The sequence below is a fragment of the Rhodococcus sp. 852002-51564_SCH6189132-a genome, from assembly GCF_001665495.1.
Classification (GTDB): domain Bacteria; phylum Actinomycetota; class Actinomycetes; order Mycobacteriales; family Mycobacteriaceae; genus Rhodococcus; species Rhodococcus pyridinivorans.
Genome location: NZ_LZMJ01000074.1, coordinates 114,743 through 161,356, shown reverse-complemented (window position 1 = coordinate 161,356; position 46,614 = coordinate 114,743). Strand labels below are relative to the sequence as shown.

General features: G+C 69.0%; 42 protein-coding genes and 1 pseudogene (1 of these 43 running past the window's edge). 23 read left to right on the top strand and 20 right to left on the bottom strand.

All coding sequences use genetic code 11. The annotated features are described in order from the left end of the window. Positions 1-182 precede the first annotated feature (182 nt). Complete coding sequence (locus A5767_RS19370) at positions 183-752, top strand: DUF4245 domain-containing protein (protein ID WP_082937746.1); 570 nt, start codon at positions 183-185, stop codon at positions 750-752. 44 nt (positions 753-796) lie between these two features. On the opposite strand, the gene A5767_RS19365 is transcribed toward A5767_RS19370, so the two are convergent. From A5767_RS19365 to A5767_RS19355, 3 genes are read right to left on the bottom strand one after another with little or no spacing between them, the layout of a single operon-like run. Continuing rightward, on the bottom strand, positions 797-1,060 hold the full coding sequence (locus A5767_RS19365) for an exodeoxyribonuclease VII small subunit (RefSeq protein ID WP_033097244.1): 264 nt from the start codon (positions 1,058-1,060) through the stop codon (positions 797-799). Further along, on the bottom strand, positions 1,057-2,322 hold the full coding sequence (xseA, locus tag A5767_RS19360; protein WP_006553907.1) for an exodeoxyribonuclease VII large subunit: 1,266 nt from the start codon (positions 2,320-2,322) through the stop codon (positions 1,057-1,059). Before xseA ends, A5767_RS19365 begins: the two co-directional genes overlap by 4 nt. Next, the gene (locus A5767_RS19355; RefSeq protein ID WP_006553908.1) at positions 2,319-3,023 is read right to left on the bottom strand and encodes a lipid droplet-associated protein; all 705 of its coding nucleotides are present in this window, start codon (positions 3,021-3,023) and stop codon (positions 2,319-2,321) included. The genes xseA and A5767_RS19355 overlap by 4 nt, the downstream gene beginning before the upstream one ends. Positions 3,024-3,122: 99 nt before the next feature. On the opposite strand from A5767_RS19355, the gene A5767_RS19350 reads away from it, so the two are divergent. Beyond that, positions 3,123-4,121 (top strand): 4-hydroxy-3-methylbut-2-enyl diphosphate reductase, encoded by a 999-nt coding sequence (locus tag A5767_RS19350; protein WP_006553909.1) that lies wholly within the window; start codon positions 3,123-3,125, stop codon positions 4,119-4,121. Between the two features lie 78 nt (positions 4,122-4,199). Here A5767_RS19350 and A5767_RS19345 read toward each other — a convergent pair whose 3' ends face one another. Together A5767_RS19345 and A5767_RS19340 are read right to left on the bottom strand one after the other, a co-directional pair. Beyond that, complete coding sequence (locus A5767_RS19345) at positions 4,200-5,099, bottom strand: DUF6542 domain-containing protein (RefSeq protein ID WP_231913234.1); 900 nt, start codon at positions 5,097-5,099, stop codon at positions 4,200-4,202. Between the two features lie 24 nt (positions 5,100-5,123). Beyond that, on the bottom strand, positions 5,124-6,287 hold the full coding sequence (locus A5767_RS19340; protein ID WP_006553911.1) for a DNA recombination protein RmuC: 1,164 nt from the start codon (positions 6,285-6,287) through the stop codon (positions 5,124-5,126). A gap of 77 nt (positions 6,288-6,364) precedes the next feature. Between A5767_RS19340 and A5767_RS19335 the strand changes: the two genes are divergently transcribed. Beyond that, positions 6,365-7,543 (top strand): exonuclease SbcCD subunit D, encoded by a 1,179-nt coding sequence (locus A5767_RS19335; protein WP_064852939.1) that lies wholly within the window; start codon positions 6,365-6,367, stop codon positions 7,541-7,543. Next, a complete protein-coding gene (locus A5767_RS19330) occupies positions 7,540-10,518 on the top strand; it encodes an AAA family ATPase (RefSeq protein ID WP_064852950.1) in 2,979 nt (992 codons plus the stop codon). Before A5767_RS19335 ends, A5767_RS19330 begins: the two co-directional genes overlap by 4 nt. 7 nt (positions 10,519-10,525) lie before the next feature. On the opposite strand, the gene A5767_RS19325 is transcribed toward A5767_RS19330, so the two are convergent. After that, positions 10,526-11,743: an AI-2E family transporter gene (locus A5767_RS19325; RefSeq protein ID WP_051424955.1), complete on the bottom strand. Its 1,218-nt coding sequence runs from the start codon at positions 11,741-11,743 to the stop codon at positions 10,526-10,528. Between the two features lie 172 nt (positions 11,744-11,915). Here A5767_RS19325 and A5767_RS19320 point away from each other — a divergent pair, with 172 nt between their 5' ends. Then, on the top strand, positions 11,916-12,353 hold the full coding sequence (locus A5767_RS19320) for a hypothetical protein (protein WP_082937747.1): 438 nt from the start codon (positions 11,916-11,918) through the stop codon (positions 12,351-12,353). A gap of 36 nt (positions 12,354-12,389) precedes the next feature. Continuing rightward, positions 12,390-13,469: a redox-regulated ATPase YchF gene (gene ychF, locus A5767_RS19315; protein ID WP_039586389.1), complete on the top strand. Its 1,080-nt coding sequence runs from the start codon at positions 12,390-12,392 to the stop codon at positions 13,467-13,469. Positions 13,470-13,615: 146 nt separating this feature from the next. On the opposite strand, the gene A5767_RS19310 is transcribed toward ychF, so the two are convergent. After that, entirely contained in the window at positions 13,616-14,395 is a 780-nt protein-coding gene (locus tag A5767_RS19310; RefSeq protein ID WP_006550675.1) for an alpha/beta fold hydrolase, read from the bottom strand. A 55-nt stretch (positions 14,396-14,450) separates the two neighbouring features. Between A5767_RS19310 and A5767_RS19305 the strand changes: the two genes are divergently transcribed. Then, positions 14,451-16,214, top strand: coding sequence for a GNAT family N-acetyltransferase (locus tag A5767_RS19305; protein WP_064852938.1), 1,764 nt, complete (start codon positions 14,451-14,453; stop codon positions 16,212-16,214). Between the two features lie 25 nt (positions 16,215-16,239). On the opposite strand, the pseudogene A5767_RS19300 reads toward A5767_RS19305, so the two are convergent. The 3 genes and pseudogenes from A5767_RS19300 to A5767_RS19290 form a co-directional block, all read right to left on the bottom strand. After that, positions 16,240-17,414: pseudogene (locus A5767_RS19300) on the bottom strand (flavin-containing monooxygenase). Positions 17,415-17,528: 114 nt separating this feature from the next. Next, positions 17,529-19,154 carry a helix-turn-helix domain-containing protein gene (locus A5767_RS19295; protein WP_064852937.1) on the bottom strand — a complete coding sequence of 542 codons (1,626 nt, stop codon included), beginning with the start codon at positions 19,152-19,154 and terminating at the stop codon, positions 17,529-17,531. Between the two features lie 86 nt (positions 19,155-19,240). Beyond that, positions 19,241-19,798: a TetR/AcrR family transcriptional regulator gene (locus A5767_RS19290; protein ID WP_039586379.1), complete on the bottom strand. Its 558-nt coding sequence runs from the start codon at positions 19,796-19,798 to the stop codon at positions 19,241-19,243. A gap of 129 nt (positions 19,799-19,927) precedes the next feature. On the opposite strand from A5767_RS19290, the gene A5767_RS19285 reads away from it, so the two are divergent. Next, complete coding sequence (locus tag A5767_RS19285) at positions 19,928-20,860, top strand: ABC transporter permease (RefSeq protein WP_231913233.1); 933 nt, start codon at positions 19,928-19,930, stop codon at positions 20,858-20,860. Positions 20,861-20,963: 103 nt separating this feature from the next. Here the strand turns inward: A5767_RS19285 and A5767_RS19280 are convergent, their stop codons facing one another. From A5767_RS19280 to A5767_RS19265, 4 genes are all read right to left on the bottom strand, one after another. Continuing rightward, positions 20,964-21,422, bottom strand: a complete 459-nt coding sequence (locus A5767_RS19280; protein ID WP_231913232.1) for an AAA family ATPase — start codon at positions 21,420-21,422, stop codon at positions 20,964-20,966. Between the two features lie 115 nt (positions 21,423-21,537). Next, the gene (locus tag A5767_RS19275; protein ID WP_080968177.1) at positions 21,538-21,963 is read right to left on the bottom strand and encodes a hypothetical protein; all 426 of its coding nucleotides are present in this window, start codon (positions 21,961-21,963) and stop codon (positions 21,538-21,540) included. 94 nt (positions 21,964-22,057) lie between these two features. Next, on the bottom strand, positions 22,058-22,849 hold the full coding sequence (locus A5767_RS19270) for a hypothetical protein (protein WP_039586372.1): 792 nt from the start codon (positions 22,847-22,849) through the stop codon (positions 22,058-22,060). 74 nt (positions 22,850-22,923) lie between these two features. Beyond that, positions 22,924-23,898, bottom strand: coding sequence for a pseudouridine synthase (locus A5767_RS19265; RefSeq protein WP_064852936.1), 975 nt, complete (start codon positions 23,896-23,898; stop codon positions 22,924-22,926). A 122-nt stretch (positions 23,899-24,020) separates the two neighbouring features. On the opposite strand from A5767_RS19265, the gene A5767_RS19260 reads away from it, so the two are divergent. Beyond that, on the top strand, positions 24,021-25,292 hold the full coding sequence (locus A5767_RS19260; protein WP_064852935.1) for an MFS transporter: 1,272 nt from the start codon (positions 24,021-24,023) through the stop codon (positions 25,290-25,292). Between the two features lie 16 nt (positions 25,293-25,308). On the opposite strand, the gene A5767_RS19255 is transcribed toward A5767_RS19260, so the two are convergent. Beyond that, positions 25,309-26,217, bottom strand: a complete 909-nt coding sequence (locus A5767_RS19255; RefSeq protein ID WP_156665175.1) for a hypothetical protein — start codon at positions 26,215-26,217, stop codon at positions 25,309-25,311. An 87-nt stretch (positions 26,218-26,304) separates the two neighbouring features. After that, the gene (locus A5767_RS19250; protein WP_016693921.1) at positions 26,305-26,571 is read right to left on the bottom strand and encodes a helix-turn-helix domain-containing protein; all 267 of its coding nucleotides are present in this window, start codon (positions 26,569-26,571) and stop codon (positions 26,305-26,307) included. Between the two features lie 91 nt (positions 26,572-26,662). On the opposite strand from A5767_RS19250, the gene map reads away from it, so the two are divergent. From map to A5767_RS19230, 4 genes are all read left to right on the top strand, one after another. Further along, complete coding sequence (gene map, locus A5767_RS19245) at positions 26,663-27,442, top strand: type I methionyl aminopeptidase (RefSeq protein ID WP_006550663.1); 780 nt, start codon at positions 26,663-26,665, stop codon at positions 27,440-27,442. A 99-nt stretch (positions 27,443-27,541) separates the two neighbouring features. Then, entirely contained in the window at positions 27,542-27,838 is a 297-nt protein-coding gene (locus A5767_RS19240; RefSeq protein WP_080968176.1) for an FmdB family zinc ribbon protein, read from the top strand. Between the two features lie 40 nt (positions 27,839-27,878). Next, positions 27,879-29,132: a formamidase gene (fmdA, locus tag A5767_RS19235; protein ID WP_039586368.1), complete on the top strand. Its 1,254-nt coding sequence runs from the start codon at positions 27,879-27,881 to the stop codon at positions 29,130-29,132. An 86-nt stretch (positions 29,133-29,218) separates the two neighbouring features. After that, a complete protein-coding gene (locus A5767_RS19230; RefSeq protein WP_016693916.1) occupies positions 29,219-29,707 on the top strand; it encodes an FBP domain-containing protein in 489 nt (162 codons plus the stop codon). An 18-nt stretch (positions 29,708-29,725) separates the two neighbouring features. On the opposite strand, the gene A5767_RS19225 is transcribed toward A5767_RS19230, so the two are convergent. Continuing rightward, positions 29,726-30,310, bottom strand: a complete 585-nt coding sequence (locus tag A5767_RS19225) for a helix-turn-helix domain-containing protein (protein ID WP_064852933.1) — start codon at positions 30,308-30,310, stop codon at positions 29,726-29,728. Positions 30,311-30,358: 48 nt separating this feature from the next. Between A5767_RS19225 and A5767_RS19220 the strand changes: the two genes are divergently transcribed. After that, positions 30,359-31,204, top strand: a complete 846-nt coding sequence (locus A5767_RS19220) for a class I SAM-dependent methyltransferase (RefSeq protein WP_064852932.1) — start codon at positions 30,359-30,361, stop codon at positions 31,202-31,204. Then, on the top strand, positions 31,201-32,178 hold the full coding sequence (locus A5767_RS19215) for an NAD(P)/FAD-dependent oxidoreductase (RefSeq protein ID WP_064852931.1): 978 nt from the start codon (positions 31,201-31,203) through the stop codon (positions 32,176-32,178). The genes A5767_RS19220 and A5767_RS19215 overlap by 4 nt, the downstream gene beginning before the upstream one ends. A gap of 64 nt (positions 32,179-32,242) precedes the next feature. Here the strand turns inward: A5767_RS19215 and A5767_RS19210 are convergent, their stop codons facing one another. Next, a complete protein-coding gene (locus A5767_RS19210; RefSeq protein WP_024103299.1) occupies positions 32,243-33,700 on the bottom strand; it encodes a benzaldehyde dehydrogenase in 1,458 nt (485 codons plus the stop codon). Between the two features lie 605 nt (positions 33,701-34,305). Between A5767_RS19210 and A5767_RS19205 the strand changes: the two genes are divergently transcribed. Next, positions 34,306-35,328, top strand: coding sequence for an alpha/beta hydrolase (locus A5767_RS19205; RefSeq protein ID WP_064852930.1), 1,023 nt, complete (start codon positions 34,306-34,308; stop codon positions 35,326-35,328). Here A5767_RS19205 and A5767_RS19200 read toward each other — a convergent pair. Further along, positions 35,318-36,031: a type 1 glutamine amidotransferase domain-containing protein gene (locus A5767_RS19200; RefSeq protein WP_033097260.1), complete on the bottom strand. Its 714-nt coding sequence runs from the start codon at positions 36,029-36,031 to the stop codon at positions 35,318-35,320. The genes A5767_RS19205 and A5767_RS19200 overlap by 11 nt on opposite strands. Positions 36,032-36,159: 128 nt before the next feature. Continuing rightward, the gene (locus A5767_RS19195) at positions 36,160-37,119 is read right to left on the bottom strand and encodes a hypothetical protein (RefSeq protein WP_006550653.1); all 960 of its coding nucleotides are present in this window, start codon (positions 37,117-37,119) and stop codon (positions 36,160-36,162) included. A 342-nt stretch (positions 37,120-37,461) separates the two neighbouring features. Here A5767_RS19195 and A5767_RS19190 point away from each other — a divergent pair, with 342 nt between their 5' ends. The 7 genes from A5767_RS19190 to recD form a co-directional block, all read left to right on the top strand. Continuing rightward, entirely contained in the window at positions 37,462-37,797 is a 336-nt protein-coding gene (locus tag A5767_RS19190; RefSeq protein WP_037215768.1) for a hypothetical protein, read from the top strand. 66 nt (positions 37,798-37,863) lie between these two features. Then, entirely contained in the window at positions 37,864-38,364 is a 501-nt protein-coding gene (locus tag A5767_RS19185; RefSeq protein ID WP_033097261.1) for a DUF2505 domain-containing protein, read from the top strand. Positions 38,365-38,529: 165 nt separating this feature from the next. Beyond that, entirely contained in the window at positions 38,530-38,727 is a 198-nt protein-coding gene (locus A5767_RS19180) for a hypothetical protein (protein ID WP_019287992.1), read from the top strand. A gap of 99 nt (positions 38,728-38,826) precedes the next feature. Further along, on the top strand, positions 38,827-39,057 hold the full coding sequence (locus A5767_RS19175; RefSeq protein ID WP_019287993.1) for an RNA-binding S4 domain-containing protein: 231 nt from the start codon (positions 38,827-38,829) through the stop codon (positions 39,055-39,057). Positions 39,058-39,186: 129 nt separating this feature from the next. Then, entirely contained in the window at positions 39,187-42,480 is a 3,294-nt protein-coding gene (gene recC / locus A5767_RS19170) for an exodeoxyribonuclease V subunit gamma (RefSeq protein ID WP_064852929.1), read from the top strand. Positions 42,481-42,494: 14 nt separating this feature from the next. Continuing rightward, positions 42,495-45,827 (top strand): UvrD-helicase domain-containing protein, encoded by a 3,333-nt coding sequence (locus A5767_RS19165; RefSeq protein ID WP_064852928.1) that lies wholly within the window; start codon positions 42,495-42,497, stop codon positions 45,825-45,827. 8 nt (positions 45,828-45,835) lie between these two features. Further along, positions 45,836-46,614, top strand: the start of a protein-coding gene (gene recD / locus A5767_RS19160) for an exodeoxyribonuclease V subunit alpha (RefSeq protein ID WP_064852948.1). It continues 1,099 nt past the right edge of the window; the window shows 779 of its 1,878 coding nt (coding positions 1-779); it begins with the start codon at positions 45,836-45,838; its stop codon lies beyond the right edge, outside the window.

Here is a 46,614-nt window from a genome sequence, read left to right as displayed (position 1 = left end):
CGACCTGACCGTGACGATCCTCGACCGTCCGCGCCACGCGCAGATCATCAGGGAGGGCGCGCGGCGGGCGCCCGCACGATCCGTGTGTGTCGCGTGGCTATTGTCTCATCACGGCCGATGATGTGGGCTGTCGGACCCGCCCGGCCTGAACCTGCCCGTTTCGTAGCTGTCAGACTGGACGGGTGGCATCCAAGAAACCTCGCATCCTGCAAGACGGTCGAGATATGGCGTGGTCGCTGATCCCGCTGCTCGTGCTGATCCTCTTCATCGCGGCGATCGCCAGCCAGTGCGAGTTCAAGCCCGGCGGACCCACGGCGGGTCCCGTGCCGAGCTTCGACATCGATGCCGGCCTGAAGTACGACGCGGCGGAACTCGGATTCCCGATCCGCCACCCCGAGGTGCCCGAGGACTGGCAGCCCAACTCCGGTAGCCGCAGCATCGTTTCCGGTAACCAGGGCGGCGATTCGAGCACCGTCGGTTTCATCACTCCTGCAGGTCGCTACGTGCGCTTCACCCAATCGGATGCCGGTGAGGACGAACTGGTGCGATTCGTCGCCGGAGGTGCCCGCACCGCCACCGACACCAGGTCCGTCGAGGACCACGACTGGGTGGTCTACGGCGGCGAGGGCGTCGAAGCGCTCTGGGTGTCGGACTTCGGCGACGTGCGCATCCTGATCGGTGGCTCCGGCGACGAGGCCGAGTTCACGACCCTGGCCACCGCCGCGGGCAGGGCCGAGCCCCTCGAACCCTGATCCGGGTCGGAGCGACCGAGCCCTGATCGTGAGCTCGGTCGAGGTCAGTCCTCGTCCTCGTACTCGTCGTCTTCGTCCTCGTCGTCCGCGAGGGAGAGCGCCTGCTCGACACGTTCGCGGGCGCCGGCGAGATGTTCCTCGCAGCGCTGCGCGAGTGCCTCGCCGCGCTCCCACAGCTGCAACGAGTCGTCGAGGTCGAGTCCGCCCTGCTCGAGCATCTTCACGACGTTGACGAGTTCGTCCCGAGCTCGCTCGTAGCCGAACTCCCGCACATCGGCGTTGGCGTCGTCGGTTCCCGCGTTCGTCACTGTCCTGATCTTCCTTGTCGTTCGTGTCCCATGACGGCGGCGCGGGCCGCGCCGTCCGCCACGCGCACTCGCAGCTGGGTGCCGATGGGCATCTCGTCGAGTGTGCGTACCACTTCGGGGGCGCTGCCCGGCACGATCCGCTGGACCACGGCGTAGCCACGCGCCAGGGTCGCCGCGGGCCCGAGGGTCGCCAACCGTGCCCGCAGATGTTCGAGCGTCGACGATTGCGACGAGATCAATCGCGTGACGTCGCGTCGTGCCGCGTGCTGCAACCGCTCGATCTCCTCGTTCCGCCGGTCGAGATCGCGGAATGGATCGGCCAGGACGGGACGGTCGCGCAACTGTGCGATCACGTGTTCCTCGCGCCGGACCCAGTTGCGCAGCGCCGCCGCCGACCGTGCTCTCAGTTCGTCGACGAGATCGAGTTCGGCAACCGCATCGGGTACGACGCGCTTCGCGGCGTCGGTCGGGGTCGCGGCCCGCAGGTCGGCGACGTGATCACAGAGCGGACTGTCGGGCTCGTGGCCGATCGCGCTGACCACGGGCGTCGTACACGCGGCGATCGCGCGGCACAGCGCCTCGTCGGAGAAGGGCAGCAGATCCTCGACGCTGCCGCCGCCGCGGGCGAGGACGATCACCTCGACGTCCGGGTCCTTGTCGAGTGCTTCGATGGCGTCGATGAGTTGCGTGACCGCGGTCGGACCCTGCACCGTCGCGTGGCGGACGTCGAACTGCACGGCCGGCCAGCGACGCTGCGCGACCGACAGCACGTCGCGTTCGGCCGCGCTGCCGCGGCTGGTGACCAGACCGACGCGGCGCGGCAGGAAGGGGAGGGGGCGCTTCAACCGCGGGTCGAACAGTCCCTCGGCCGCGAGCAACGCACGCAGTCGTTCGAGCCGCGCGAGCAGTTCACCGATACCGACGGCCCGGATCTCCGTGACTCGCAGCGCCAGACTGCCGCGGCCGGGCCAGAAGGTCATCTTCCCGAACATGATCACGCGGCTGCCCTCGGTGAGCGGCACCCCCGATTGCTGCAACAACTGGGGTGAACAGGTCACCTGCAGGGACATGTCCACCGACGGGTCGCGCAGGGTCAAAAACGCCGTCCGCGTCCCGGGGCGGGCGTTGATCTGCGTGATCTGCCCTTCGACCCAGATGGTGCCGAGCTTGTCGATCCACCCGGCGACCTTCTGCGCCACGGTGCGGACGGGCCAGGGCTGCTCCGCGGAGTTCGGGCGTGCCGCGTTCTGTCCGGCCGTCACTTGTTACGCGCGCTCGTGATCCGGTTCGACAGCATCGTCACGAACGGAGTACGCGCGGCGTGAGCATTCTCGTATTCGAGCACCGCTGTGAGCTCGTCCACCGACAGTGCGCGCAGGCGGGCACGCAGTTGGGCGAGGGTCAGCGAGTCGTAGTCGAGGTATTCGACGATCTCGGAACGATCGTCGGAGGCGACCTTCGTGTCCGTGGTCTCGCCGATCTTCGTGACCTCGGCGTCTGCGGACTTCGCGGCGGCCTTCTTCGGAGCAGACTTCTCGGCTGCCGTCTTCTTCGCGGGCCCCTTCGTCGTCGCGGTGCCGGCCTTTACCGGTGCGGCCTGCTCGGCCACGGGTGCGTCGGCTTCGGTGGCCGGCGGGATCGAGTACAGGGCGAACCGGCCGGGAGCGCCGTTCGCGGCGCTGTTCGTCGAGGTCGCGGTCTCGTCCGAAGGGGTCGAGCCGTCGTCGTCGAAGGTCGCCCACTGTGCGGTCTCGGCGGGCTCCGCTCCGAAGATCTCGAAGAACTGGTCGCCCTTGATGGCGAACGAGGTCATGACCTGCTGCACTCGCATCGTCGTCTGCAGGATCTGGCTCACCGTCGTCATCGGCAACGAAACGGCTGTGCTCGGCAGCTTGAGGGTCTCTTCGTACGCGGTGACAGCAACGCCGGCAGCCACCCGTGCCAGGAACGGTGGACGGATCATGCCCCAAGACTGCCCGATGATCGGCGTGATTGGTAGCCGGGGAGCACGTCGGCTGCGAGCTGGAAAGCCACACTCCGACGCGCCCCGTACTCTGGAGGTATGTCTGCGCCTGTTCCTCTCGAAGTCGGGATCACACGGTCCGCCGGTCTCTCCACCTCCGGAAAGCGCGTCCTGCTCGCCGAGCCGCGCGGCTACTGCGCCGGCGTCGACCGCGCCGTCGAGACCGTCGAGAAGGCGCTCGACAAGTACGGTGCGCCGATCTACGTCCGCAAGGAGATCGTGCACAACCGCCACGTCGTCGACACGCTCGCCGACCGCGGCGTGGTGTTCGTCGACGAGACCGACGAGGTGCCCGAGGGTGCCGTGCTCGTGTTCTCGGCGCACGGTGTGTCGCCCGCGGTCCACGAATCGGCCGCTGCCCGGCAGCTGCGCACCATCGACGCGACCTGCCCGCTGGTGACGAAGGTCCACCAGGAGGCCAAGCGCTTCGCCCGCGACGACTTCGACATCCTGCTCATCGGTCACGAGGGCCACGAGGAGGTCGAGGGCACCGCAGGTGAGGCCCCCGACCATGTGCAGCTCGTCGACGGTCCCGACGCCGTCGATTCGGTGACCGTGCGCGATCCGTCGAAGGTCATCTGGCTGTCCCAGACCACCCTGAGCGTCGACGAGACGATGCAGACCGTGCAGCGTCTGCGCCAGAAGTTCCCGCAGCTGCAGGATCCGCCGAGCGACGACATCTGCTACGCCACGCAGAACCGCCAGGTCGCGGTGAAGGCGATGGCGCCCGAGTGCGATCTGGTGATCGTCGTGGGGTCGCGGAACTCGTCGAACTCCGTGCGGCTCGTCGAGGTCGCCCTCGGTGCGGGTGCCCGGGCAGCGCACCTGGTCGACTACGCCAAGGAGATCGATCCGGCCTGGCTCGAGGGTGTCGAGACCGTCGGCATCACCTCCGGCGCGTCGGTCCCCGAGATCCTCGTTCAGGGCGTCGTCCAGTTCCTCGACGAGCGCGGTTTCCACGACGTGCAGTCGGTGACGACCGCCAACGAGACCCTGGTGTTCGCTCTCCCGCGCGAACTGCGCGCGTCGCGTCGCTGAACCGGGTAGTTCCGTAGAGCGAAGACGACCGGTCACCGCCGTGAATCGGCACGTGACCGGTCGTCTTCGTCGTGTGGGTCAGTCCTCGTAGCGGTCGCGGTACCGCACGCGCGGCGGCTCGTAGCCCTGCGTGGGTGCGGGGGAGGGCGCCGGTCGACCGGTGTCCGGCTCGGGTGCCGGACGGCGCCGCGGCTCGCGGACCTCCGGCTGCACCGGGTCCGCAGGTCGGGGAGCGCGGGCACGCCGGGGAGCGGGCTGCTCGGCGGCCGGGGATTCGGGACGGACGCGGCGACGGGATCGGGTGTCGGCGACCTCCCGGACCGACGCCTTCGCGGCCGGCGTCCCGCGGCCCGAAGCGGTGCGACGTGCATCCGCAGGGGTGGCCGTCGCCGGTCGCCCCCGGCCCGCACGCCTGGTCGGCCGGGCGTTCGCAGCGCGTGTCGGCCGGTCGCCCGCGGCGCGAGCGGGGCGGTCCTTCGCGGTTCCGGTCTTCGCTGCCCGCGGCTTCGCCCGCTCTCGCGGCGCACGGGCACGTACTCCCGTGTTCTGTCGGGTCACGAAGATCCGGAAACCGCCGAGGGCCAGTGCCAGGAGTGTCGCCACCAGCATCGCCGGGAAGCGGTTCACCAGCGGATAGGCGACGTTGAGCGCGAGATCCTTCAATCCGCCGGTGCTGGCGGAGGAGACGATCTCCTGACCGATCGGCACCGCGAGGACCAGCAGCAGAGGCGGCTGGGCCATGGCCGTGAACAGTCCGCGATAGCGCACCGCCACCACGGCCGCGACGCAGCCGAGCACGTAGAAGACAGTGAACGCAGAGGTCAGCTCGTTCCCGCGTGCGCTGTCGAGCAGCACCCCGAGAAGCGTCGTTCCGGCTGCGATCGCCACGGCACCCCACCAGGGCACACCGGGCACCGTAGGCACCAACGACCGCATGTCGAGCGGCACCGCCGAACGTGCACGTTGGGTTGCAGACACAACGTAGACATTAGCGTGGCGATGTCAGCTCGCTTCGTCGACAGGACCGTCCGCCACTGCTCTTTCTGCCAGAGTGCTGCGTCGCGGCCAAGCGTCGACACGCTGCACCTCGGGCACCTCACCGTCGAATATTTCCAGGTCGTGGAGCTTGCGGGCCGTCACGCCCACCCGGGTGTCCATCGACGAGACCGTCATGTTGAACGAATCGACGGCCTTGCCGAGCTGGTTGCCGAGCCGATCGAGGTGGGAACCGACCACACCGAGCCGTTGGTACAGTTCACGGCCCAATCGGTGGATGGTCGCGGCGTCGCGGGAGAGCGCCTCCTGCCGCCAGGTGTGCGCGATCGTGCGCAGCAACGCGACGAGCGTGGTCGGTGTGGCGAGGATGACGTTCCGGGCGAAGGCGTGCTCGAGCAGATCGGGATCGGCGCCGAGCGCGGCATCGAGGAACGGATCGCCGGGGACGAACAACACGACGAACTCGGGCGTCGGGTCGAACGACTCCCAGTAGGCCTTCGCCGCCAGTTGGTCGATGTGGGTGCGCAGTTGGCGTGCGTGGCGCGTGAGGTGCCGGTCGCGCTCGTCGGGCTCCTCGGCCTCGGCGGCATCCAGATAGGCGGCGAAGGGCACCTTCGCATCGACGACGATCTGTTTGCCACCCGCGAGGTAGACGAGCAGGTCGGGGCGCACCCCGTCCTTGCTCACCTGGGTGTCGAAGTCGCAGTGCCGGACCATCCCGGCGAGCTCGACGACGCGTTCGAGCTGGATCTCGCCCCATCGTCCGCGGATCTGCGGCGCACGCAGCGCGGTGACCAGCTGCTGGGTCCGCGTGGACAGCAGCTGCGACGCGCGGTGCATGCCCTCGACCTGCTCGCTCAGCCCGGCGTAGGCGTGCACGCGGTTGCGTTCGACGTGCTCGACCTGCCGGGCCAGCGCACCCACGGCCTCGTTCAACGGGCCGACGAGCCGCGAGACCTGGTCGCCGATGGCACCGGACTGCCGGCGCGCGGCATCCTCGCTCACCGCTGCCAGCGACTGACGCAGCTGCTCCTCGTTGTCCCGCAGGGCTGCCAGCTGCGCCTCGGCACGGGCTGCGCGTTCGCCGTCGCGGGTGGCCCGCAACAGCCAGCCGAGCACCACCCCGAGACCGAGCGCGACGAGCAGGCCGAGTGCCGTGAGTGCTGTCATGTGGCGGATGATGCCTCATCGATGCGACATCCACCCGACATCCGGGGATGTCGGTCCTCTCCTCTACCGTCTGTCCCATGCGGATCCTGCACACCTCCGACTGGCACATCGGCCGCACCTTCCACGGTGTCGACCTGCTCGCCGACCAGGCGCGTGCGCTGCGGGCCATCGCCGATCTGGTGGCCGAACGCCGGATCGACGTGGTGGTCGTGCCGGGCGACGTGTACGACCGGTCGATCCCGAGTTCCGACGCGGTCGCCGTGTGCAACGCCGGCCTCGAGGCCATCCGTGAGGCAGGGGCGATCATCGTCGCCACCTCCGGCAACCACGACTCGCCGGTCCGGCTCGGTGCCGGCGCTGCCTTCGCCGCGCACGGGGGTCTGCACCTGATCACCCGCGTATCTCAGATCGACAGCCCTGTCGTCCTGCACGACGAGCACGGCCCGGTCCGCTTCTACGGCATCCCGTATCTCGAACCCGAGATCACCCGCGCCGAGCTCGGCGTGCCCGAGGCCCGTTCGCACCAGCAGATCCTCGACGCGGCGATGGAACGCGTGCGCGCCGATGTCGCGGATCGGCACGGCCGCACGGTCGTCCTGGCGCACGCCTTCGTCGTCGGTGGCGAGCCCAGCGACTCCGAGCGGTCCATCTCCGTCGGCGGGGTCGAGACGGTCGCCGCGTCGTCGTTCGACGGTGTCGACTACGTCGCGCTCGGTCACCTGCATTCCCCGCAGAAGGTGAGCGAGACGGTCCGGTACTCGGGATCGCCGTTGCCGTACTCCTTCGGCGAGCGCTCGCACCGCAAGGCGGTCTTCGTCGTCGACCTCGACGCCTCGGGTGCGGCGTCCGTCGAGCGGGTCGATCTCCCGGTGATCCGCGAATTGACTCGTCTCGAAGGCGAACTGGACGATCTGCTCGCCGATCCGGCGCATGCCGCCGTCGAGGAGCACTACGTCTCCGCGGTGCTGACCGACGCGATCCGCCCGCTCGACGCCATGCGTCGCCTGCAGGAGCGGTTCCCGTACGCCGTGCACGTCGAATGGCAGCGACCGGCCGGGTCCACGGAGGGCAGCTACCGCGACAAGGTGCGCGGGCGCAGTGATCGCGACATCGCCGCGTCGTTCCTCACCGATGTGCGTTCCGAGCCGTCCGAACGCGAGCGCGGCTGGATCGACGAAGCGTTGAGGGAGGTCGACCGTCGTCGTGGCATCGGCGACGAGACCGACACGCAGTGGCGGACGGACGTGCCGGCATGAGACTGCACCACCTCGAGATCACGGCCTTCGGTCCGTTCGCCGACACCGTCGAGATCGACTTCGACGAGCTCGGCGCCGATGGGTTGTTCCTACTGCACGGGCAGACGGGCGCGGGCAAGACGTCGATCCTCGACGCGGTCGCGTTCGCGCTCTACGGCACCGTCCCCGGTGCTCGCTCCGAGGGGCGCCGGTTGCTGTCCGACCACGCACGGGTGGGTGCTGTGCCGACGGTCCGGCTCGAGGCGACCATCGCGGGTCGCCGTCTGGCCATCGAACGCAGCCCCGAGTTCGAACGCCCGAAGAAGCGCGGCACCGGCACGATCAAGCAGCAGGCCAAGGCGAATCTCACCTGGCTCGACGGGTCGGGGGAGAACCTGTCCCGCGCCCAGGAGATCGGCGACGTCGTCAAGTCGTTGCTCGGGATGAGCGCCGAACAGTTCTTCCAGGTGGTGCTCCTTCCGCAGGGCGATTTCGCCCGGTTCCTGCGTGCGAACAGCGAGGAGCGCGGCAGGCTGCTCGAGCGTCTGTTCGACACCACCCGTTTCGGCGACGTCGAGCAGTGGTTCCGCGACCGCCGCGGTGCCGGAACGAAACTGCTTGCCGAGCAACAGAAGAAGGTCGAAGTGCTCGCGGCGAAGGTGGCCGCGTCGGCCGGGATCGAGGCGGGAGCCGACGCCGATCCGGTGGAATGGGCGGGCCGCCTGCTCGCCGAGGCCGCCGAGAGCCGCGACGACGCCGCCGCAGCGCTTGCACGAGTCCGCGCCGTCGACGAGGTCAACCGGCGCAGGCTCGACGAGACCGTCGCTCTCGCCGACCGACTCCGCCGCCGCCGCGACGCCCTGAACATCCTTGCCGAACTCGAGCAGACGCAGACGCAGCGCGTCGCCGTGACAGCCGAACGCGACGCCGCGCATCGCGCGGTGAGCGTCGCGGTCGTCGATCGGGAGGCCGCCCGCCTCGCGCGCGAGGCCGATGCCGCCGTGGCGCGCGCCGAGACGGCCGCCGCGCCGCTCCGCAACGACGACGAAGGACGCGAACTCCTCCAGGCTGTCGGGCCGATGTCGTCCGCCGCCGACCGCGACATCATCCGACCTCGATGCGAGGAATGGTCCTCGGAGGCAGCGCGACTCGACGTCCTACTCGATCGCCGTCGTCGTCTCACCGAGCTCGAGAACGAACGCGAGAAGTTCGCCGGACGTCGCCGTGCCCTCACCGACGAGCGTCGGCAGGTGATCGACGAGCGCGCCGCGCTGCCCGAACGATCGACCGCCGCTGCTGATGCGGTCGCCGAGGCCGAACGCGCAGCCGCGATGCTCCCCGGCCTGTCCACCGCACGCGACCGTGCCGCCGACGCGCTCGACGCCGCCACCGAACTCGCTTCGCGCCGAAACGAACTCGAACGGCTCGAAGCCCGGGTACTGCAACTGCACTCCGAGTACAACGACGCACGCGACGCGCACCTCGACGTCCGGCAGCGCCGGATCGACGGAATGGCAGCCGAACTCGCCGCGCGTCTCACCGACGGCGAACCGTGCATGGTCTGCGGTTCCACCGAACATCCCGAGCCCGCGCGCCCGGCTCCCGACACTGCGACGAAGGCAGACGAGGAACGCGCCCACGCCGCCGAGCAACGCGCCGCCACCGCGCTGAGCGAAGCACGCGAGGCCGTCACCGAACTCTCCGGGATCGTCGCCGTCCTCCGACAGCGTTGCGGCGACGCCGAACTCGCCGAACTCACCACCGCCCACGCCGAGGCGGTCCGCGCCCACAACGAGGCCGCCACCGTCGCCCGTCGGCTCGACCATCTGCGCGCGACGGTCGAGGACCTGCGCAAACTCGACACGGTGCTGGCCGAACAGGAGAAGCGGCTCGACGCCGAACTGTCCGAACTCGCCCGCGAGGACGCGGTCCGCGCGGCCGAGATCACGGAGATCCGCGAGCGCATCGTCGAGGCCGTCGGCGACCTCGACCTGCTCGCCCCGCGACGGAGGACGGTCGCGGCACTGTCCTCCGCCGCCACCGCACTGCTCGATGCCCGCACCGCCGCCCTGCAGGCGCGCACGGCCGCCGACGAACGCGCCGCCGACGCCCGCACCGCAGCCGCGGAGGCGGGCTTCACCGACCTCGACAGCGCCCGCGCAGCTGTCCGGACACCCGAGCGGCTCGCCGAGATCGACCGCGTCCTGCGCGCCGCCGACGACGAACGCGCGGTGGCTACCTCCACGCTGAACGACCCGGCGATCGCGGCCCTCACCGGCGACGAGGTCGCTGACGTGACGGCCGCGCGCGCAGCGGTGGACGACGGTGCCGCGGCGGTCGAGGCCGCCCTGAGCGCGGCCACCGAGGCCGAGCGCCGGCACCTCGACATCGAGAACTACTCCCGGCGACTCGAGCGTGCCTGCGCCGAACTCGTCCCGCTGCTCGACGAACACGCCGAACTCTCCGCGCTCGCCGACGTCGTCGCCGGAATGGGGGCGAACGCCAAGAAGATGTCGTTGCGCTCGTACGTGCTCGCGGCGCGACTCGAGGAGGTCGCCGACGCCGCCTCCGAACGCCTGCGCAGGATGTCCGGCGGTCGCTACGAGTTCGTGCACTCCGACGCGGCCGAAAGCAGGGGGCGTCGCGGCGGTCTCGGTCTCGACATCCACGACGAGTACACCGGCGCCGTGCGATCGACGAAGACACTGTCGGGCGGCGAGTCCTTCCAGGCGTCCCTCGCCCTTGCCCTCGGCCTCGCCGACGTCGTCGCCGCCGAGGCCGGCGGGCTCGTGCTCGACACGATGTTCATCGACGAAGGGTTCGGTTCACTCGACGCCGACGCCCTCGAAGCGGTCATGGGGGTGCTCGACGAACTGCGCGCGGGAGGCCGCGTGGTGGGCGTGGTCAGTCACGTCGACGAGATGCGGCAGCGGATCCCGAGCAGGCTGCACGTCATCCGTGGCCGCTCGGGATCGACCGTCCGCGTCGCGAGCTGACCGCCCCTCAGTCCTCGGAGGCGGCCGGTGCCGGAGAGGCCGGCTTCGGATCGGGCACCGAGGTGTCGCCCGGAGCCGGGAGTGCCTTCGTCTCGTCGTCCTCGCCTTCACTGGCGCGCTCGTCGATCTGTTCGCCGATGTAGCGGATGACCACCGCGGCCACCGCCGCGACCGGCACCGCCAGGAACGCACCGACGATCCCGAACAGCGACGAGCCGGCCGTCACCGCGAGCAGCACCACGGCCGCATGCAGGTTCATCGACCGCGACTGCAGCACCGGTTGCAGCACGTTCCCCTCGATCTGCTGCACCGCGATGATGAGGACCAGCACGATGATCGCGGTCGTGAAACCGTTGGCGACCAGCGCCACGAGGACTGCCAACGCACCCGCGACGAACGCACCGACGATGGGAATGAATCCGCCGATGAAGGTGAGGATCGCCAGGACGGGTGCGAGCGGGACTCCGAGGATCAGCAGGCCGATACCGATGAAGAGGGCGTCGATGAAGCTCACGAGGGCCTGCGTGCGGATGAACCCGCCCAGCGTGTCCCACATGCGGCCGAGTACCGCTTCGAGGTGACGTCCGGCGCGGCCACCGCTCACGCGGTGCAGCCACGGCACGAAGCGCGGGCCGTCCTTGATGAAGAAGAAGGTCAGCACGAGGACGAGAGCGAGTGTGACGAGCAGCGAGCCCGCCGTGCTCACACCGGAGAAGACACCGCCCGCGATGGTGGCAGCACTGCCCTGCACTCGTTCGACCACCGCGTGGACGGCGTTGTCGAGTTGTTCGTCGCGCAGGTTGATCGGGGGTCCCTTCACCCATTCCTGCACGGTGTTGATGCCTTCGGTGGCCTTGTTGGCCAGGTCGGGCATCTGGGAGACCACCGACGGGACGATGCCGGCGATGATGCCGCCGACGATCGCGAAGAACATCACGAGGGTCAGGCCGGCCGCAGCAGCCGGAGGAACGCCGCGTTTGGTCATGAAGCGGGTGGGCGGCCACAGGATGGTGGAGACGACGATCGCGAGGGCGACCGGCAGCACGATCACCCACATCTTCTCGATGATCCAGCCGATCACCACCGCACCGGCGGCGATGACGACCAGGCAGGCCGACCACTTGGCGAGCCAGATTCCGCCCGTGCCCAGCAGGCTCCCGCGGTCGGGTTCAGCCGACGGCTTCCCACTGCTGTTTGCGCTGGGCGCGGTCTTCGATTCGGTCAACGACGGTCCTTCCGACATGTATCGAGCTCGATACCGATCGACAGTCGCCAATCTACGGTCACCGAGCGCCGCGCGTGGTCCGGACGACACGCCGGAAACGGCGCTGAAGGGTCCCCTGCCGTGGCATTCTCGAAACGTGACGAACCGAACGAGCACGACCCGACGCCTGCGTGTGTCCGCTGCGACTGTGGCGATCGCCGCCGCCTTCGCGCTCACCGCGTGCAGCTCCGACGACACTCCCAGCGACGAGGACGTGCGCTCCTCGGCGGATGTCGCGGTCACGAGCGTTCAGGAGCAGGCAGAGGGCGCCATCTCGTCGGTGCAGAGCGTCGCGTCCAGCGCGGCCGAGCGGGCCGGCGACATCTTCGACAAGGCGAAGCTCGATGTCTTCGTCGCGGCCTTCCGCACCGGTTACCCGCAGCTGTCGGCCGACCGGGAGAGGCAGGACATCGAGTCCATCGTCACCGAGACCTGCCCTCTCATCGACGATGGTGCATCCGACCAGGAAGTGAACGCGAAGGTTCAGGAAGTCGCGGCCAACGGATCGACCGTGCCCGACGAGGACCAGGCAGCGCGCATCGCGCAACTGGTGCGGGTGGCGTGCGGGTGAAATGAGCGGCGGACGGCCGCGTAGAATACCGATTCCGTGAGCCTTACCCTCGGAATCGTCGGTCTTCCCAACGTCGGCAAGTCGACGCTGTTCAATGCGCTGACCAAGAACGATGTGCTGGCAGCGAACTATCCGTTCGCCACCATCGAGCCCAATGTCGGCGTCGTCGAACTGCCCGATCCGCGACTGAACCGGCTCGCCGAGATCTTCGGTTCCGAGCGCATCCTCCCGGCCACGGTGTCGTTCGTCGACATCGCCGGCATCGTCAAGGGGGCCTCCGCCGGTGAGGGTATGGGCAACAAGTTCCTCGCCAACATCCGTGAGGCGGACGCCATCTGCCAGGTCGTGCGCGTGTTCGACGATCCCGACGTGGTCCACGTCGAGGGCAAGGTCGACCCGATGGCCGACATCGAGGTCATCGCGACCGAGCTGATCCTCGCCGACCTGGAGACGATCGAGCGGGCGCTGCCGCGGCTCGAGAAGGAGTCCCGGAAGAACAAGGAACTCGTCGCCCAGCTGGAGGAGACGAAGAAGGCGCAGGCGATCCTCGAGGACGGCCGCACCATCTTCTCCGCCCAAGCCGAGGTGAAGGGCGAGCTGCTGCGCGACCTGCACCTGCTCACCGCCAAGCCGTTCCTGTACGTCTTCAACGCCGACGAAGCCGTCCTCACCAACGAGGAGCGTAAGGAAGAGCTGCGCAAGGCCGTCGCACCGGCCGACGCCGTCTTCCTCGATGCCAAGGTCGAGTCCGAGCTCCTCGAGCTCGACGAGGACGAGGCGATGGAGCTGCTCGAATCCATCGGCCAGACCGAGGCCGGTCTGAAGCAGCTCGCGCGCGCCGGTTTCCACACGCTCGGCCTGCAGACCTACCTGACGGCGGGTCCGAAGGAATCGCGTGCCTGGACCATCCGCAAGGGTGACACCGCCCCCAAGGCGGCCGGCGTGATCCACACCGACTTCGAGCGCGGCTTCATCAAGGCCGAGATCGTCTCGTTCGCCGACCTCGACGAGGCCGGCTCGATGGCCGAGGCGAAGGCTCGCGGCAAGGTCCGCATGGAGGGCAAGGACTACGTCATGGCCGACGGCGACGTGGTGGAGTTCCGCTTCAACGTCTGACGCGACGACGCGGTTCGCAAGGCGGCCGCTGCCCCAACTCGATCGCATTTTGGTGTTCTCGACCCCGTATATCGGGGTCGAGAACACCAAAGTTGTCTTGCCGCCATTCCGTAGCCCCGTCGGGAACCGAACGTCGTCACCGCGAGTCAACCGTGCCGGGCGACGTCCTCGCAGAGGATGCTCGGCCACTGTGCGAGATCGGCCGGGGTGTGCGCGATCTCCAGCTTCGCGTGAGGGAGCAGACCCACCAGCGACTCCGCCGTGGACACCGGGTGCGCGGGATCGTCGATCCACGCCAGCACCGTCACCGGAATGTCGATGTCGGACACGGCCTCCGGATCGGGCAGGTCGCTCAGCGCGGCGCCCCGGAACAGCGAGGGCAGCAGTTCCTCGGTGACGTCGGGGACGGTCTCCGGCGCGTCGACGGTGGCCGGCGGTCGTGGCGCGGTCAGATCGCGCGTGAGGAACGCCGCGAGTCCCTGCTGCTCGATGAGATCGGCGGCGGCCCGGTACTCGGCGGCCTTCGCGGCGCGGGTGGCCCAGGCGGTCGCCGGCACCAGCAGGGTGAGGCTGCTGAAGCGCTCCGGATCCTTCACCGCCGCGTGCAGCAGGGTTCCGGTGCCCATCGACGGCCCCACCCCGTGTACCCGCTCGCCGGGGAAGTAGTGGTCGAGCAGCCGCAGCAGGTCGTCGGCGAGCACCGGCCAGCGGTAGTCCTCCCGCACCGCACGACCGGTCGAGCGGCCGTGCCCCCGCGCGTCGTAGCGCAGCAGTCGGGTGCCGCTGAGCCCGCGGCCCAGGTCGAGGTCCATGAGGCGGTCGCGGTGGCGGCTCGAGGTCAGGCCGTGGAGCTGGACGACCGGGTGGCCACCCTCGTCGCTCAGCTCCACGTCGAGTTCGGCCCCCGGCACACTGAAGGTCGGCACATCGTCTCCCGACGTCGGAAAGCGGTTGCTGGGGAAGGCGCCTAGGATACCCGGCATGCGGCTGACAAATGTGGCGCACCTGCGCCTGCCGTTCGGCCGACTGCTCGGTTACGACGTGACCGTCGCGGGGCTCGGCCGGGCGCTTCCCGTGTCGTTCGACCAGCGGCGGCATGTCGGCGCGGGCGAACGTCCCGGCTCCTGGATGGCTCTGTCCTTCCGCCTGTTCGAGCCGGTTTCGCCCGACGACCTCGCGACCGCCTGGCTGGCGGTGATCGCGCGGCACGGCACCCTGCGCTCGGTGTTCACGCACGGCGACGACGGTGAGCCGCTTCTGCGCGAGGCCGAGATCCGCCCGGGCGGGTGGGTCGAGCATCCGATCGGCCCCGGTCAGGCCGTCAACGACGCCCTCCGGGACGTCCTCGACGGCGCGTGTTCGCCCTACAACCGGCCGTCGCACCGGCTGTGCGTGCTCGAGACCGCCACGGAACCGACCGTCGTGGTCGCCGCCGACCACTCGCACGTCGACATGTGGTCCATGTTGGTGATCGCCCGCGACCTGCTCGCCGCCCTCGCCGCCGTGCGCGCGGGACGAGAACCGTCCCTGCCACCGACACCGGCCTTCGCGGAACACACCCGGGCACTGCGGGACCGTCCGGCCGCACCCGCCGAGGTCCACGAGCGCTGGGCCGAGGTGCTCGCCGCCAGCGGCGACGTGATGCCGCGCTTCCCGCTCTCCCTCGGAGCGGCGAGCCTCCAACGCGAACGTGTGGAGGTGCGCGACGTGCTCGACGTCGACGACAGCGCCGCCTTCTCCGCTCAGGCGAAGGACGACGGGGTGTCCACCCTCGCGTTGGTGGTGGCGGCCATGACCGAGGTGACCCTCGAACTGGCCGGAGCCCCGTTGCGGGCGGTGTTCCCGGTGCACAGCCGGTACGACGCCACCTGGCACGACTCCGTCGGCTGGTTCATCACCAATTCGGTGCTCGAATCGGCCGTCCCCGAACCTCGCGCGGCCGCGGACGCGGTCAAGGAGGCGGTCAGGCTCGGATCCTGGCCCCTCGAGGACATCCTGCGCCCGTGGGAGGGCATGCCGGAGGCGCCGGGCATGTTCGCGATCTCCTGGTTGGACCTGCGCCGGCTTCCCGTCCGGGTCGACGCTACCGGCCTCGAGGCGCAGTACGTCGGCGCGACCATCCGCACCGACGGGGTGATGTTGTGGTTCATCCTCGACGACTCGGGACTGCACCTGCGGTGCCGCTATCCCGACACCACCGAGGCCCGGCGGCACGTCGGTGGCTGGCTGGACCTGCTCGTCGCCCGGCTACAGGCACGCGCCCGTGAATCGGTCGGTGGTCTGATCCGATTGGGCGACAGGACTTATCGGGTGCAACGTGCCGGCCGACCCGACGTACCGGCGATCGTCGGGTTGCTCTCCGGCGACGAGCAGAGCGCCTGCGACGGTGTGGAACTCGCCCGTTACGAAGAGGCCTACGACGCTGTCGCCCGCGACCCTTCGCACTATCTTGCGGTGGTACGCGACGAGGTGGGCCGGATCGTCGGCACGATGCAGTTGACGATCGTGCCGGGTCTGTTCCGTGGCGGTGCCACCCGCCTGCTCGTCGAAGGAATCCGGGTCGCCCCGTCCGAACGTTCCCGCGGCATCGGTACGGCCATGCTCGAGTGGGCCCACGATCACGGCCGGAACCGGGGTGCCACGCTCGCGCAGATCGCCGTCGACCCGGACGACGAGCGGGTTCGGACGTTCGGGGCGCGGCTCGGCTACGACTGCACCCACGCCGGATTCGAGCGGGCGCTCTGACGTCGGCCGACTCGACGGCCGAGGGCTACGTCGTGGCCGACTGCGACGTGGTGGAGTTCCGCTTCACCGGGTAGTGCGGCGTGTGCCGACCCGGATCCGTTCCGGCGGACGCGGGGGCGCCGTGCGCGACGAGGTGACGGACGACGTACTCCGCGTCCGCACCGGCCCCGCCGACGAGCATCGACCGGAACGACGACTGGAAGCACAGACCGGTGAAGTACAGACCGGGCACCGAGGGGACCACGCCGCGTTCCTCGCGCGGCCAGCCGTCCGTATCGAACACCGGTAGGTCGATCCAGTCGTACTTCTGGCGGAAACCGGTGCACCACACCACATTCGTCACGTCGAGAATCCGGCCGTCGGACAACACGGGGCGGAGTTCGGCCACGCCGGTCACGCGCTCGGTGACCCGGGTGACGCCGCGTGCGGCCAGCTCCCGCCGACGGATCCGCAGCAGGGGCGCCCGTGGCGCCGTTCGTCCTCGCGAGCATGTCGTCCCATCGGGGTGCGCACGGACAGCACATGTCCCCACACGAACCACAGGATCGGGAACAGCACGCGCATGGCGGGACTGTCGACGCGCACCGGCAGCTGCCCGGTGTCGCGGCCGCACAGAGTCGTCGGATGGGACGCCGCCAGCTCGTAGGCGATCTCGCTGCCGGAATGGGAAGCCCCCACTACGAGTACCGGACCGTCGCGCAACTGCGACGGATCGTGATACTCGCTCGAATGCAGCTGCACGATGCCGGGATCCAGCTCGGAGGCGAAGTCGGGGACGCGTGGGGTTCGACCGAACGTGCCCGTGGCCACGACGACGTTGTTCGCCTCGATCCGCGTGTCGCCGCAGTCGAGGACGAACCGGCCGCCGTCGCGGGAGAGCCGGCGGACCTGGGTGTTGCCGAGCACGGGCAGGTCGAAGCGGGAGGCATAGGACTCGAGGTAGTCGGCGACCTCGTCCTTGGTGGGGGAGCGGTGCGGGTCGCCCGGGAACGCCATGCCGGGCAGTCCGTCGTACCCGGCGGGGCTGTACAGGCGCAGCGAGTCCCAATGGCAGCGCCAGTTGTCGCCGATGCGTCGGTTCGTGTCGACGACGAGGAACGGGCGGCCGCGACGAGCGAGATGGTAACCGGCGGACAGGCCTGCCTGACCTGCGCCGATGACGGCGGTGTCGATCTGCTGGGGTGCGCTGTGGACGGTCATGACGACTCCCCGGGGTGAGGGAACTACACCGACGACGTTAGCTACTGCTGTCCGTCGGCCGCGTCGGAAGGAATTCGCAATCGAAGGTGGCGGCGTATGGGCAGTTCTACCCAGTCAGAGCAGACGATGCTCGTACGCATAGGCCGTCGCCGCTGCTTGTGAGGAAACGTCGAGCTTGGTGAATATGTTGCTCAGGTGCCGGGCCACCGTCTTCTCGCTGATGACGAACTCGTGGGCGATGGCTCGATTCGTCCTGCCCGTGGCAACGGCGCGCAACACTTGGATCTCCCGGGGCGTCAGTCCGTTCCGTGCGTTCGCGAGCGCCGGAACGCGGAGCTCACGTAGATCCGGCAACGCATGCAGGCCGTGGAATATCGATGCTGCCGAGTCGAATTCGAGGCGGGCCTCATCGTCGTCGCCGAGTGCGGCACAGCAGCGACCCTGCAGCACTCGTACCCGGGCGCGTTCGTAGGGTGCGCCGAGGTCACGCCAGTGCCTGCCGGATCGTCGCAACCGTGCGAGGGCACCGCAGGGATCGCCTTCGGCGAGCAGGACCGCACCCTGTGCGTGGTCGGCCATCGCTGTCAGTGCCGGAGCATCCTGTGTCCGGGTCAGTGCCTCGAGTTCGTCGGCGCTGCGCCGTGCGGCGGCGACATCCCCGGTGGCGAGCACGATCTCCGTGTGGGCGGCGAGCATCCGCGGCCGGTCGAGATTCGAGGCTTCGCCGAGACCCCGGAGGATCCCGGCGACCGCTGCGGCGGTGTCACCCTGTCGCAGACGCAGCAGAGCCAGACCCGGCTGCACTTCCTGCCCGTACCTGCCCGCAGCTCGGTAGGCGGCGTCCGCTTCGGCGAACTCGCCGCGCAGACGGTGCAGTTCACCCTGTTCGTACAGGGCCATTCCCATCGCGGGTTGACCGGGCGGATCCGACAGTCGCTGCAGGGCGAGGCGGGCGAGGTCCATCGCCTGGGACCAGTCGCCCTCGAGTTGCAGCATCTGGGCGCGGTGGACGAGGCACTGTCCCCGGAACGGCACGAGGCCGGTCTGATCGTCGCACCAACGGCCGAGTGCCTGTATCCACTCCTTCGCCCGTTGCAGATGATATGTGCCGTAACAGGTCTCGATGACCGCGCAGTACACCAGGCCGGAGACGACGGGTGAGACCTCGCCCAAGCCGACGGAGACGAGTACCTCGTCGAGTGTCCGCAGCCCGCCCTCGACGTCGCCCAGCAGGACTCGGCACTGCCCGATGCCCAGTGAGCCGAGGGCGAGGAGGTCGGCGTCGTGGCATGCCCGTCCGATGTGCTGGGCAGCGGTGAAGATCGGCAGGGCCTCGGCCGGACGGTTCGCGTACATCTCCTGAACCGCTCCGGGGATCATCAGAAAGCCGCTGGTCGCGCAGTCCGGTCGCTCGGCGACACCCGACTGTCGTGCTCGTTCCAGCCAACCTCCGGCCCGTGCCACCTCACCGCGGCCCATCAGAAGGAAGCACAGCCAGAAGGCACTGCGGCCCGCGCTCTCGGATTCTCCGGCTTCGAGATGTGCGGCGAAGGCGCGCTCGTACAGCGCGACGCTGTCGTCGTCGTGTCCCGTGAGGTATGCGGCTCGCGCGAACAGATCGAGGTCGTCCGCGGCCAGGGCGGCGAGTGTGTCGGCCCTGCGGAATCCGTCCAGGGCACGTGGCCACTCGCGCGCGCGGAACGCTGCCCGCGCGTGGTCCAGGACCGTCGACCTGCCCATGTCCGCTCCCGCGATCGAGCGCCGCCGACACCGGCTGATTGTGATCCTACGCCCGCGGATACGAAGGGACGCCGGTGTGCGCGCGCTCACGACGGTCGCATGCCCGCCAGGACGATCGACACCAATCGCGGAACGAGATCCGGGGTCGCCGCGCGGATCGCCTCGGGTAGGGGGCGGGTGATCAGTCCGATGGCCAGGACCAGTTCCAGTGCGTGGAGGTCGGTACGCACGATGCCGGCGGCCCGCACCGCGTCGAGCAGCTCCTCGACCCCGGTTAGCGTCTGCGCCTGGGCGTCGCGCACCGATCCGGAGATCTCGTCCGTCACGAACTCGGCGAGGGTCGCGGAGAGGGCGCCCAGGTCGAGTTCGACCAGCCGCTGTACGTAGCCCACCCAGGCGTCCTCGGGGGATGAGCCGACCCGCTCCAGGGCTTCGGTGCCCGCTGCACGCATGTCGCCGAGGATCGCGAGCGCGACCTCGTCGGCCAGCGCGGCCCGGGACTCGAAGTTCCGGTAGAGGGTGGCGATGCCGACTCCGGCGGCCTCCGCGACCGCTTCGAGTGCGACGTCGCTGCCGTGGGCTGCGAACAGTCGACGCGCCTCCTGGACGATCAGCTGACGACGCTTCGCGGCATCGGCGCGCATCGGTTCCCTTCCTTCCGGACCGGGCTGTGAGGAGCTTCGCTTGACATGTCCATCCTAACCGGAGGAATATTCTCCGATAGAAGTGGAGGAAAATCATCCACTTAACGATGGTCGGACAAGGAAGACGCGATGGCAGACGCCGTTACGACGACAGTTCCCGACGCGGGTGACTCCACCGCGCGCAAGCCTCACCCCGCGCTGGCGCTACTGGGGATGACATGCGGGCTCGGGGTGATCCTGGTACTCATGCTGCTGGTCTTCATCATGCCGTCGCTGAGGAGCGGACCACACGACCTGCAGGTCGGCATCGTCGGAACCTCCGCGGCAGCAGATCGATTCGAGACGTCGCTCGCGACGGCCGCCCCCGACGCCTACACCTCGCAGCGGTTCGCCTCCGAACAGGAACTGCGCGACGCCATCCACGACCGCGACGTCATCGGAGGGTTCGTCGTCGCCGAGTCGGGCGTCCGCACGCTGGTCGCCGGCGCGGGCTCGACCGCCATCTCCGGTTCGCTCGCCGGCACCGCGCAGGCGGTCGGCGGAGCGATCGGGACCGACGTGACCGTCGAGGACGTCGTCCCGCTGCCGGAATCCGACCCCACCGGTGTCGGTATCGGTGGCCTCGCCTTCCCGCTCGTCTTCGGTGGCATCGTCCCGGTCGTCGCATTCCGGAAGATCCTGCCGCGCAGCGACGGCTGGTACCTGACCGGCCTGCTCGTCTTCGCCGCAGTCGGTGGCATCGTCGTCGCGTCCATCCTCACCTTCGCCTTCGGAAGCATCGAATCGACCTTCGGGCCGGTCGCGGGATCCATGGCCCTCGGTATCGCCGCCCTTGCACTTCCGCTGGCCGGACTCCAGAAGGCCTTCGGTGCCAAGGGGTTCACCATCGGTGCGATGGCCATGATGTTCCTCGGCAATCCGCTGGCCGGTATCGCGACGACGTCGGCATGGTTGCCGTCCGGACTCGGCACCTTCGGTCAGATCCTTCCCCCGGTGCTGCCGGAACCCTCGTGCGCTCGGCCGCATACTTCGACGGCGCAGGCGGACTCGCGGCACTCCTGACCCTCGTCACGTGGATCGTCGTGGGAGTGCTGCTCTACGTGGTCGGTATGCGACGTGCGGTGGGTGAGGAACCGGCAGAGCGTCCTTCCGCGCAGCTCGCGGCCTAGCGGACCACGTCGAGCGGTCCCTCCTCGGGCGTCGGCGGCTCGAACCGCTCGAAGTACTCCGTCGCCGTCTGCTCGGTCAGCGGCCAGTCGTCCGCCCACCTCCCGTGCCGGTTGCCGACCCGGCTCAGGATGGTCTCGAGATCCGTTGCGATGTAAACGGTCTCCGGCACGATGCCCTGCGGCGCGAGAAGTGCGCGGAACTCGTCACGTTGTCGCCGGAACCAGAATCCGAAGTCGAGCACGACATCGTTCCCCGCCGTGACATAGCGAAGCAAGCGCGCTTTCAGGTCTGCCGATACTTCGGCAACCACCTCGGCGGAGGGCATGGTCGTGATCCCGCGATCCCAGAACTCCACCTCGTACGACAGACGCGTCCAGCCCGCGCGCTCCAGGCGCTTGGCGTAGGTGGTCTTGCCTGCACCGGCCGGACCGCACATCATCACGACGCGAGGCACTCGGGTCCTGTTCACTGCCACCGGCCCGACGGTACACACCGCCACCGGCATCGAGACCGGTGATGCGTATCGCCGATCCGGATCGGATCGGACTCGATCCACACGCTCCTGGGCGTCAGGGCACGGTGAAGGTAGCGAAGCCCGGCGTCATCGGCGGACCGGGAAGGGGATGGAGTACGAGCGCGACCTGTCCGCTCCCCGTCGCCAGGGTGGCTTCCGGTGGGAAACCGTTCAATCCGTCCGACATCCGCGCAGTACCGGATGCGCCGGTCGTCAGGTTCAGCCAGTCGACCTGGGCGTAGATCAGGCATCCCCAACCTTCCGGCTTGCTGCCCGTGACGGTCACGCTCCCTTCGGTCTCGCCGATCCGGACGGCGCACCGGCTGGGCGGCACATCGAAGCTTCCACTGGGATTGCCGTAGGAAGCCGGGTTGATCTGGAACGGGACGGTCACCTCCGCGGCCGCAACCCCGGGCGTTGCAAGGGCAGAGGTCGCAACAGCGAATGCGCAAGCTCCGATGACGCGGGCGAGACGGGCCACAGGGTCTCCTTCGGGTGCCGGTCGGGTTCGCCCCATTCTCATCGGCTCGAACGGCCCCGTCCGCCGATCGGCCGAATTGCTGTTCCCGAGTCCGCTATGTCTTCGAGGCCTTCTCGGTCTTCGACGAGAGTCTGCCGATCACGGCGCTTCCGATGATGCCGACGACGATCATGCCGATCCCGACCGCGTCCGGTATCGAGTCGGTGACCCACCCGAAGATGCCCGCGACCAGCACGAAGGTCGGCAACCAGTCGATCAGCTTCAGGAGCGACGGGGCGGCTTCGGTCTCGCCCTGCGACGCCGCGAACTTCGCTCCGGCGTAGTCCGGGTAGAACTCGGTGAAGGAGACCGCGAAGAAGATCGCCGCGAGTTGGAGCACCCAGCCGGTCCAGAAGTTGCCAGGGTCGCGCATAACGGCGTCGCCGATGAATCCGACGATGGCGGAGAAGGTGAACGCACCGGCCCAGACCGCGGAGATCACGTAGTTGATCTTCATGAACAGGGGAGACGTCCAGTATTCCTGGGGCGTGTCCTCTTTCGCGTAGGGGAGTGTGAACGGCCTGCGTGCGATCAGGGTGGCGAAGACGAACACCGCGAGCGCGATGTTGGTGAGTTCACCGGCCCAGATCTCCATCCAGTCGATGACACCGTCCGAGGCGATGAGGCCCACCGCGGCCAGCACGGCGAAGAACGCCGCGCCGAACGTGTCGAGGGCGTGTATCTTGATGCCGCGTCGCGCACCCACCCACATCGTCAGCAGGACGAGGCCGAGAGCGAAACACACTGCTTCCTCGAACCGTCCCGGGGCCGACAGGACGGACATGAGGATCCACGGTGCGATTCCCGACAGTGGCGACCGGAGGTAACCGTCGACGACCTTGGTCATGCCTACCAGGGTATTTCGTGAAGCCGCAGGCGTCGGAGTTTTCGAAGGATCGACCAGGATCCGCTCGGAGGCACTCAGTCCTGCGTGGTCGGTGCCTCGGCCAGGCTGCGCCGGGTGGCGAAGCGGCGCTCGGCGCCCGATAAGGGGTCGACGAATTCGAGTTCCCGCGCGAGCAATTGGAGGGGGAGCGAATGGTCGTCCGGTGTCTCGGGCAGCAGGACGGGATACCAATGGTCGCCGAGGATCCCGATACCGAGCGCCGCCAGGTGCACTCGCAGCTGATGCATCCGACCTGTGTGCGGGCGCAGCAGGGTGTGCAGGACGGCCCGCCCCGACCTGCTCACCCCGGATCCGAGCACCTCGATCAGCGTCTCCGAGTTGGGTTCGCGGGTGTCGTCGACGACGACGCGCAACTCACCGCGCCGCGCCTCGATGTGATTGCGGTACAGCACGGGGAGCGGGCGTCCCGCGATCTCCGGCGTTGCCGGATCCCACTCCGCCGGCAGTGTGGACACCGCCTCGTACACCTTGGTGACCCGGCGCTTCTCGAACAGCGACTGGTAGGCGCCACGGGTCTCGGGCCGGGCCGAGAACATCACCAGTCCGGCGGTCGCCCGGTCGAGCCGGTGGATCGGTGTCAGATCAGGGTTGTCGAGGCGGGTCCGCAACCGGACCAGCGCCGACTCGCGCAGGTAGCGCCCGCCCGGAGTGGTCGGCAGGAAGTGCGGCTTGTCGACCACGACGAGGTCGTCGTCGGCATACAGGATGTCCTCGTGGAACGGCACCGGTTCCTCGACGGGCAGATCGCGGTAGTACCAGACGAACCGGTGCTCTCCGAGTTCGGTGCTGCGACCGATCGGTTCTCCGTCGATGCCCACGATCTCTCCGTCGTCGAAGCGGCGGTAGAGATCGTCGGCGTCGAGATGGTCGAAGCGTGCGACGACGTACTCGGCGACCGTCGACCACGGACCGGAGGTCGGAACACGCAGTCGCGTGGGCCCGACCCCGTTCCTGACGGGCAAGGGTGAGGGCATCGGCACGGGCACCATCCTCCCATCGGCTGCAACGTGAGCTGCGCCTCGGGTGATCGGCGGTGGCGCGATCGGAGAGCGAGGCGCGGTTCACAGATGCTCGTCGGGGACGGGCGACACCGTTCTGCCACCATGTCCGCATGACTGCACCGGCCCGGCTCGGCATCCCGACCGGCACGCTCGCGCTGCTGGCCGCCCTGTACTTCGCGCAGGGTCTGCCGTACGGGTTCTTCACCCAAGCGCTTCCGGTGGTACTCCGCGAGTCCGGTTTCTCGCTGATCGCGATCAGCGCGACGGGTGTGCTCTTCGCGCCGTGGGGGCTGAAGTTCCTGTGGGCGCCGTACGTCGACCACTACGGGACCCGGCGTCAGTGGCTGCTCTCGCTCCAGCTCGCGGCGTCGGCGGTGTCGCTGATTCTGGCGTGCCTCGACCTGTCGTCGACGCTGCGGTGGCTGCTCGTCGGCATCGCGGTGGTCAACGCCCTGTCGGCCACGCAGGACGTCGCCACCGACGGTCTGGCCGTGCAACTGCTCGGACCGAAACAGCGCGGGCTGGGGAACGGCATCCAGGTCGGCGCGTATCGCATCGGCATGATCGTCGGCGGGGGAGCACTGCTGTGGGTGTTCTCCCTCGCCGGTTGGCGCAGCCTGTTCCTCGCGATGGCATTCCTGCTGGTACTGACGACGATCCCGGTATGGCGACTGCCGCGCACGGAGCGACGGGCCACGCCGGATCGGGAACCGCGAAGCGCGACCCGCATGACGGTCGCGTGGTGGGCGCGTCTGCGCCGCCCCGGGATGCTCGCGTTCATCCTGCTCATCGGCGGCTTCAAGTTCGGTGACTCGATGGGCTCGGCGATGGTCGGCCCGTTCATGTCCGACTCGGGACTCACCCTCGGGCAGATCGCGCTGGTCAAGGGTGTGCTGTCCTCGGCAGGCGCTCTCGGCGGTGCCGCCCTCGGTGGGTGGCTGTGCTTCCGTCGCGGTCGTCGGCAGGCCCTGCTGATCGGTGGTGTCACCCAGACCGCGAGCCTCGCGCTGTACGTCGTCGCGTCGCTCGGCTACGGCGGGTTCGGGCTCATCGTCTCCGCGAGCCTGGCCGAACACGTCCTCGGTGGCGCCGCGACGGTCGCGGTGTTCACGCTCATGATGGACGCCGCGGACAGGGACCACGCCGGCAGCGACTACACCCTGCTCGCGTGCGCGATCGTCGTCGTGCAGGGCATCGCGGGATTCACCGCCGGTGTGGTCGGAGACGTGTTCGGTTATCCCGCGCTGTTCGGCACGAGTCTGGTGCTGTCGGGAATCGGCTGTGCCGTCCTGCTGCTCGCTCTCGATCGGGGCATCGGGCCGACCGGGGTGCACGATGTGTGGCGGAGCGGCGCGGGGCAGGCGGCCTCGCGTCCCCGGTGATCCCCGGAACTGTCGATCACCGCGACCAGTACTGCAGCATCGGCTCCTCGGCGAGCACCGTCGACCCTTCGGAGATGACGAGAGCGCTCGACGAGATGCTGTACTGCACACCGGCGTTCGTGGCGGTGAAACCGTCACCCGAGGGTACGGGGTCGTCGATCTCGATCGCCGCACCGTCGTTCGTGCGGACACCCTTGTAGTAGTACCGTCCGGCCCCGGTCTCGCACACCACGACGAGCGAGTCGGCCGTCTGCCCGATGGCCACAGCGGGATTCGTGTGGTTGCACCGTGCCTCGGGGATGCCGACGAAGCCCTGTGCGTCGGTGTCCTCGGAGGCCGACACGGGCGGTAACGGCCGAGCGGGCCCGGCTGCGGGCGCGGGATTGCCGGTGGCCGTGAGTTCGAGATCCTCGATCCGCAGCGCCACGTCGCCCGGAAGCACGGTGACGTAGCTGTTGCCCTGCACGATGCTGTTGGCCGTGATGCACTCGAAGTCTCCGGTCAGGCACGACAACCGCTCCCAGTAACCGCCGAGCGAACCCGTCGGGCGTAGCGCGTATTCGCCGGGGGCGATGTCCACCCCGACCTTCAGAGTGCCGTTGGTCGGGAAGCCGCTCGGGGTGAGGGACCGACTCGCCTGTGCTCGTGGGGCGGGCGGATCCGTTTCCGCACGCGGAACTGCGGACGGCGAGACGGTGACCGTCACGGTCGACGGGGGCGGGCTCGCGGCGACAGTGCTCTCCGGGTCCGTATCGGACGAGCGGGTCAGGACGACGACCAGCGCGGCAACTGCGGCGATGACGGCGACCAGCAGGGCACCGCCCACGAGCCACGGCCACTTCGGTCGTCGCGGCGGGGTCGGGGTGGGCCAGGGCGGCGGGGGAGCGCCGTAGCCGTAGCCGTACCCGTCCTGCGGAGGCTGCATCGACATCCGGATCCCTTCGCTGTCGCGGTGGTGTGCCTCCGGATATCGCTGCCGATGTCTCCTGCTGTTACGTCCGGTGGGGAGGCGCTATCCGGTGCGTTGCAGGTCGGTGCAGGGAAGGGCCAGTTCGGCGAGATCGTCGAGAGAGACGGGTAGCACCCGTGCGAGAGCGGCGATCGTCGCGAAGGCCGGCGTCGCCAGTCGTCCGGTCTCGATCTTCCGAAGGGTCTCCGGCGAGATGTCGGCGGCCCGGGCCACCTCGGTGAGCGTCCTGCTGCCTCGGGCTTCGCGCAGCCGACCACCCAGGCGTTTGCCGGCGGCCAGCTGTTCCGGGGTCAGGGGGAGTCGCACCATGACCCGCAGTCTAGCCGTGTCGGTATGAAAATACCGATCGTCGCGTTAGGGTGGTATTTAAATACCGTTCTGTGATCCTGAGGAGTGCCCCGTGTTGGAACTGAAAACCCCCGGTGAGATCGCGGCAATGGACGTGACCGGCACGTTCATCGCCGAGCTGCTCGACGATCTGACGGGCCGCGCCCGACCCGGCGTGAACCTGCTCGATCTCGAACAGCGCGCGCGGGACATGATCGAGGAACGCGGCGCGGTCTCGTGCTACTGGGACTACGCGCCCTCGTTCGGGCGCGGACCGTTCCGCAACGTCATCTGTCTGTCCGTCAACGACGCAGTGCTGCACGGGCTCCCGCACGACTACGTACTCCGGGACGGCGACCTGCTCAGCATGGACATCGCCGTCTCGATCGACGGCTGGGTCGCCGATTCGGCACGCAGCATCATCGTCGGCGCGGAACGTCCCGAGGACCGGCACCTCGTCGAGGCGACCGAGGTGGCGCTGGACGCGGCCATCGCCGCCGCGCTCCCCGGTAACCGCCTCGGAGACATCTCCGCAGCGATCGGCGCTGTCGCCGCCGAGTACGGCTATCCCGTCAACACCGAGTTCGGTGGTCACGGACTCGGCCGCACCATGCACGAGGATCCGCACGTGGCGAACACCGGACGTGCGGGTCGCGGGCTCGTGCTGCGTCCCGGCCTGACGCTCGCCCTCGAGCCGTGGTTCGCGGCGGGGACGGACAAGATCGTCTACGACCCCGACGGCTGGACCATCCGTTCCGCCGACGGCTCGCGCACGGCGCACAGCGAGCACACGATCGCGATCACCGAGGGTGGACCGCTGGTGCTGACGAAGCGAGAGCGTGTCACCGAATAGAGATGGCACCGAACAGCTCCGGACAGCAGGAACATTCGGAGTAGGGGAGCGGGCTTGCGTGCGGTCCGTTATGGTCGGTGCACCGACGGGCGAAAGGCGATGCCGATGCCGCTGTACGAGTTCCGATGTGCCGACTGCGGGCCGTTCGACGTCTCCCTCCCGATGAGCGAGGTCTCCGCGTCGACCCCGTGCCCCCAGTGTGCTCGACAGGCTCGTCGTTCGCTCACCGCGCCCCGTCTCGGCCGCGGCGGTTCGGCAGCGATGCGCCTGCACGACGCCACGGCACGGACCGCATCCGAACCCGACGTCGTCTCGGGCGCCCTGCCGGGTGTGCCGAGGCGTCCGTCACGGCCGGTCACCACCGACCCCCGACACCGATCCTTACCACGTCCCTGATCGTCACAGCCCCTGATCCGTCACCGCTGCAGGAGGTCCCGTGCCCGACGTCGTGTTCCCCCTCGATTCTACCCGCCGGTTCACCGATCAGGAGAAGATCGGCCACAACCGCTGGCACCCGGACATCCCGCCCGTCGCGACGCTGAAACCGGGGGATTCCTTCCGCGTGCACTGCCGCGAATGGTTCGACGGTGAGATCCACAACGACGACTCCGCCGACGACATCCGCAATGCCCCGCTGCACATCGTGCACGCGTTGTCGGGACCGTTCGCGGTGGAAGGAGCCAAGCCCGGCGACCTGCTCATCGTCGACATCCTCGACCTCGGCCCGATCCCGCAGGAGGACTCGGGTCCGCTCGCCGGGCAGGGCTGGGGCTACACGGGCATCTTCGCGAAGACGAACGGCGGGGGATTCCTCACCGACCAGTTCCCCGACGCCTACAAGGCGATCTGGGACTTCTCCGGGCAGAAGGCGACGAGCCGCCACGTGCCCCACGTGTCGTTCACCGGCATCGTGCATCCCGGCCTGATGGGGACGGCGCCGTCGCACGAACTGCTGTCGACGTGGAACACCCGGGAAGCAGCGCTGATCGCGACGGATCCCGACCGCGAACCGGCGCTGGCGCTGCCGCCCGAACCGAACGGAGCCATCCTCGGCAGCCTGTCGGGCGCCGATTTCGACCGGGTCGCGGCGGAGGCGGCGCGCACCGCTCCGCCGCGGGAGAACGGCGGCAACCAGGACATCAAGAACCTCACGAAGGGAAGCCGGATCTTCTATCCGGTGTTCGTCGACGGGGCGAATCTGTCGGTCGGCGACCTGCACTTCTCCCAGGGTGATGGCGAGATCACCTTCTGCGGCGCCATCGAGATGGGCGGGTTCATCGACCTGCGCGTCGACCTGATCCCCGGTGGTATGGAGACCTACGGGGTGAGCGAGAACGCCATCTTCATGCCGGGCAACACCGACCCGCAGTACTCCGAGTGGCTCGCATTCTCCGGCACGTCCGTGACGCTCGACGGCGAACAGCGGTATCTGGATTCGCAATTGGCGTACCAGCGGGCGTGTCTGCACGCCATCGACTATCTGACGAAATTCGGCTACAGCCCCGAGCAGGCGTATCTCCTGCTCGGGGCTGCACCCATCGAGGGACGTTTGTCGGGTGTCGTGGACATTCCGAATTCGTGTGCCACGGTATATCTTCCGACGGCGATCTTCGACTTCCCGGTCGCGCCCACCGCATCCGGCCCGGTGACGATCGATCCGGGTATCGGAGCGCCGCGTTCGTCGGCGTGAGGGCCGCGAAAATCGTTTGTCGGGTGTGAGCGCGGCGCGTACCGTCCTCGGGTCGGTACATATGCGAACGAAAGGTGGCCCCGGCCATGGACCCGCTCACCGAACGGGACATTCGAACATCCTTCGTCAACTGCTCCAAGGGTGATGCGAAGCGACTTCCGGTGCCGCGCGATCTAGACGACCGGCCGTGGGACGAACTCGACTTCCTCGGCTGGACCGATCCGTCGTTCCCCGGGCGCGGCTACATCGTCGTCCCTCGCGACGGCGAACTCGTCGGTGTCGCCATGCGGTTCGAGCAGCAGGGCTCCGGTAAGACGCAGATGTGCACGATCTGCCTCACCACCCACACCCGGGGCGGCATCGCCCTGATGACGGCCAACAAGGTCGGCGATGCGGGGCGAGCGGGCAACGCTGTCGGGACGTACATGTGCATCGACCTGCAGTGTTCGCTGTACGCGCGCGGCAAGAAGAAGCCCGCTCTGGGAAGCCGGTACCGCGAGGATCTCGAGCCGGAGGAGAAGGCCGAACGCGTCCGCGAGAATCTCCGGGCGTTCGTCGACCGCCTGTACGCCTGATCGGCGAACCCGGCTGCTTCAGTGCGATCCGGGGTTGCGCAGGTGCGCACGCTCCCCGTTCTGATCGAGGATCGTGAGGATCTCCACCGGTCCGTCGTGCGCGCTGATCGCGTGTGGCGTCATCGTCGAGAACTCGGCGGCGTTGCCCTCCTGGATGAGGATCGTCCGCTCGCCGAGCTGGAGCCGGGCGGTGCCCGTCAGGACGGTGAACCATTCGTGCCCCGGGTGCACGGGGAGCGTGTCCGCCGGCATCGGCTCCTGCCGCGTGATCCGCATCTTGGCGATGGTGACGCCGCCCAGTGATCGTTCCCGCGACAACAGCCAGGTCGTGTACCCCGGGGTGTCGCACGGCTGGGGCCTGATCACCACGTCCTGATCCTCACCGGATTCGACGAGCTGGTCGATCGTGGTGTCGAGTGCCCGCGCGATGGGAACGAGCTGGTCGAGTGCGATCCTGCGCCGGCCCGTCTCGATGCGGCTCAGGTTCGACGGGCTGATGTGGCACCGGCCTGCGAGAGCGTCGAGGGTCCACCCCCGCGCGAGCCGCAGGCTGCGGATGCGCTGACGGATGAGTTGGTCCAGATCGGACGATTCTTGCTCCATAGGCAAGAGTGTATGCCGAAACTGGATGACGCGACCTAACGTGAAGTCATGCACCACCACGCCCACCACGCACCGCACGACCACGCGCACGACGAGTCGATGGCCGAGGTGCTCGACCTCGACGCCGCGATGAACCGGCCCTATTTCGAGTCGTTGCTCGACCGGGTCGCCGGACAGCTCGAGCGCGAACCGCGCAGCGTCGTCGACATCGGCGCCGGCACAGGAACGGGCACCCTCGCCCTGGCGCGCCGGTTCCCCCACGCGCAGCTCGTCGCCCTCGACCGGTCCGCCGGGATGCTCGATCGACTCCGGAAGACCGCCGAGCACAACGGGTTCGGTGATCGGATCCGGACCGTCGAGGCGGACCTCGATGCAGGACTGCCGACCGTCGGTGCGATCGACCTCGCCTGGGCGGCCCTGTCCCTGCACCACATCGAGGATCCGGATGCGACGCTCCGGCAACTCGCCGAGGCGATGGCACCCGGGGGGACGGTGGTCGTTACCGAGATGGAGTCGCAACCACGATTCCTGCCCGACGACATCGGTATCGGTACGCCGGGACTCGAAGCGAGATGTCACGAGGCCGCGGCGTCCCGAGGGTGGAACAGATGGCCCGACTGGAGCGACAACCTGCGTCGCGCCGGATTCGATATGGTCGAGATGCGCCGCGACGAACTCGGTGCCGACGTCGACGACACCTCACGCCGATACGCCCACGCGGTGCTGAGCTGGATGCGGACCGGCCTCGACAACGCCGTGTCCGACGAGGATCTCGACACGCTCGATCGGCTCGTCGGCGACGGCCCCGATTCGGTGCTGCACCGGGCAGATCTGGTGGTGCGTGGATCCCGAACCGTGTGGATCGCACGGGCAATCAAGGAGGAGAACCGATGAACACCCAGGAGAACCCCACACAGGACGGTTACGACGTCGTCGTGATCGGCGGCGGCTCGGCCGGACTGAGTGCCGCCACAGCGCTGGCACGCTCACGCCGCTCGGTGCTTGTCGTCGATGCCGGAGAACCGCGCAACGCCCCTGCCGCGGCCGCGCACAACGTGATCGGACACGAAGGCATCGCGCCGACCGAACTGCTGGCTCTCGGACGGAAGGAGGCCGCCGGATACGGCGCCGAAATCCTGTCCGCACGAGCAGAATCCGCTCGTCGCAGCGACACGGGATTCGAGATCGGTCTCTCCGGCGGCACCACCGTGCAGGCACGTCGACTGATCCTCGCGACGGGACTGGTCGACGAGCTGCTCGACCTGCCCGGAGTCCGCGAACTGTGGGGGAAGAGTGTCCTGCACTGCCCGTACTGTCACGGCTGGGAGGTTCGGGACCGGCGCGTCGGCGTGATCTCGTCGGGGCCGATGAGCGTGCACCAGACCCTGTTGTTCCGTCAGCTCAGCGACGACGTCGCCTTCTTCACCCACTCGGCGCCCGCCCTGGAGAGCGAGGCCCGCGACCAGCTCGAGGCGCGCGACGTGCGGATCGTCGACGGCACCGTCGCGGAACTGCGAGCGGACGGCGAGGAGGTCCGTGCCGTGGTGCTCGAGGACGGCACCGAGGTCGAGGTCGACGCCGTGGTGGTGGCACCGCGTTTCGTCGCCCGCGCCGACCTGTACGAGCAGCTCGGCGGAACGGTCACCGACCATCCCGTGGGGACCCTCATCGAGACCGATCCGACGGGGAAGACCGCTCTGCCCGGCGTGTGGGCGGCGGGCAACTCCGCCGATCTCTCCGCGGTGGTCGTGGTCGCTGCAGGCGCCGGCGTGATGACAGGGGCGGCCGTGAACGCCGACCTGATCGCGGAGGAGACGGCCGCGGCGGTGGAGGAACGAGCCGCCCGCGGACTCACCTTCGCCGAATAGTCCTGTCGGGCATACGAGAACGGCCGGGCGAGCACACGCTCGCCCGGCCGATTCGCGATCTGCGTCAGAACGGGTAGGGCGCGATGTCGGGACGCACCGTGACCCACTGGGTCTCGGTGAACGCCTCGATGTTCGCGGCCGGACCGCCGAAACGGGAACCGGTACCGGATGCCCCGACCCCGCCGAAGGGAGCGTTGGCCTCGTCGGCGACGGTCATCTCGTTGATGTGGATCTTGCCCGAGTGGATCCGGTCGGCGATCTTCATCGCTTGTCCCACGTCGCCGACGATGCTCACCGACAGGCCGTACTCGGACGCATTGGCCAGTTCGACGGCCTCGTCCGAGTCGGAGAACTTCAGCACCGGCGCGACGGGACCGAAGATCTCCTGGCCCCAGGCGGGCATCTCGGTGGTCAGATCGGTCAGGACGGTGGGCCGGTAGAACAACCCCTCGTGCGTGCCTCCGGCAGCGAGAGTGCCGCCCGCGGCGACGGTGTCCTGCACGATCGTGTCGATGTTCGCCAGCTGACGCTCGTCGATGATCGGGCCCAGGTGAACCGGGCCGCCTGCGGGATCGCCGACGACGAGCGCATCCGCCTTCGCGGCGAGGGCGCGCACGTAGTCGTCGTAGACGGACTCGTGCACCAGGTGCCGGCCGGTGGTCATGCAGATCTGGCCCTGGTGGAAGAACGATCCCATCGCTCCGACACCGGCAGCGAGATCGACGTCGGCGCCGGGGAGCACGATCATCGCGTTGTTGCCGCCGAGTTCGAGGTGGGTGCGCTTGAGATGTTCCGCGCCGGCCTTGCCGACGTGGCGTCCGGCGGCGGTGGATCCGGTGAACGAGACCACCCGCACCTCGGGAGCATCGACGGTCGCGGCGCCGACGTCACCCCCACCGGGTAGCACCTGCAGCACACCGGCGGGTAGTCCGGCCTCCTCGAAGATCCGGGCCACGGCGACACCACCGATGACGGTGGTCCGCGGATCCGGCTTGAGCAGCACCGCATTGCCGAGGGCGAGAGCCGGGGCAACCGAGCGCATCGCGAGCAGCAACGGGAAGTTGAACGGCGCGATCACCGAGACGACGCCGGCGGGCAGGCGGCGCGCGATGGACCAGTGACCGTTGTCCGAGGGCAGGTACTCACCGTGCGGATGGGTGGGCAGCGCCGACGCCTCGAAGCACTCGGTGGCGGAACCGAACACCTCCATGGCGGCCTTGTCCGGAATGGACCCGGCCTCGCGGAGTCCCCAGCCGATGAGTTCGTCGGCGTGCTCACGGAACTTCTCGCCGGCGCGACGAAGGATCTCCGCACGCTCGGACGGCGCCGTGGCGGCCCAGGACTTCTGCGCGGCGGCGGCGGCGCGGGCGGCGGCGTAGACGTCATCGGGGTCGGCCAGGCCGATCTCGGCGATTTGTTCCCCGGTCGCGGGGTTGGTGACCTTCGTGGTGCCGCCGTTGCCGGGGCGCCAGCCGTCGAGATGGATCTTTCCCGTCCACAGGGCTTCGTCGAGCAAGGCCATAGGGTTCTCCTCAGCGTGGTCGTCGCCGTCCCGCGCGCGTGGGACACCGATGTGTTCCACGAGTGTGGGAGCGATGACGGCTCGTAGGATCGATTCTTCTCATTAAACGAGAAAGCCCGCGATATCCGTCTACGCACGACGAACACCACGTGCACCGCTCCGCGGCCGAAGGGACATGAGCGAGCACAATGATCCGAATGGAACTGGCCCTCATGGCAGTGGTCGGCATCGCCGGCACCGTGAGCATCGCGGCTGTACTCGGCCGCGCTGAGCATGCCGGCCCAGGACTTCCGCCGGAACTTCAAGGCCATCAGCGGACTCGGGGTCCTTCTCGTCGTCGTGACCACTGCGGCTGCTCACCATCGCGGCCGAACGCGGGGCCCTGCTCGAGGGCCGGGCGCGCGGTACCTACAGTTCGCAGACGCTCGGTGCGGCCCAGCGCCGCCTCGACCTCGAGGAGACCCGATTGCAGGCGCTGAGCGAACAACCCTGACGGTCCGCGGCGCGGACGCCCCGCCCGAGAACCCGCATCCCGCCGCACTGTTTGACATGATCGTTCGGTCCGGATCCGCCCGGGCGCGTCGTGACCCGGGTAGGAGTGACAGGTGTCGGAGGGCAGTACGGACAGAGCGCCGCGTCGGCGCGTCGGTCGATGGATCCTGATCGTCTTCGTCGTGGTGCTCGTCGTCGTGGCGGCGGCGTTCGTCCTCACCCCCGTGCCGGGATCACTGGTGGTGCGGAAGGTGTTCGAACGCGACGCGCGGGAGCAGACCGCGAAGCTCGCGGTGCACGCTCCGGAGACGGACTTCGTCGCCGACCTCCACTATCGGGAGGACGACCCGGACGCCTATCTCGACGTGTACACACCGCCGGGGACCACCGAGGCGCTGCCGACGATCGTGTGGACGCACGGTGGCGCGTGGTTGTCGGGTAACCGCACCAACTACGCGGGCTACTACAGGCGTCTCGCGGCCGCCGGATTCACCGTGGTGTCGGTCGGCTACTCGCTCGCACCGGGCCACCGCTATCCGACCCCGGTGCGGCAACTCGTCGATGCACAGCGCTACCTGCTCGAGCACGCCGACGAACTGCACATCGACACCGAGCGGATCGTGCTCGCCGGTGACTCGGCCGGGGCGCAACTGTCCGCGCAGATCGCCGCGGCGATCACCGACCCCGACTACGCCGCGACCCTCGGTGTCGACCCGGCGTTCACTCGGGAGAACGTTCGCGGTGTCGTGCTCAACTGCGGCATCTACGACCTGTCCGCGATCGGTGGGAGCGGCGGGCTGACCGGATGGGGCGTGGAGCAGGCGATGTGGGCCTACACCGGCGCCCGGGAGTTCGCCACTTCGGATGCGGCGGGCCAGATGTCGGTATTGAACTCGGTCACCGAGAACTTCCCGGCCACCTACATCTCCGGTGGCAACGCCGATCCGCTCACCGCCACCCAGTCCGAGAGGCTCGCGCAGCGGCTCACCGGACTGGGTGTGCAGGTGGATGCGTTGTTCTATCCGGACGACCACACACCGGAACTGGCACACGAGTACCAGTTCGATCTGTCGACACCGGATGCGCGTGCCGCGCTCGAGCGGACGATCGATTTCGTCCGCAAGGTCACGACGTAGCGCGCGCGGGGATCTCGGCGACGACGCGTTCGGCGAGCGGCCGCGAGGAGGCCGGGTTCTGGCCCGTGTACAGGACGCGGTCGACCACCACGTGCGGCTGCCAGGCGTCCGTGGACGAGAAGACGGCCCCGGCCTCCTGCAGGCGGTCCTGCAGCAACCAGGGTGCCTTGTCGGCCAGTCCCGCCTGGACCTCCTCGACGTTCGTGAACGCCGTCAGGCTGTAACCCTCGAACAACCAGCGACCGCCGGACTCGTGGGCGGGAAGCAGGGCAGCCGGGGCGTGGCACACCATCGCGACCACTTTGTCGGCCTCGACGAAGTGCCGGACGAGTTCACCGAACCGCTCGTCGACGGCCAGATCCTCCATCGGGGCGTGGCCACCGGGCACGAACAGCAGGTCGAAGTCCTCGGCCCGCTGGTCCTCGAGCACCGCCGCACCGGTGAGCACCGGCTGCAGCTTCTCGAGCGACGACTTCAACTCGGCCACGCGGTCCTCACCGCCTGCGGCGTCGGGTTCGAGGCTGGCCTGGTCCACGACGGGCGTGCGGCCGCCCGGAGTGGCAACGGTGATGTCGTAGCCGGCTTCGTCGAAGACGGTGTACGGCTCGACGAGTTCCTCCGCCCAGAAGCCCGTGGGATGGCGGGTGCCGTCCTGCAATGTCCAATGATCGGCGGAGCTGACGACGAACAGGATGCGGGTCATGGTGTGTCCTCTCTGATGAACGCAGAGGCCGGGTACCCGCTGTGAGCGGGACCGACACTGGCGGTGACGACGATCGCCGGGCCCACGAGGGACCCGGCGATCGTGTGACGTGACTGGGGTGCGGCGGATCAGATGCCGACCACCTCCTGCGCGATGGCGGCCAGACGGGTCTGGGCCGCGGAGATAACACCGTGTCGTGCCTTGTGCGCTTCCTCGTAGGCGACGATCGCCCGGATGTCCGCGGGCTCGGTCAGTTCCTTGACCGCCGCCACGGCCTTCGGGACGGTGAGATCGTCGTAGTTCCGGATCGGCAACTCCTCCTCGGTGAGGACACCCGAGGCGCTGCGTGCCTTGTGTAGAGCGTCGGCGGTGCCGTCGGCGCCTTCACGACGGCTCACGCGCTCGGCCGTCTCGAGAGCCGCATCGCGCGAGGCACCGATGGTCTTGGCTGCGACGTCACCGGCATGCGCGCCGCGCGAGAGCAGCGACTCGATGCGGGGACGCGTCGAGCGGGCGACATCGATCGCTCGATCGATGCTGCGCGCCGACCAGGTGACCGGCGTGTTGACCAGGCGCACCGCTGCGCCGGCCGCGGCCTGCAGGGGAGTGCGACGCAGAGCGGCAGGACCACCGAGCGCCTCCTCCGCGATGACGGTGGTGAGCCACTCGACCGTCGCCGTGTGAGCCGTGATCAGACGGTCCGCCAGCGACACGATCGACTTGTGTCCGCCCGCGATGGCCAGTGCCTTCACGTAGCGGGCACGGTCGAGGAGCTGATGTTCGAGGGCGAGGTCCGACAGCAGTGCTTCGTCGAACGGCTGCGCCTGTTCGGTGAGGGTCTTCACCATGATGGCGGCGCGGCCGATGAACGGCCCGACCACATCGGGAAGTCCGCCCAGATCGCGGATCGCCTCTTCGATCGCCACCGCACGGATGCGGCAGTTCTCGGCGTTCTCGGTCAGCTCCTTGCGTACCGCTTCGGTTCGGGCCTGCGCGACACGCGTTTCGGCGACCTGGGTCTCTGCATGGGTCAGTTCGTGGAGAGTGCGCAACTGGGTGAGCAACGCGGGAGTTCGGTTCTCGGTCATCGTGCGTTCGCCTCCTTCGCACTGGAAGAGTCGGTGATCTACCGACGAATTCACATCCATCGAGAAAATGACGTGACAACTGTCGGCTACCCGACCCCCGGAACTGCTAACGTCTATGTGATCCATAACACACCCTCTGGTCGGGTTCGTTGCTGCAGTGACCACTCGGCGCACGCGAGTCGCACGGGTCTCGGTTTGAGCCGGTTGCTCGCGGGGAAACTTCGGAGCACACCTTGACGTGAGAGATCGAGGCCGGGACGAGACGCGGTCCGCCTGACTCCTCAGGTGATCGGCGACCGTGAGACGGCCGCAAGCAGCACAAAGGAAAGCGGGGACGACACGATGACCACGGCAGCACCCGTCATGCCCACGGACGTGATCACCGCTCCGGCGACGGTTGCTCCGTCGCAGTCGGCCGACATTCCGGCGCAGACGATCGACGCGCGGTCCGTCGAGGCCCCGCCGTCGGCCGCCGTGGCGTCGAGGGAGGTGGAACCTCCGGCGACAGAGGAGATGCCGGCCCTGCTCGAGCACCCGATCGCGGGCATGCTGATGTTCGTCGTCCTCGCCGTCTGCGGATTCGCAGCCGCCGCGGTGGTCGCAGGATCCCTGGCGGCCGGGCTCGCTCTGGTGGGTGTCGTCGGAGGAGCGGCGGCGACCCTCGTCGCTGTTCTCTGACGTGGCAGAACAACACCGGTAGGCCCGTTTCGTCCAGATCCGAGCGGGAGGATATCGTCTCCGGTCATGTCCAAGGAATTCGTTTTCACGTCCACGCTCGACCACAGCGTCGAACGCGTCCACGGCGCTTTGACCAGCGAGGACTTCTGGAACAGCCGACTGGCTGCGAGCCAGACCGGCGTGGCGCAGCTCGAGGTCGGCTCCGGTCCCGGGACCTTCCGCGCGAAGGTCTCCGACCAGATCGACACCTCCGCGCTGCCCGCGGTCGTCCGGGGCGTGGTGCGAGGACCTCTGATCATCGAGCGCACCGACGAATGGGGCGGACTCGGGGACGGTACGGCGCAGGGAACCCTCGCCGGCAGCACGTCGGGGCTGCCGATCACGATCGCGGCCCGTTCGGAGCTTCGTGGCAACGCGGACGGCGGTACCGAGATCGAGGTGCGTGGCGAGGCCACCGTCAAGGTTCCCGTCGTCGGTGGGCAGATCGAGGGCCTGATCGTCCAGCTCGTCGAGAACATCGTCCAGAACGATCGGACCGACCTCGACAAGTGGCTCACGGAGAACTGATTCGCAGGGGCGCCCGATCGATCGGCTTCCGATCGACGGATCATCTGGTCCGATGCCGTCGTTCCTCTTCCGAGGTACGGCGGCATCGTCGTTCCCGCCGGATTCGTCGGCGACACACCGGGTCAGGTCGTTGAACAGGGGTGTGACCCAGGCCACCATCGAATCATGTCGATGCCGTGGGACGAGGACGGCGGCTACGCGTGGGAACGCCGCGAGGCCGGATACACCTGGGAGCAGATCGGCAGCGAACTCGGTTGCCCTGCCCATGTCGCACAGAATCTGGGGGAGCGCTACCGCGCGGATATCACTGCCGAGATGACGAGGAACCAGTTGTCGTTGTTCGACATCTCGACCGAGACCTGAATCCCGGCCGCCGGTGTTCGCCGTGTGTTCATCGGATGTGCACCCGCACGGACCCCGTGTGAGGAGGCATCGTCGCCTCCGGAGGGGACCGTAGGTGTCATGGAGGCACTCGTGCGCGACTCCCTGTTCGGTTTCCTCCAGGAGAGCGGACTGGCCGGCTCGGGCGGTGAAGCGGCGGCGCTGCTCATGGAAGGTCTCGTCCGCGTCAATCATCGCCAGGTCCGCAGTCCCCGTACTCCACTTCGTGCCGGGGACGTCGTCTCGATCGCGGGTACGCGATCGATGGCGGTCTTCGGCGTCTCTCCCGGCGGGGTTCGTCCCGTCCTGTAGCTCGTCCGTCGCACGCAGCGCCCGCAACCTCCGGCACGGAGCACTCGCGACCTGCGACGCAGTCGCCTGTCCGGGCGGTGTGATAAGCCGTACCGGACGGGAACGAGCGACGACGAGGGGGAGCGACGCGTGCTGATACTGCACCGTGCCGAGCGCACCGGCATCCTGGCGGATGCGCTGGCCGAGGTGCTCGCCGAGCCCCTCGACGATCCGTTCGCGCGGGAGGTCGTCGCGGTGCCCGCGCGCGGTGTCGAAAGATGGCTCACCCAGCGGTTGTCGGGAATGCTCGGTTCCTCCGCCGGCGACGGGGTGGCCGCCAACATCGACTTCCCGTCCCCGTCCCGCCTCGTCGACGAAGCGCTCGCCGAGGCCTCCGGCATCACCGCCGACGACGATCCGTGGCATCCCTCCCGCATGTTGTGGTCGCTGCTCGGGGTGATCGACGAGTGCGTCGGCGAACCGTGGTGCGCCACCCTCGCGCGGCATCTCGGTCACGGCGCCGACGACCACCGGGCCGGACGCCGGTACGCCACCGCAGCGCATCTCACCGGCCTTCTCCGCAGTTACGGACTCCAGCGCCCCGGGATGATCTCCCAGTGGGCGGCGGGGAACGACACCGACGGCACGGGTGCGCCTCTCGACGACCATCTGCGTTGGCAAGCCGAGCTGTGGCGACGGCTGCGCGCCCGCATCGGCGTCGACAGCCCGTCGCAGCGACTCGACGAACTGTGCGGCCGGCTGCGCAACGACCCCGACGTCGTCGACCTGCCCGAACGACTGTCGATCTTCGGTCCCACCCGGCTCGACACCGTCCTCGTCGAGGTGCTGTCCGCGCTCGGGCACCACCGCGACGTGCACATCTGGCTCCCGCACCCGAGCCCGGTGATGTGGGACGGACTGACCCGCCGCCCGGCGTCGATGCGCCGCGCCGACGACCACAGTGCCCTCGGGGTGCAGCACCCGCTGCTCGCCGCGCTCGGCCGCGACGTGCGCGAACTCCAGAGCCGGCTCTCCGGCCTCGAGTGCACCGACGTTCCCCATCCCTCACCCCGGCCGCCGTCGACGCTCCTCGGCCGGTTGCAGGCCGATCTCCGCGACGACCGCGCCCCCGAACGCGGATCGGCCGCGCCCGACGGGACCGTGATGATCCATGCCTGCCACGGCCCCACCCGACAGATCGAGGTGCTCCGCGAGTGCCTGCTGCACCTGTTCCGCGACGACCCCACGCTCGAACCGCGCGACGTCGTCGTCATGTGCCCCGACGTCGAGACGTACGCGCCGCTCGTCCACGCCGCCTTCGGTGCCGGAGTCGGTGAGCATCCCGGCCACACGCTGCGGGTCCGTCTCGCCGATCGTGGCCTGCGCCGCACCGATCCGGTGCTTGCGGTGGTGTCCGAACTGCTCGCGCTCGCCGACGGCCGGGTCACCGCCAGCGAGGTCCTCGATCTCGCCGCCTCCGCCCCGGTGCGCCGCAAGTTCGGATTCGACGACGACGAGCTCGAACGCCTGCAGGAGTGGACCACCGAGACCGGTGCCCGTTGGGGTCTCGGCCCGTGGCAGCGCAAGAGCTTCGGTCTCGGCGACTTCATGCAGAACACCTTCGGGGCGGCACTCGACCGCATCCTTCTCGGTGTCGCCGCCGACGGAGCGGACGGGGAGTGGCTGTCGCTGTCACTGCCCCTCGACGACGTCGACAGCAACGACATCGACCTCGCCGGTCGGTTCGCCGAGTTCATCGACCGGCTGACGGTGGTGCTGCTCCGGCTGCGCGGCCCGCACCCGGCGGGGCGGTGGTCGGACGAACTCGGTTACGGCATCGACCTGCTCGCCGACGTTCCCGCCGCCGACGCATGGCAGCTCACCCGCGCGCGTCGCGAGATCGGCGAGGCCGTCGAGCATGCCGGCGACACGCAGTTGTCCCTGAGCGATGTCCGATCCATGCTCTCCTCCCGGCTCGCCGGGCGTCCGTCGCGCTCGAACTTCCGTACCGGCGAACTGACCGTGTGCACGATGGTGCCGATGCGCTCGGTGCCCCATCGCGTGGTGGTTCTCCTCGGTCTCGACGACGACGTCTTCCCTCGCACGGCCCACATCGACGGCGACGATGTCCTGACCCAGAATCCCTGTGTGGGAGAGCGTGATCCGCGCAGCGAGGACCGGCAGCTGCTGCTCGACGCGCTGATGGCCGCGGAGGAGCGTGTGCTGTTGTTCCACACCGGCGCCGACGCCGTCACCGGAGCACTGCGCCCACCGGCGATTCCGCTCACCGAGGTGCGCGACGTGGTGTCGACGATGACGGGAGTCGACGTCGACGACGAGCGCATCGTGCGGCGACATCCCCTGCAGCCCTTCGATCCGCGCAATTTCCGGGCCGACGACCCGTTCGGGTTCGGTGTCACCGCACTCGCGGGAGCCCGTGCCGGACAAGGAGTTTCGGTGGAGCGCGACCGGTCGGGTGCGCTCCTCGTCGACGACCTTCCGGCCCCGGCACGCACCGATGTCGATCTCGACGAACTCGTTTCCTTCCTGACACATCCGACGCAGGGATTCCTCCGGCAGCGACTCGGTCTGCGGATCCCCGACACCGACGAGGGCATCGCCGACGCACTCGACGTCGAACTCGACGGTCTCGCTCAGTGGCAACTGGGCGACCGCATGCTCGAAGCGCGATTGGCGGGCATGTCCGCGGGTGCCTTCCAGGACGCGGAATGGCGTCGCGGCACGCTCCCGCCGTTCGCGCTCGGCCGCAGGACCCTCGACGCGGTGAGCGACAACGTCGACCGCCTCGTGCACGCCTGCGCCGGTGTGCACACCGGGCAGGCCCGCACCGTCGACATCCGCGTCGATCTCGGCGACGGTCGTCGGCTCACCGGCACCGTCGGAGGTGTACACGGCGAGGTACTGGCCCGCAGCACCTATTCCAAGCTGTCCCCGAAACACCGGCTGGAAGCATGGATCCGGTTGCTCGCCGTCGTCGCCTCGGGTCATCCCGGACAGTGGCGTGCGGTGACCACCGGGCGCAGCCGTTCGCGCTCGTATCCGGCCTGGCGCTCGACCCTTCTGGCTCCCGCCGATCCCGTCGCGCTGCTCGCCGCACTCGTCGATCTGCGCGATCGTGGACTGTGCCGGCCGCTGCCGCTCGTGACGGGCGCGTCGGCCGAGTACGCCGATCGCCGCCACCGCGGTGATTCCGTGGAGATGGCACTGTCGGCCGCCGGGAAGGCGTTCGGTGGCGCGTTCGGCGACGGCAAGGACCGTCACGTGCAGTATCTGTACGGGCCCGACGTCACGTTCGGGCAGCTCACCGCCGACGCACCGGAGGGTGTCGAGGCCGGCTGGTTCGACGACCCCACCCGTTTCGGTGTGCTCGCCCGACGGTTGTGGGAACCCCTGCTCGCCTCCGAGAACCAGGGACGCCCGTGAGAGAAGGACGCAGCGTGCCCGATACCGCCATCACCGATCCGCGCGCCGCGGGCGGTCCGCCGCCGGCAGGCTTCGATCTGCTCGGCCGGCTCCCGAGCGGCACCACCGTTCTCGAGGCCAGCGCGGGAACGGGGAAGACGTACGCGATCGTCGGGCTCGCCACCCGGTTCGTCGCCGAAGGGCGCGCCCACCTGTCGGATCTGCTGCTCGTCACCTTCAGCCGGGCTGCGACGCAGGAACTGCGCGAACGTACCCGGAACCGGTTCGCGCAGGTCGCCACCGCCCTCGCCGATCCCGAGAGTGCGCGGGCGAGCACCGACATGCTCGTCCGTCATCTCGCGAGCGAGGACGTCGACGCGCGGCGGGCCCGCCTACGACAGGCGTTGTCCGACTTCGACTCCGGCACCATTTCCACCACGCACGGCTTCTGCCGCCGCATGCTCGACGAACTCGGGATCGCCGGTGAACGCGAACCCGACGTCACGGTCGTCGAGGACGTCGACGACCTGCGGGTGGAGGTCGTCGACGATCTCTACCTGCGGCGCTACGGCAGGGGACAGGCCCCCATCACCTACGCCGAGGCGGCCGTCGCCGCGAAGGAGGCGATCTTCGACCCGCAGGCCGAACTCGCACCGAACGACGCCGACGGCACCGCGGCAGGCGAGCGTGTGGAATTCGCGCGTGCGGTCCGCGAGGAGGTCGAACGGCGCAAGCGCCGGCTCGGACTGCGCGACTTCGACGACCAGTTGTCCCTACTGCACGCGGTGCTCGGCGATCCGGAGCACGGCGACGCCGCCTGCCGGCGGATGCGTGCGCGCTTCTCCGTCGTCCTCGTCGACGAGTTCCAGGACACCGACCCCAAGCAGTGGGAGATCCTGCGCCGGGCGTTCCACGGGCACAGCACGCTCGTGCTCGTCGGCGACCCGAAACAGGCGATCTACGCCTTCCGCGGCGCGGAGGTGCTCAGCTATCTCGACGCCGTCTCCGAATCCGACACCTACTGCGAGCTGACCACCAATTGGCGCAGCGACGGCGATCTCGTCCGGGCGCTCGAACACGTCCATCTCGGTGCGGCTCTCGGTGATCCCCGCATCGTGGTGAACCCGGTGAAGGCGGCAGCCGCCGATTCCCGGCTCTCGGGTATCGCGCCCCTGCGGGTGCGTCACCTGCCCCGCGCCGGTGCCGGTCCGCTCAACGACTGGGGTTTCCCGCAGAACCTCGACGGCTTACGTGGGCGGGTCGCTCGCGACGTGGCGGCCGACATCGTGCGCCTGCTCGACGACGAGAACGTCACCGTCGACCTCGGTTCCGGTCCCGAGCGTGTGCAACCCGGGCACATCGCGGTCCTCGTGCGCAAACACAAACAGGTGACGCTCGTCCACGACGCGCTGACGAAGGCGAACGTGCCGTGCGTGGTCGCCGGGGGCACGAGTGTGTTCGCCACACCGTCCGCACAGCACTGGCTGTGGGTTCTCTATGCGCTCGAGCAGCCCCATCGCGCCGATCGCGTCCGGCTCGCCGCGCTCACCCCGCTGCTCGGCCGCACGATGACCGACATCGATTCGGAGGGCGAAGCGCTGGTCGTGGAGGTCGGCGGACTGCTCCGCGAACTGAACGACGTCTACGCCCGCACCGGCTTCGCCGCCGTCTTCGAACGCCTCGCGTCCTTCGGTTCGGTCGAGGCCCGCCTCCTCGATCAGCCGTCCGGGGAACGCACCCTCACAGACATCCGGCACGTCGCACAGCTGCTCGAGGACGTCGCCTCGGCACAGTCGCTGGGGCTGGCCGCACTCACCCGCTGGCTCGAGGATCGCATCAACGACCCCGACCGAGGTGGAGCCGACCGGATCCGGCGCCTCGACAGCGACGCCGCGGCGGTCCAGATCCTCACCGTGCACGGCAGCAAGGGACTCGAATTCCCCGTCGTCCACGTCCCGTACGGGTGGGATGCCGCGAAGAACCCCGAGCCCGACAAGCTGCTGCTGCACGAGAACGGCCGACGCATCCTCGATGTGGGCGGCAAGAGTGGTCCCGGTTATGTCGCGCGGCGGCGTCAGCACGAACTCGAGGAGGCGGGAGAGGAACTGCGCCTGCTGTACGTGGCGGTGACGCGCGCGCAGTGTGCGCTCACCCTCTGGTGGGCGCCGTCCACCCCCACCTCGCGGTCTCCGCTGCACCGGTTGCTGTTCGCCCGCGATCCCGGTTCGGCAGAGGTCTCCGCGGAAGGCCGGATCGGCCACGACGAGGCCATGGCCGAGGAATTCGACCGGTGGGCCGCGCGCGCCGACGGGGTCATCGCCGCCGAAGCGGTCGGGTCGCACCCGATCCCGGTGTTGCGCTGGACCCGCCCCCGCGTGGAGACCGGCCCACTCGCCGCCGCGCGCTTCGATCGGGTCGTCGACGAGAACTGGCGCAGGACCTCCTATTCGGCGCTCACCGCCTCGGTGCACGATGCGCCCGTGGTGAGCGGTGAGGTGGAGGAACCGGTGACGACCGACGAGCCTGCCGAGCCTCCGCTGAGCGCACTGGAAGCGGCGCGCGAAGGCATTCCGTCACCGATGAACGGACTGCCCGGCGGCACGATCTTCGGCACGCTGGTGCACGCCGTCCTCGAGGTCGTCGACACCTCCGCCGCCGACCTCGAGGCCGAACTGCTCGACTGCTGCCACGAGACGGTGCGACGCCAGATGTCGCCGATAGACCCCGTCCAGCTCGCGGCGGCGTTGCTCCCGGTGATGCGCACCCCGCTCGGGCCACTCGGCCGGACCCTCGCCGACTTCACGCCGTCCGACCGGCTCTCCGAACTCGACTTCGAGTTGCCGCTCACCGGAGGCGACAGCCCGGTGCCCGTCACCGTCACCCTCGACGCGGTCGGTGGGTTGCTGCGCCGGCACCTGCCCGCCGACGATCCGATGGCGACCTACGCCGATCTGGTGCGCACCCTCGAGTCCGTGCCGCTGCGGGGTTACCTCAACGGCAGTATCGACGCCGTGCTGCGCACCGACGGTCCGCGATTCGTCGTCGTCGACTACAAGACCAACCGGCTCGCGCCCGTCGACGAACTGACCACCGCCCACTACACCCGCGAGTCGATGGCGGCGGAGATGCTCCGCGCGCACTATCCGATGCAGGCTCTGCTCTATTCCGTTGCCCTGCACCGTTATCTGCGGTGGCGGATGCGCGACTACGACCCGCACGTCCACCTCGGTGGTGTGCAGTACCTGTTCGTCCGCGGCATGGCCGGACCGGACAGTCCACCCGGCAGTGGCGTGTTCGACTGGCATCCGCCGGCCGATCTCGTCACCGACCTGTCCGACCTCCTCGCCGGAAAGGCCATGATTTCGTGATCGAGTCCATGACCGACGTTCGGATCGCCCAGCGCGGCAAGGGCGCTCTGCGGCAGTTCAACGAGGTGGGCGCACTCTCCGCCGCCGACGTGCACGTCGCCCTGCGACTCGCGGCGCTCGGCGGCGAGGACGACCCGCACGTGCATCTCGCCACCGCGCTGGCAGTGCGTGCCGTGCGATCCGGGTCGGTGTGCCTCGACCTCACCCGTTTCCGCGAGGTCACGGTCGACGAGGACGCGGACGGCCATCCCGTCGTCGACCCCGCGAGCCTGCCGTGGCCTCGCGACGAGGACGTGCTCGCGGCGCTGCGTCGCAGCCCCCTCGTGGTCGGTGGCGACCGCGGACCTCTGCGTCCGCTGCGTCTCGTCGATACCGCCGAAGGTCCGCTGCTGTATCTCGACCGGTACTTCCGGCAGGAGCAGACGATCCGCCGGGTGCTCGCCGAGCGCACGGCGACGTTCCCCGACCTCGACGAGGAGCGCATCGCGACGACACTCGACGAGCTGTTCCACCATCCCGACGATCCCTCCCGGCCCGCGCCGGCACCCGATCGTCAGCGCGTCGCGGCGGCACTCGCCGCCACCCGACCGACCACGGTGATCGCGGGCGGGCCGGGCACCGGCAAGACCCACACCGTGGCGCGGATCCTCGCGCTGCTCACCCGCCTGTACGGACACGAACTGCGCATCGGCCTGGCCGCTCCCACCGGCAAGGCCGCTGCGCGCCTCCAGGAATCGGTGCGCGAGCAGGAGACCGAGCTGGGTCTGCCGCCGAATCTCACCGCCAT

Excerpts from the sequence above, each read along its gene's own strand:
- A5767_RS19265 (WP_064852936.1), bottom strand. The coding sequence starts at position 23,898 with ATGGTGCCCGTGCCGATGCCCTCACCCTTGCCCGTCAGGAACGGGGTC.
- A5767_RS19180 (WP_019287992.1), top strand. The coding sequence starts at position 38,530 with ATGTCGATGCCGTGGGACGAGGACGGCGGCTACGCGTGGGAACGCCGC.
- A5767_RS19340 (WP_006553911.1), bottom strand. The coding sequence starts at position 6,287 with ATGACAGCACTCACGGCACTCGGCCTGCTCGTCGCGCTCGGTCTCGGG.
- A5767_RS19255 (WP_156665175.1), bottom strand. The coding sequence starts at position 26,217 with ATGCAGCCTCCGCAGGACGGGTACGGCTACGGCTACGGCGCTCCCCCG.
- A5767_RS19335 (WP_064852939.1), top strand. The coding sequence starts at position 6,365 with ATGCGGATCCTGCACACCTCCGACTGGCACATCGGCCGCACCTTCCAC.
- A5767_RS19175 (WP_019287993.1), top strand. The coding sequence starts at position 38,827 with ATGGAGGCACTCGTGCGCGACTCCCTGTTCGGTTTCCTCCAGGAGAGC.
- A5767_RS19185 (WP_033097261.1), top strand. The coding sequence starts at position 37,864 with ATGTCCAAGGAATTCGTTTTCACGTCCACGCTCGACCACAGCGTCGAA.
- A5767_RS19215 (WP_064852931.1), top strand. The coding sequence starts at position 31,201 with ATGAACACCCAGGAGAACCCCACACAGGACGGTTACGACGTCGTCGTG.
- A5767_RS19250 (WP_016693921.1), bottom strand. The coding sequence starts at position 26,571 with ATGGTGCGACTCCCCCTGACCCCGGAACAGCTGGCCGCCGGCAAACGC.
- A5767_RS19230 (WP_016693916.1), top strand. The coding sequence starts at position 29,219 with ATGGACCCGCTCACCGAACGGGACATTCGAACATCCTTCGTCAACTGC.
- A5767_RS19270 (WP_039586372.1), bottom strand. The coding sequence starts at position 22,849 with ATGACCAAGGTCGTCGACGGTTACCTCCGGTCGCCACTGTCGGGAATC.
- A5767_RS19295 (WP_064852937.1), bottom strand. The coding sequence starts at position 19,154 with ATGGGCAGGTCGACGGTCCTGGACCACGCGCGGGCAGCGTTCCGCGCG.
- A5767_RS19195 (WP_006550653.1), bottom strand. The coding sequence starts at position 37,119 with ATGACCGAGAACCGAACTCCCGCGTTGCTCACCCAGTTGCGCACTCTC.
- A5767_RS19355 (WP_006553908.1), bottom strand. The coding sequence starts at position 3,023 with ATGATCCGTCCACCGTTCCTGGCACGGGTGGCTGCCGGCGTTGCTGTC.
- A5767_RS19240 (WP_080968176.1), top strand. The coding sequence starts at position 27,542 with ATGCCGATGCCGCTGTACGAGTTCCGATGTGCCGACTGCGGGCCGTTC.
- A5767_RS19225 (WP_064852933.1), bottom strand. The coding sequence starts at position 30,310 with ATGGAGCAAGAATCGTCCGATCTGGACCAACTCATCCGTCAGCGCATC.
- A5767_RS19290 (WP_039586379.1), bottom strand. The coding sequence starts at position 19,798 with ATGCGCGCCGATGCCGCGAAGCGTCGTCAGCTGATCGTCCAGGAGGCG.
- A5767_RS19330 (WP_064852950.1), top strand. The coding sequence starts at position 7,540 with ATGAGACTGCACCACCTCGAGATCACGGCCTTCGGTCCGTTCGCCGAC.
- A5767_RS19260 (WP_064852935.1), top strand. The coding sequence starts at position 24,021 with ATGACTGCACCGGCCCGGCTCGGCATCCCGACCGGCACGCTCGCGCTG.
- A5767_RS19285 (WP_231913233.1), top strand. The coding sequence starts at position 19,928 with ATGGCAGACGCCGTTACGACGACAGTTCCCGACGCGGGTGACTCCACC.
- A5767_RS19220 (WP_064852932.1), top strand. The coding sequence starts at position 30,359 with ATGCACCACCACGCCCACCACGCACCGCACGACCACGCGCACGACGAG.
- A5767_RS19350 (WP_006553909.1), top strand. The coding sequence starts at position 3,123 with ATGTCTGCGCCTGTTCCTCTCGAAGTCGGGATCACACGGTCCGCCGGT.
- A5767_RS19200 (WP_033097260.1), bottom strand. The coding sequence starts at position 36,031 with ATGACCCGCATCCTGTTCGTCGTCAGCTCCGCCGATCATTGGACATTG.
- A5767_RS19305 (WP_064852938.1), top strand. The coding sequence starts at position 14,451 with ATGCGGCTGACAAATGTGGCGCACCTGCGCCTGCCGTTCGGCCGACTG.
- A5767_RS19210 (WP_024103299.1), bottom strand. The coding sequence starts at position 33,700 with ATGGCCTTGCTCGACGAAGCCCTGTGGACGGGAAAGATCCATCTCGAC.
- A5767_RS19190 (WP_037215768.1), top strand. The coding sequence starts at position 37,462 with ATGACCACGGCAGCACCCGTCATGCCCACGGACGTGATCACCGCTCCG.